This window comes from Coprococcus sp. AF51-11b1, from assembly GCF_027682785.1.
Classification (GTDB): domain Bacteria; phylum Bacillota; class Clostridia; order Lachnospirales; family Lachnospiraceae; genus Allocoprococcus; species Allocoprococcus comes.
Genome location: NZ_JAQCZB010000016.1, coordinates 20,982 through 78,652, shown reverse-complemented (window position 1 = coordinate 78,652; position 57,671 = coordinate 20,982). Strand labels below are relative to the sequence as shown.

General features: G+C 40.6%; 47 protein-coding genes, 1 pseudogene and 1 riboswitch. Of the genes and pseudogenes, 1 reads left to right on the top strand and 47 read right to left on the bottom strand.

The window, feature by feature from the left end; all coding sequences use genetic code 11:
- Nucleotides 1–37: 37 nt before the first annotated feature.
- From recO to PGY05_RS14700, 20 genes are all read right to left on the bottom strand, one after another.
- Complete coding sequence (gene recO, locus PGY05_RS14795; RefSeq protein WP_172676492.1) at nt 38–763, bottom strand: DNA repair protein RecO; 726 nt, start codon at nt 761–763, stop codon at nt 38–40.
- The gene (locus tag PGY05_RS14790; protein WP_022220670.1) at nt 735–905 is read right to left on the bottom strand and encodes a hypothetical protein; all 171 of its coding nucleotides are present in this window, start codon (nt 903–905) and stop codon (nt 735–737) included. Before PGY05_RS14790 ends, recO begins: the two co-directional genes overlap by 29 nt.
- Before the next feature lie 116 nt (nt 906–1,021).
- Complete coding sequence (era, locus tag PGY05_RS14785) at nt 1,022–1,918, bottom strand: GTPase Era (protein ID WP_055157460.1); 897 nt, start codon at nt 1,916–1,918, stop codon at nt 1,022–1,024.
- Between the two features lie 11 nt (nt 1,919–1,929).
- Nucleotides 1,930–4,854 carry an insulinase family protein gene (locus PGY05_RS14780; protein ID WP_270476233.1) on the bottom strand — a complete coding sequence of 975 codons (2,925 nt, stop codon included), beginning with the start codon at nt 4,852–4,854 and terminating at the stop codon, nt 1,930–1,932.
- A gap of 271 nt (nt 4,855–5,125) precedes the next feature.
- Nucleotides 5,126–6,733, bottom strand: a complete 1,608-nt coding sequence (locus PGY05_RS14775; protein ID WP_442872499.1) for a Na+/H+ antiporter NhaC family protein — start codon at nt 6,731–6,733, stop codon at nt 5,126–5,128.
- Nucleotides 6,734–6,839: 106 nt separating this feature from the next.
- Nucleotides 6,840–7,007, bottom strand: a riboswitch (Lysine riboswitch).
- 178 nt (nt 7,008–7,185) lie between these two features.
- Nucleotides 7,186–10,725 carry a pyruvate:ferredoxin (flavodoxin) oxidoreductase gene (gene nifJ / locus PGY05_RS14770; protein ID WP_270476232.1) on the bottom strand — a complete coding sequence of 1,180 codons (3,540 nt, stop codon included), beginning with the start codon at nt 10,723–10,725 and terminating at the stop codon, nt 7,186–7,188.
- 264 nt (nt 10,726–10,989) lie between these two features.
- The gene (ychF, locus tag PGY05_RS14765; protein ID WP_022220674.1) at nt 10,990–12,090 is read right to left on the bottom strand and encodes a redox-regulated ATPase YchF; all 1,101 of its coding nucleotides are present in this window, start codon (nt 12,088–12,090) and stop codon (nt 10,990–10,992) included.
- 131 nt (nt 12,091–12,221) lie between these two features.
- On the bottom strand, nt 12,222–12,557 hold the full coding sequence (locus PGY05_RS14760; protein ID WP_270476231.1) for a hypothetical protein: 336 nt from the start codon (nt 12,555–12,557) through the stop codon (nt 12,222–12,224).
- Nucleotides 12,558–12,722: 165 nt separating this feature from the next.
- Nucleotides 12,723–15,464, bottom strand: coding sequence for an ABC transporter permease (locus tag PGY05_RS14755; protein ID WP_270476230.1), 2,742 nt, complete (start codon nt 15,462–15,464; stop codon nt 12,723–12,725).
- 11 nt (nt 15,465–15,475) lie between these two features.
- Nucleotides 15,476–16,159 (bottom strand): ABC transporter ATP-binding protein, encoded by a 684-nt coding sequence (locus PGY05_RS14750; RefSeq protein ID WP_270476229.1) that lies wholly within the window; start codon nt 16,157–16,159, stop codon nt 15,476–15,478.
- 101 nt (nt 16,160–16,260) lie between these two features.
- A complete protein-coding gene (locus PGY05_RS14745) occupies nt 16,261–17,181 on the bottom strand; it encodes a sensor histidine kinase (RefSeq protein ID WP_243272527.1) in 921 nt (306 codons plus the stop codon).
- Between the two features lies 1 nt (nt 17,182).
- Complete coding sequence (locus tag PGY05_RS14740; RefSeq protein ID WP_195487960.1) at nt 17,183–17,836, bottom strand: response regulator transcription factor; 654 nt, start codon at nt 17,834–17,836, stop codon at nt 17,183–17,185.
- A gap of 193 nt (nt 17,837–18,029) precedes the next feature.
- Nucleotides 18,030–18,299 carry a hypothetical protein gene (locus tag PGY05_RS14735; RefSeq protein ID WP_270476228.1) on the bottom strand — a complete coding sequence of 90 codons (270 nt, stop codon included), beginning with the start codon at nt 18,297–18,299 and terminating at the stop codon, nt 18,030–18,032.
- A 332-nt stretch (nt 18,300–18,631) separates the two neighbouring features.
- Nucleotides 18,632–19,246 (bottom strand): TetR/AcrR family transcriptional regulator, encoded by a 615-nt coding sequence (locus PGY05_RS14730; protein ID WP_270476227.1) that lies wholly within the window; start codon nt 19,244–19,246, stop codon nt 18,632–18,634.
- Nucleotides 19,247–19,255: 9 nt separating this feature from the next.
- Nucleotides 19,256–19,606 (bottom strand): hypothetical protein, encoded by a 351-nt coding sequence (locus PGY05_RS14725; protein WP_270476226.1) that lies wholly within the window; start codon nt 19,604–19,606, stop codon nt 19,256–19,258.
- 55 nt (nt 19,607–19,661) lie between these two features.
- Nucleotides 19,662–20,564 (bottom strand): ABC transporter permease, encoded by a 903-nt coding sequence (locus tag PGY05_RS14720; protein ID WP_270476225.1) that lies wholly within the window; start codon nt 20,562–20,564, stop codon nt 19,662–19,664.
- Complete coding sequence (locus PGY05_RS14715; protein ID WP_270476224.1) at nt 20,564–21,475, bottom strand: ABC transporter ATP-binding protein; 912 nt, start codon at nt 21,473–21,475, stop codon at nt 20,564–20,566. Before PGY05_RS14715 ends, PGY05_RS14720 begins: the two co-directional genes overlap by 1 nt.
- Nucleotides 21,476–22,110: 635 nt before the next feature.
- Complete coding sequence (locus tag PGY05_RS14710; RefSeq protein WP_055157441.1) at nt 22,111–22,911, bottom strand: helix-turn-helix transcriptional regulator; 801 nt, start codon at nt 22,909–22,911, stop codon at nt 22,111–22,113.
- Nucleotides 22,912–23,262: 351 nt separating this feature from the next.
- A complete protein-coding gene (locus tag PGY05_RS14705) occupies nt 23,263–24,660 on the bottom strand; it encodes an MFS transporter (protein ID WP_270476223.1) in 1,398 nt (465 codons plus the stop codon).
- A 169-nt stretch (nt 24,661–24,829) separates the two neighbouring features.
- Nucleotides 24,830–27,868 (bottom strand): glycoside hydrolase family 2 TIM barrel-domain containing protein, encoded by a 3,039-nt coding sequence (locus tag PGY05_RS14700; protein ID WP_270476222.1) that lies wholly within the window; start codon nt 27,866–27,868, stop codon nt 24,830–24,832.
- A 201-nt stretch (nt 27,869–28,069) separates the two neighbouring features.
- On the opposite strand from PGY05_RS14700, the gene PGY05_RS14695 reads away from it, so the two are divergent.
- Nucleotides 28,070–28,933 carry an AraC family transcriptional regulator gene (locus PGY05_RS14695; RefSeq protein WP_055145504.1) on the top strand — a complete coding sequence of 288 codons (864 nt, stop codon included), beginning with the start codon at nt 28,070–28,072 and terminating at the stop codon, nt 28,931–28,933.
- 11 nt (nt 28,934–28,944) lie between these two features.
- On the opposite strand, the pseudogene PGY05_RS16725 reads toward PGY05_RS14695, so the two are convergent.
- The 27 genes and pseudogenes from PGY05_RS16725 to PGY05_RS14560 all read right to left on the bottom strand — a co-directional run.
- Nucleotides 28,945–29,058: pseudogene (locus PGY05_RS16725) on the bottom strand (DUF4186 family protein); the annotation flags it as partial.
- 159 nt (nt 29,059–29,217) lie between these two features.
- On the bottom strand, nt 29,218–29,868 hold the full coding sequence (locus PGY05_RS14685) for a thiamine diphosphokinase (RefSeq protein WP_270476221.1): 651 nt from the start codon (nt 29,866–29,868) through the stop codon (nt 29,218–29,220).
- Nucleotides 29,861–30,523 carry a ribulose-phosphate 3-epimerase gene (rpe, locus tag PGY05_RS14680; protein ID WP_195250072.1) on the bottom strand — a complete coding sequence of 221 codons (663 nt, stop codon included), beginning with the start codon at nt 30,521–30,523 and terminating at the stop codon, nt 29,861–29,863. The genes PGY05_RS14685 and rpe overlap by 8 nt, the downstream gene beginning before the upstream one ends.
- A gap of 6 nt (nt 30,524–30,529) precedes the next feature.
- Nucleotides 30,530–31,417 (bottom strand): ribosome small subunit-dependent GTPase A, encoded by an 888-nt coding sequence (gene rsgA / locus PGY05_RS14675; RefSeq protein WP_008372146.1) that lies wholly within the window; start codon nt 31,415–31,417, stop codon nt 30,530–30,532.
- A gap of 12 nt (nt 31,418–31,429) precedes the next feature.
- The gene (gene pknB, locus PGY05_RS14670; RefSeq protein ID WP_195488512.1) at nt 31,430–33,532 is read right to left on the bottom strand and encodes a Stk1 family PASTA domain-containing Ser/Thr kinase; all 2,103 of its coding nucleotides are present in this window, start codon (nt 33,530–33,532) and stop codon (nt 31,430–31,432) included.
- Entirely contained in the window at nt 33,526–34,269 is a 744-nt protein-coding gene (locus PGY05_RS14665; RefSeq protein ID WP_022220921.1) for a Stp1/IreP family PP2C-type Ser/Thr phosphatase, read from the bottom strand. The genes pknB and PGY05_RS14665 overlap by 7 nt, the downstream gene beginning before the upstream one ends.
- Before the next feature lie 3 nt (nt 34,270–34,272).
- Nucleotides 34,273–35,310: a 23S rRNA (adenine(2503)-C(2))-methyltransferase RlmN gene (rlmN, locus tag PGY05_RS14660; RefSeq protein ID WP_055157425.1), complete on the bottom strand. Its 1,038-nt coding sequence runs from the start codon at nt 35,308–35,310 to the stop codon at nt 34,273–34,275.
- The gene (rsmB, locus tag PGY05_RS14655; protein WP_270476220.1) at nt 35,310–36,614 is read right to left on the bottom strand and encodes a 16S rRNA (cytosine(967)-C(5))-methyltransferase RsmB; all 1,305 of its coding nucleotides are present in this window, start codon (nt 36,612–36,614) and stop codon (nt 35,310–35,312) included. The genes rlmN and rsmB overlap by 1 nt, the downstream gene beginning before the upstream one ends.
- The gene (locus PGY05_RS14650) at nt 36,601–37,311 is read right to left on the bottom strand and encodes a zinc metallopeptidase (protein WP_270476219.1); all 711 of its coding nucleotides are present in this window, start codon (nt 37,309–37,311) and stop codon (nt 36,601–36,603) included. Before PGY05_RS14650 ends, rsmB begins: the two co-directional genes overlap by 14 nt.
- A gap of 301 nt (nt 37,312–37,612) precedes the next feature.
- The gene (fmt, locus tag PGY05_RS14645; protein WP_270476218.1) at nt 37,613–38,551 is read right to left on the bottom strand and encodes a methionyl-tRNA formyltransferase; all 939 of its coding nucleotides are present in this window, start codon (nt 38,549–38,551) and stop codon (nt 37,613–37,615) included.
- A 23-nt stretch (nt 38,552–38,574) separates the two neighbouring features.
- Nucleotides 38,575–39,045, bottom strand: a complete 471-nt coding sequence (gene def, locus PGY05_RS14640; RefSeq protein ID WP_008370813.1) for a peptide deformylase — start codon at nt 39,043–39,045, stop codon at nt 38,575–38,577.
- A 24-nt stretch (nt 39,046–39,069) separates the two neighbouring features.
- Nucleotides 39,070–41,298, bottom strand: a complete 2,229-nt coding sequence (gene priA, locus PGY05_RS14635) for a replication restart helicase PriA (protein ID WP_008370814.1) — start codon at nt 41,296–41,298, stop codon at nt 39,070–39,072.
- On the bottom strand, nt 41,277–42,833 hold the full coding sequence (locus tag PGY05_RS14630; RefSeq protein WP_195412582.1) for a UDP-N-acetylmuramoyl-L-alanyl-D-glutamate--2,6-diaminopimelate ligase: 1,557 nt from the start codon (nt 42,831–42,833) through the stop codon (nt 41,277–41,279). The genes priA and PGY05_RS14630 overlap by 22 nt, the downstream gene beginning before the upstream one ends.
- A 153-nt stretch (nt 42,834–42,986) precedes the next feature.
- Nucleotides 42,987–44,504, bottom strand: coding sequence for a Mur ligase family protein (locus PGY05_RS14625; protein ID WP_008370817.1), 1,518 nt, complete (start codon nt 44,502–44,504; stop codon nt 42,987–42,989).
- Between the two features lie 33 nt (nt 44,505–44,537).
- A complete protein-coding gene (locus PGY05_RS14620; RefSeq protein WP_008370818.1) occupies nt 44,538–45,242 on the bottom strand; it encodes an aspartate/glutamate racemase family protein in 705 nt (234 codons plus the stop codon).
- A gap of 25 nt (nt 45,243–45,267) precedes the next feature.
- Entirely contained in the window at nt 45,268–46,479 is a 1,212-nt protein-coding gene (locus PGY05_RS14615; protein WP_055297612.1) for a carboxylate--amine ligase, read from the bottom strand.
- Between the two features lie 116 nt (nt 46,480–46,595).
- On the bottom strand, nt 46,596–47,849 hold the full coding sequence (locus PGY05_RS14610; RefSeq protein ID WP_270476216.1) for a Y-family DNA polymerase: 1,254 nt from the start codon (nt 47,847–47,849) through the stop codon (nt 46,596–46,598).
- Nucleotides 47,850–48,067: 218 nt separating this feature from the next.
- Nucleotides 48,068–48,268 carry a hypothetical protein gene (locus tag PGY05_RS14605; RefSeq protein WP_270476215.1) on the bottom strand — a complete coding sequence of 67 codons (201 nt, stop codon included), beginning with the start codon at nt 48,266–48,268 and terminating at the stop codon, nt 48,068–48,070.
- 234 nt (nt 48,269–48,502) lie between these two features.
- Nucleotides 48,503–49,342: a tyrosine-type recombinase/integrase gene (locus tag PGY05_RS14600; RefSeq protein WP_117555551.1), complete on the bottom strand. Its 840-nt coding sequence runs from the start codon at nt 49,340–49,342 to the stop codon at nt 48,503–48,505.
- Between the two features lie 135 nt (nt 49,343–49,477).
- Nucleotides 49,478–49,678, bottom strand: a complete 201-nt coding sequence (locus PGY05_RS14595; protein WP_055297614.1) for a hypothetical protein — start codon at nt 49,676–49,678, stop codon at nt 49,478–49,480.
- A 23-nt stretch (nt 49,679–49,701) separates the two neighbouring features.
- Entirely contained in the window at nt 49,702–50,607 is a 906-nt protein-coding gene (locus tag PGY05_RS14590) for a YitT family protein (RefSeq protein WP_270222940.1), read from the bottom strand.
- Nucleotides 50,583–52,616: a beta-galactosidase gene (locus PGY05_RS14585; protein ID WP_055158243.1), complete on the bottom strand. Its 2,034-nt coding sequence runs from the start codon at nt 52,614–52,616 to the stop codon at nt 50,583–50,585. The genes PGY05_RS14590 and PGY05_RS14585 overlap by 25 nt, the downstream gene beginning before the upstream one ends.
- 31 nt (nt 52,617–52,647) lie before the next feature.
- A complete protein-coding gene (locus PGY05_RS14580; RefSeq protein WP_008370839.1) occupies nt 52,648–53,457 on the bottom strand; it encodes a carbohydrate ABC transporter permease in 810 nt (269 codons plus the stop codon).
- Complete coding sequence (locus PGY05_RS14575) at nt 53,450–54,343, bottom strand: carbohydrate ABC transporter permease (RefSeq protein ID WP_270222941.1); 894 nt, start codon at nt 54,341–54,343, stop codon at nt 53,450–53,452. Before PGY05_RS14575 ends, PGY05_RS14580 begins: the two co-directional genes overlap by 8 nt.
- Before the next feature lie 71 nt (nt 54,344–54,414).
- Nucleotides 54,415–55,695, bottom strand: a complete 1,281-nt coding sequence (locus PGY05_RS14570) for an ABC transporter substrate-binding protein (protein ID WP_270222942.1) — start codon at nt 55,693–55,695, stop codon at nt 54,415–54,417.
- A 16-nt stretch (nt 55,696–55,711) separates the two neighbouring features.
- Nucleotides 55,712–56,563 carry a PfkB family carbohydrate kinase gene (locus tag PGY05_RS14565; protein WP_055246327.1) on the bottom strand — a complete coding sequence of 284 codons (852 nt, stop codon included), beginning with the start codon at nt 56,561–56,563 and terminating at the stop codon, nt 55,712–55,714.
- Between the two features lie 9 nt (nt 56,564–56,572).
- The gene (locus PGY05_RS14560; RefSeq protein WP_055158238.1) at nt 56,573–57,568 is read right to left on the bottom strand and encodes an SIS domain-containing protein; all 996 of its coding nucleotides are present in this window, start codon (nt 57,566–57,568) and stop codon (nt 56,573–56,575) included.
- Between the last annotated feature and the right edge of the window lie 103 nt (nt 57,569–57,671).

Genomic DNA, 57,671 nt, shown 5'->3' with positions numbered 1-57,671 from the left:
TTGTCTTTATTTTCTAATCTAATATACAATTTTCCGGTTATTTCAGCCCTGTGAGCTGCTCCAGAATCTCAAGCGACTTGAATCTGTGAGCCACGTATACATCCAGATAACGCCCCATTAGCTTTCCCAGTTCCTTTAAAACTTCATCGCTTAAGGTAAAGGTATAGAGCTTTTCCACCGGTGTCCCGACAATGAACTGCATGGCATAAAGGGTAGACGTATTCAGCCGCATTCCGTCATAGACATTCTGACCGCATTCACTGCAGACCAAACCACCTTCCTTTACACTGAACACACAAGGACGTTCCCTGTTCCCGCATCTGACACACTGAAATACCTGCGGTCCTTCCCCACTGACACTGAGTGCCTTCAGTTCAAATATGTAGCGTACCAGCTCAAATGGAATGATCTTTTTCGTCAGCACGCGCATCGTCTGATAAAGAAGCTTCAGCATTTCCCGCTCGTCATTGGCTTCCCTTGTATAAAAATCTGCAAATTCGAGAAAATAAAATGCATAGTATGCCGCTTCCACATCCGTGCGGAGCTCTGCAAAATAATTTTCGATCTCTGCCGACTGGAGAGTGTTGGAATTTCTTCCTTCATACAGCATGAATTTTCCGAAATTACAAGGTGTACAAGCCCCTGCAAGCGGACTGTTCGGTCGTCTCGCCCCTTTTGCAAACGCTGATATTTTCCCTTTTTCTTTTGTCAGGATCACGACTCTTTTATCATATTCACCAATCGGTGCTACCGACAGAATCATCCCTGTCATTGTTGTTAACTGATTCACTGCATTTGTCCCCGTATTTCTCCGTTTTCGCTTTGCAGACTTCCTTTTCCCGGTAGGAGAGATAATCCTCCACCCGTCCTGTTCTTGCAAACTGATCCCAGTATTCCTGATTCATCCTTCGGTCACCTCATCTTTTTCTTATGCCTTTTAAGATTAGGTTCTCCCATATTTTCAGATGCTATACTGCGTAATATCTGCCAACTGTTTTTCAGAGAAACACCTTGACATTTTTTACTCGTCTTCTCGGTATCCAAAGTTTTTGATCAGGAAATCGCTGTCTCTCCAGTCTTTCTTTACTTTTACCCAAAGCTGGAGATTTACCTTACATTCGAGCATCTGCTCGATCTCATATCGCGCCGTACTGCCGATCTTTTTCAGCATGGATCCCTGCTTTCCAATGATGATTCCTTTATGTGAATCACGTTCACAGATGATCGTTGCCTCAATATCCATCACTTTTTTGCGTGCTTTCATCTTCTCGATTGATACCGCAATTCCATGTGGAATCTCCTCATTCAGGCAGTGCAGTGCTTTCTCACGGATCAGCTCTGCCACGATCTGCCTTTCCGGCTGGTCGGTAATGGTATCTTCATCATAAAACTGCGGTCCATACGGAAGATATTTCATGATGACCTTTAAAAGCTCGTCTGTATTTTCACCGGTTCTCGCAGATACCGGAACGATATCTGCAAACTGGTATACTTCATTGTATTTTGCGATACAAGGAAGAATATCTTCCTTCTTCACGGTATCTGCCTTGTTAATGACCAGCACGACAGGTGTTGTCACCTTCCCAAGCTGCTGCACAATGTGCTGCTCTCCGGCTCCGATAAAGGTACTTGGCTCAACCAGCCACAGCACCACATCCACTTCATTTAAGGTACGCTCTGCCACATTTACCATGTAGGTGCCAAGCTTGTTCTTTGCCTTGTGGATTCCCGGTGTATCGACAAATACGATCTGTCCTTCCTCGGTCGTAAGCACCGTCTGGATCCGGTTTCTTGTGGTCTGTGGTTTATTCGATGTAATAGCGATCTTCTGACCGATCAGATAGTTCATAAGGGTGGATTTTCCCACATTCGGTCTGCCGATCAACGTTACAAATCCTGATTTAAAATCTGCTCTCATGCATTCTCCTTCTAAAATAAATTCTCAACTGTCATAAATAATTCTTTTTCTTCTTCTATCTTTGCTTCATTTCCGATCACACAGATCTGATCATTTGCAAGCACTGCACGTGCCACACCTGCAAGTGCGCGGATATCCTCCTGGTTTGCTGTAAGGATCTGTTCTCTTTCTTTTCTGATCATCTCTGCACTGACATGATTCATATAAAGGTTCATGGAACGGTCTCCCTTGGTTGCCGGAGTCATCGGCTGATCAATGTTGCTGATCGTTCCGATAATATATTTTGTCATATCGCGTTCGCTGACCGAGAAGTTCTCCAGATATTCCGGAACTCCGTCGTAGATTTCCAGGGTTCTTCCAAGATTCGGGTCACGGTAAGATACAAAATATCCCTCACCAATGCGGTTGAAGTTACTCATGCAGCCATACGCACCACCTTTTACGCGGATATTGATCCAGAGGTATTCATAACTCATGATCACTTTCAGGATCTGCAGTGCCCCGTTATATTCCTCCCCTGCGTCGATAAAGTTGCCTGCCTTTGCCGCAAACTGTACTTTAGAAGAAGTTTTAAATCCTTCATTCTTCTTTTCACAGTGCAGGATGCATCGGCTCTCTGGCGTTCTCTCCAGATAAAGAGCTTCTTTTAAGCTTCCGATCTCCTCTTCCAAAACGGCAAGTCCCTCTCTTGAGGCTGTGTAACTGATCATCACATTGCCTTTTCTGAAAAGCAATTCCGACAAAGCCTTCAATCCGCTGATGATTTCTTCTTTTTTCTCATCAAAATGTTCTTCCATCTCACGGATATTCTGGTAATATTCTATTCCATTCGTCGTATCTTTGAATTTTGAAATCGGTGACTTATAAGACATTGCCCGGAGTGCTGCTGCAGAATGTCCTGCAGACAGGAAACGATCCTGTAATCTGGTCTTTGTCATAGAAAGAATCTCTTTCAGACGTTTTTCATCATCCAGTTTCGATGCTGTCAGAATCTCTTTCATCATACGGATGGCAAATGGAATCTGTCCATAAAGTGCTTTCCCTTTGATTTCAAAAGTTGCCTTGAATTCTTTTTCTTTTACTTTCGTCACATCCGGGTAAAGCTCCAGTGAAGTTCCGATTCCTCCGGTGTGTCTGTTGATTTCATTAAAAAGTTCTCCATATTCATAATGCTCAGTGTCAATGATTCCGAGAACTGCCTGCAGAAGCCCCACCATCGGGAGATCCTTTTCCGGCACATCCGAAAGGTCAAACATCAGATCCAGATAACCGATCCCGTTCGTCTCAATCTCATGGAATACCGTCGGGATATCTGCAATCTTCATCTCTTCATTATAAATCGGTGCGATCTCGCGGGAAATATCCGCTCTTGTCAGCATCGGTATCTTCTCCAAATCCTCCTGACTTGACGGTTCTTCCTGATACTCCTGTAAATGCTTTGTATCTGCAACCAGCTTTTCGATTTCTCCCCTGCTAAGGCTTTCTTTATATACCTGCAGTTTTTCTTTTAACTCCGCATCCAGTCTGGCTGTACGTCCCGGTTCCGGCACAATCGTGACCAGTGCTCCATGCTGGTTATCCAAAAGATATGTCTGAATCAGTTTTTCAAAATACCCGGTATTGATCTGTTCTTTTAAGAACGCAAAGGTGTCCAGTGCCTCCACATGGATAAACGGCTTTGTCTCATCATAAAGCCAGCTGTCAAATATCTGCAGACCGTACATCAGTCCCTTTGGATAGCCTCCGAAGTCTGCTTCACGGTAACGGAATTCATGGTAATTGATTCCCGCTTCCAGTGCCTTTTTGTCCATTCCGTTTTCTACGATAGCCTTCAATGTATCTTCGATCACTTTTACAAATTCTGCTTTCTGCTCTTCATTGGCATTCTTTGCCACAATGGAGAAGATCGGCTGATAGGTGCTGCTGTCATACGACCCGCTGATATCTTTTCCGATTCCTGCTTCCAGAAGTGCTTTTGTAATTGGTGCTCCCGGTGCAGAAAGCAGTGCATAATCCAGGATCTGGAATGCCAGATACAGCTTTTCATCCAGAGAAGTCCCAATGACCTTATTGTAGGAAAGATAGGTGTTATCTTCTGTCGATTCATTACTTGCGATCGAATACGGCTTTGTGATATCATGCATTTGCTCAAACGGCTTCTGCAAATGGATCTCAGAATCTACTTCTTTTCTATCGTAAGCAGACAGATATTCCTGATCCAGCCAATTTAATTTCTCTTCCATATCCATATTTCCATAGAGGTAAATATAACTGTTGGACGGATGATAATAGGTTCTGTGGAAATTCAGATATTCTTCATAAGTCAGTTCCGGGATCACATCCGGATCTCCGCCGGACTCATTTGCATAGGTCGTATCCGGGAAAAGAGAATTCAGGATCATACGGTCCAGAACACCATCCGGTGAAGAAAAAGCTCCCTTCATCTCATTATAAACAACTCCGTTATAAGAAAGCTCCCCATCTGCTTCCTCCAGGTGATAATTCCATCCCTCCTGCCGGAAGATCTCTTCGTATTTATAAATATTCGGATGCAGAACTGCGTCCATATACACGTCCATCAGATTCTGAAAATCCTTTTCATTACAGCTTGCAACCGGATATACCGTCTTGTCCGGATAAGTCATCGCATTCAAAAAGGTGTTCAAAGATCCTTTTACCAGTTCCACAAACGGATCCTTGGTCGGAAACTTTTCCGAGCCACACAGAACAGTATGTTCCATGATATGTGGCACTCCGGTACTGTTCGTTGTCGGTGTGCGGAATCCGATATTAAATACTTTATTTTCATCATCATTGGAGATCAGAAGCACCCTCGCACCGCTCTTTTTATGTCTTAAAAGCGCTCCTTCCGATTTCAGATCCGGAAGAGGTCTGTGCTCAATGATCTCATATGCTGTAAGCTTTGTTAAATCCATATATGATTTCCTCCAAGTTCTGTAGTTAGTCTCATAAATAACATTGTACACATTTCTTTGATTTGATACAAGGTCTTGGTGGGAATTGTTTTTCATAATCCGCTATACCTCCCCAGTTCAATATGACTTTTCCGCCAACTACGAGAAACACGCTCCGCGTGTTTCTCAAGTTATCGCGGCAGTCGCCAAGGTCTCGTGCAAGCACGCACTTTGACTCGTTGCTCGCGTAAATAAAATAAGGAACAGCTACGAAAGCCATTCCTCATTTTCTCTATTCTGCTTCTTTCTTCTGTGAAAATTTCATGAATGTCACAAATACAAGCATCATGATGATTCCTGCCGGAAGTGCGATCCATGCACTCTGTACAAATCCGGCAACAATATAAGTGATAAAAGAGATCACTGCGCAGCCTGCCGCATATGGGAGCTGTGTATTGACATGATTAATATGATTGCACTGTGCACCGGCAGATGCCATGATCGTTGTATCCGAAATAGGTGAACAGTGGTCACCACAAACTGCTCCAGCCATACATGCGGAGATGGCAATGATCATCATCGTCTCATTCTTTCCTTCAAATGCATGTACCACGATCGGGATCAGGATTCCGAATGTTCCCCAGCTTGTACCAGTTGCAAATGCAAGGAAGCATCCCACAAGGAAGATGATTGCCGGAAGAAGATTTACCATACCTTCCGCACTTCCGGCTACAATACCTGCTACATATTCCGCCGCCCCAAGACTGTCTGTCATAGATTTCAGTGTCCATGCAAAAACAAGAATCAGGATTGCCGGAACCATCGCCTTAAATCCATCCGGGAGACATGCCATACATTCATCGAATTTCAGCACACGTCTTACCAGATACAGCACGATTGTGATCACAAAAGCAAAGAAACTTCCGTACACCAGTCCCTGGGAAGCATCACTTCCTGAAAATGCTTCTACAAAACCGACTCCGTCAAAGAACCCACCGGTGTAGATCATTCCGATCACACAGCAGATGATCAGTGAAATAATCGGGATCAAAAGATCCATTACTTTTCCTTTACAGTTATCCACTGTCTCTTCCTCCGCATTTGCATACGGTCTGTCCGGTGTGGTGTAAATATCACCTTTTTTCGCATTATCTTCATGAAGCTTCATCGGACCATACTCAACCTTCATCATAACCATTGCAATCATCATCACGATGGTAAGGATTGCATAGAAGTTATATGGAATTGCACGGATAAATATCGAAAATCCATCTTCACCTTCTACAAAACCGGTAACGGCTGCTGCCCAGGATGAAATCGGTGCAATGATACATACCGGAGCTGCTGTCGCATCGATCAGATACGCAAGCTTTGCTCTGGAAACATTCTGCGCATCCGTTACCGGACGCATCACGCTTCCGACTGTCAGACAGTTAAAATAGTCATCGATAAATATCAGCACACCAAGAACGATTGTTGCAAGCTGTGCACCGACACGGCTCTTGATATGGGAACTTGCCCATTCACCGAATGCGGTAGATCCTCCTGCCTTATTCATCAGGCAGACCATGGTTCCTAAGATAACCAGAAAAATCAGGATTCCCACATTATAGCTGTCAGAAAGAACACCTACGATCCCTTCCTGAAAAATATGGGTGATGGTTCCTTCAAAGGAAAATCCGGAATAAAACATTCCACCCACTAAAATCCCTACAAATAACGAGCTGTACACTTCTTTTGTGATCAGTGCCAGTGCGATCGCAACCACCGGTGGAACCAGTGACCAGATGCTGGCGTACATCTTCGGTACATACTCCTCCGCGTCTGCTGCAAAAGCGACAAGGGGACTTGCCATTACGCAGATCATTATAGCTGCGAACAGACTGCTTAACTTTTTCATTTTTTCTCTCAATTAAAAAACCTCCTATTTTAAAACATAAAAATGCCATGAATAACGCTTGCACCGTCAAAACGCATTCATGGCATGTATAGTCTTCCTTAAATGTTCTTCCGATAGCGCTCCACATGTGTGACAGTACGCTGCATCTTCTGCATCGTCCCAGAAACCGGGGTTGGGATTCCGGCTCCTTCGGCGGTATTTCCTTTCTCTTCTGTCGGCTTCCCTGCCGCATCTTTCAGAAGGTACTGATAAATCCCGCGCCTCTATCAAGCTGAATATTCATCATTTTCTTTATCAACCATACTATAAAATTTTCATTTTTGCAAGAGATAATTGCTATTTATACATAAATTTCCAGTCCCTTTCCACCACATACCACTCCCAGACTTTTGAATGTGCAACGACAAAAGGAGCCAGAGACTTTCGTCCCTGACTCCCTATTCAAGTCAATCTTATTCTTCAGAACCGTACAGTGTAACGAGTTTCTGCAGATATGCATATCTAGCTTTTGCTTCTTCTTCGTTCTTAGCAAACAGAACTTTAGCCTTTTCAGGATTGAATCTAGCAAGAGCGTTGTAACGAACTTCTCCGTTAAGGAACTCTTCGTATCCAGCAAGGTCTGGTGCTTTGCTGTCAAGAGTGAACTTAGATCCTTCAGCTGCCGGATTGAAACGGAAGTTGTTCCAGTATCCACATTCAACTGCAAGCTGTTCTTCTGTCTGAGCTTTGCTCATGCCTTTCTTGATACCATGGTTGATACATGGAGCGTAAGCGATGATCAGGGATGGTCCCGGATATGCTTCAGCTTCTGCGATAGCTTTTACAGTCTGGTTGAAGTCAGCACCCATAGCGATCTGTGCAACGTATACGTAACCATAGCTCATTGCGATAGAAGCAAGGTCTTTCTTCTTAGTTTCTTTTCCGCCTGCTGCGAACTGAGCAATAGCACCAGTCTTAGTAGACTTAGAAGACTGTCCACCTGTATTAGAGTAAACTTCTGTATCGAATACCATTACGTTGATGTCTTTTCCACTTGCAAGTACGTGGTCAACACCACCGAATCCGATATCGTAAGCCCATCCGTCACCACCGAAGATCCACTGAGATTTCTTAGCGAGGAAGTCTTTCTTTTCAACGATATCTTTGCATGTCGGGCAGTCGCATCCTTCTAATGCAGCAACAAGTTTGTCTGTAGCTGTTCCGTTAGTAGCTCCACATCCGTATGTTTCAAGCCATTCGTTGCAAGCAGCTTTTGCTTCTTCGCTGGCTTTATCTGATGCAGCAACTTCTTCAACTTTCGCTTTCAGACCTTCTCTGATTGCTTTCTGAGCAAGTAACATACCGTAACCAAACTCAGCAGCATCTTCGAACAGTGAGTTAGACCAAGCCGGTCCCTGTCCCTTAGCGTTTACTGTGTAAGGTGTAGACGGAGATGAGTTACCCCAGATAGATGAACATCCTGTTGCATTAGCGATGTACATTCTGTCACCGAATAACTGTGTGATAAGTTTAGCGTATGGAGTCTCTCCACATCCGGCACAAGCTCCTGAGAACTCAAGCAGTGGCTGTTTGAACTGAGATCCTTTTACTGTATTTTCTTTAAATTTAGCAACAACTTCCGGTTTTACTTCGATTTCTGTACCAAAGTCAAAGTATACCTGTTCTCCAGCGTTCTCTTCCATGTTACCCATAACAAGAGCTTTTTCACCCTTCTTACCTGGGCAGACATTTGCACAAGAGCCACATCCTGTACAGTCATAAGCTGATACAGTCATTGTGAACTTCATTCCCGGCATACCGATCATGTCGATTGCTTTCAGTCCTTCTGGTGCTTTTGCAAGTTCTTCTTCTGTAAGAGCTACCGGACGGATTGCAGCGTGCGGACATACATATGCACAACGGTTACACTGGATACATGTTTCTGACTGCCAGATCGGGATATCTACTGCGATACCACGTTTTTCGTAAGCAGCTGTTCCTGACGGTGTAGATCCATCTACATAATCTTTGAATGCAGATACAGGCAGTGTGTTACCTTCCTGAGCATTAACCTTAGACTGAATGTTCTTAACGAATGCTACTGCATCTTCTCTTCCACCCTTAACTTCTGGTGTGAACAGACCTTCGTCTTCGCAGTTCTTCCAGCTTTCCGGTACTTCGATTGCGTTAACCTGCTTAGCTCCGGCATCGATAGCATCGTAGTTCATCTGTACGATCTTATCACCTTTCTTACCGTATGTAGCCTTTGCAGCTTTCTTCATAAGGTCGATAGCTTCTTCTTCCGGAATGATGTTAGCCAGTTTGAAGAATGCAGACTGAAGAACTGTATTGATACGTCCGCCAAGTCCGATTTCTTTACCGATCTTGATACCATCGATTGTATAGAATTTGATGTCATGGTTGGCGATGAATGCTTTAACCTGTCCTGGAAGATGTTTGTCAAGTTCTTCTGCTGTCCATGGGCAGTTAAGAAGGAATGTACCACCATCTACAAGTTCCTGAACCATGTTGTATTTGTTGATGTATGACGGGTTGTGGCATGCAACAAAGTTTGCTTTATGAATCAGGTAAGTAGATTTGATCGGTTTCTTACCGAAACGGAGGTGAGACATTGTAACACCACCGGATTTCTTTGAATCATAATCAAAGTAAGCCTGTGCATACATATCTGTGTTATCACCGATGATCTTGATAGAGTTCTTGTTAGCTCCGACTGTTCCGTCAGCTCCAAGTCCCCAGAACTTACAGTTGATTGTTCCTTCTGGTGTTGTAACCAGTGGAGCACCAACTTCAAGAGAAAGTCCTGTTACATCATCAACGATACCGATTGTGAATTTAGGTTTTGCTTCGTTCTCGAATACAGCAACAACCTGAGCCGGTGTTGTATCTTTAGAACCAAGTCCGTAACGTCCTGAGTTGATCTTAACAGCGTCGAATTTAGTTCCTTTAAGAGCTGCAACAACATCAAGGTACAGAGGTTCTCCAAGAGATCCTGGTTCTTTTGTTCTGTCAAGAACGTTGATGTACTTAACAGAATCCGGAATTACATCTACAAGTGCCTGTGCGCAGAATGGTCTGTAAAGACGAACTTTAACAACACCAACCTTCTTGCCCTGAGCAAGTAAGTAATCGATTGTTTCATCGATTGTGTCACAAACAGATCCCATAGCGATGATTACGCTTTCAGCGTCTTCTGCACCATGGTAGTTGAACAGTTTGTAGTTTGTTCCGATCTTAGCGTTAACTTTGTCCATGTATTCCTGTACGATTGCCGGCATAGCATCGTAGTATGGGTTACATGCTTCACGAGCCTGGAAGAATGTATCCGGGTTCTGAGCTGATCCTCTTTCACATGGATGGTTCGGGTTCAGTGCATGTGCACGGAATTCCTTGATTGCATCCTTATCTACGAGATCTTCCAGATCTTCGTAATCCCATGTTTCGATCTTCTGGATTTCGTGTGATGTACGGAAACCATCGAAGAAGTTAATGAAAGGAATTTTACCTTTCAGTGCTGCACAATGTGCAACCGGTGTCAGGTCCATAACTTCCTGTACGCTGGATTCACAGAGCATTGCGCATCCAGTCTGACGACAGGCGTAAACATCTGAATGATCACCAAAAATATTAAGAGCGTGTGAAGCTACTGCACGGGCAGATACGTTGAATACACCCGGAAGCTGTTCACCAGCAATTTTATATAAGTTAGGAATCATAAGAAGTAAGCCCTGGGAAGCTGTGTAAGTAGTAGTAAGCGCACCTGCTGACAGTGAGCCGTGTACAGTACCTGCTGCACCTGCTTCAGACTGCATTTCTGTTACCTGAACAGTCTGACCAAAAATATTCTTTCTTCCTTGTGTTGCCCATTCGTCTGTGGCTTCAGCCATTACAGATGAAGGTGTGATCGGGTAAATAGCAGCAACTTCTGTATAAGCATAAGAAGCATGAGCAGCTGCATGGTTACCATCCATGGTCTTCATTGATCTTGCCATTTTCTTTGTTCCTCCTTAGATTGTGTCAAAACTTTTACTTGTGTTAAAATTTTTCTACACTTTCGTTCGATATTATTATAGCTGTTCATATATGAAAAGTCCAGTCATTTTACTGTTCTGATTGTTCCTTTTGACGTACAAACCCTGTATTTCACAGGGTTGTTTTATGCAAACTGCAGTAAGTTTTAACTATCTTATATTATAAAAGAGACGGACATCTGTCCGCCTCTCACCACACATTATCAATTACTTTATTAACGACTATTATACGTTGAATCTGAACAGGATAATATCTCCGTCCTGTACAACATAGTCCTTACCTTCCAGTCTTACCAGACCTTTTTCTTTTGCAGCGTTATAAGTGCCACATGCCATCAAGTCATCATAGGATACGATTTCAGCGCGGATGAATCCTCTTTCAAAATCAGAATGGATCTTTCCTGCTGCCTGTGGTGCTTTCGTTCCTTTTTTGATCGTCCATGCACGGACTTCCGGTTCTCCTGCTGTCAGGTAACTGATCAGTCCGAGAAGGCTGTAGCTTGCCTTGATCAGCTTTTCAAGGCCAGATTCCTTAAGTCCCAGTTCTTCCAGGAACATGCTCTTTTCATCATCATCAAGTTCCGCGATCTCCTGCTCAATTTCCGCACATACAACGAATACTTCGCAGTCCTCTCTTTTTGCATACTCACGGACTGCCTGTACTCCCGCATTACTTGCACCATCATCTGCAAGATCATCTTCTGCCACATTTGCAGCGAAAATGACTGGCTTGTAGGTCAGAAGATTGTAGCTTTCCAGCCACTGCTGTTCATCTTCGTCATTGATATCATCAAAGCTCTTTGCCATCTTTCCATCTTCCAGATGTGCTTTAATTCTTTCCATCAGTGCCAGCTCTTTTGCGATCGTCTTGTCATTTCTTGCTGCTCTGACTGCTTTGGAAATTCTTCTTTCCAGGATCTCAAGGTCTGAAAAGATCAGCTCCAGGTTGATCGTCTCAATGTCACGCAGCGGATCGATACTTCCGTCTACATGGACAATATTGCTGTCCTCGAAACAACGTACTACATGAACAATTGCATCAACCTCACGGATATTTGCAAGAAACTGGTTTCCAAGACCTTCTCCTTTGGATGCACCTTTTACAAGACCTGCGATATCTACAAACTCAATCGCTGCCGGGATGATCTTTTTGGTGTGATACATCTCACCAAGCACATTCAGACGTTCATCCGGTACAGTAACAACGCCCACATTTGGATCAATGGTACAGAATGGGTAGTTGGCTGATTCTGCTCCTGCTTTTGTCAGTGAATTGAATAAAGTACTTTTTCCTACATTCGGTAATCCTACGATTCCTAATTTCATTTTGTATATTTCCTCCTATAAATCCTTTGATTTTCAGTATAATTATCTAAATTCAGTACTCTGTATTATACCATAGCCTTTTCTCTTTGTGAATATTTAAGTTTCTGTTTTCTTTACACTTGTAAGCAACCTTATTTGTAAAACTTAATTTTCTCTAAGAAATTTGTTGCGCCTGCCGCCAATGACAGATCGTTCTTGATGAAAATTTTTTTGGTTATTTGAATACCTGAAAACCCAAAACACTCACCCATTCCGGGTGAATGCCTTATCAAAATTTCCTTATTTTGTTGTCTATGACGCTTATTCAGATATGCCCGCATATCTGCTAAAATGTAATTGCCTGCAATTATATTTTCACGTGGGTATGGAGACGTAATCCCCATCAAGTCTGCTACTCGTAAGTAATACAAAATTGTCAAAATGACAATACTGTAATACACGGGTGGATCTTGCTCTGGTTGTAACATATTAATTCACGCGATAATAGGCCCAAATGGGAACTTTCACCATTCAAGCCTATATATTTATATGTCTTTCAGATAATAGCGTAAAAAACAACTGTAACAGGGTAAAGTTCACAAGAATTTCATTTCAAAGCTTAACATAGATCCTAAATAGTCACCATGTCTCTTCTATCTCTTCTTGCATATAAAATGTGTAACCGCAACATTAATAAGCAATAAAGATAATATTACACCTACAGTAATATGAATTGGCCAATAAAATGTAAAATATGACAATTTATTTTCCATATAAATTTTTACTCCAAACACAACTGCCACTCCTACTGTAAACAACATTCCCACCACACACATAAAATAATAACTACCTTCTCCAAAAAGCATTAATTTCATCTGCTTATCCGTCATTCCGATACTTTTCATAATATCTAATTCTTTTCGCCTGGAGTACATCCCAGTGAATACAACGTTACAATAATTGGTCAATCCCGCAATGAATAATATGATACTTACAGCACCTAAGAGAATTCGATTTCCTCTCATATATGTTTCTTTTTGCTGCATCAGGTCTGATTTACAGACAACAAAAACTCCTGCTTCGCCGGTTCCTTCATCCATTGATACTTCTGTCATTTCGGATCGTTTTTTATTTTCCTCGGAGACCAGCTCGCTGATTTGTGTTTTCACATAAGGTTCTTTTTCCGAGTCGGCAGTTAATTCCATTGTTAATATCTTTTTCTCAGTCGGTATCTTTTGAAAGCCTTGCTCACTGATAAAATAATATAAGCTGCCCTCTCCATGCCAGGATTGATGTATTTCCGGGAAATCATCACTTTGCCTGTCTAAATAACCACATAGAGTAAATGTTTCCGATTCTTTTTGAGGGAATTCGTCTTCCTGTTGTTTCTCTTTATTTTCAGAATTACTTTGTTCTTTTCTACGAATCGCATCTTCCCTTGAAAGCAAAGTTTTAAAGTATACCGGTTCGCCAATTGCTTCATCTGCAAGTTTTTGCTGTTCCGGGGTCAGCATATGATCATGTATGAGCAACACTCCATTTCCTTCTTCCAAAGATTTCAAATCAATATTGAGTTGATTATCCTGAACGTATTTCTCAAGCAACAAGATTTGATTGTCATTTAAAATCTGCACAGTATCCCAACTGAATCCTTCCACCATATTGTCATCTGTAAGATTCGAAAGCCCTTCGTCATAAGGACGGATTCCCTTTCTGGACATAACTGTAGTTACATAAGCTCCTTCGATCAAATTAGATTTTTCCCAATCGATACCATCTATCTTGTGTAATTTTTTCTCCAACTCTTGAGAAATTGGTGAAAATTCATCATAATCGTTATCATACAACAGTTCCACACCATCTCCCTGCGTCAGCAAAGGATCCACATCGATTTCTCTTGTTTTATATTCTTCCCCACACCCCTGGCTTTTCCCAAATTCGCTAAACTCTCCTGCCAGCAAAAAATCAGGACGTTTCTCAAGAAGATGCTTATAATCACATCCATTTGTAAGTACATTCATTAGAATAAAGGATAGGACACCTAAAAATATAGAAAGACTTGTAATGATAAATCGTGCTTTCTGTCGTGTTATATTTCCCCATGCAATATAGAACATTTCTTCTGTTTCAGAACGTCTGTGCACTATTTTCCCAGAGTGTTTTGTTTTTCTGGCAACTGTATTTTCGTTATAAGCAGCACTCTCAATACAAGACAGCTTCGTTATTTTTCTAATAACGCCTTCCGATGCTATCCACAAAATTCCATTTACAAATACAACAGAAAGCAAAAGAATCCACGGTCTGAAAAAGGAAAGTATTGTATTCCCTCCCATTTCCTGATAAAAATGGAAACCTAATAGTTCCGGTATTAATAAGACTAAAATCAGTGCAGAGATCAAACTTCCCAAGACAGAACCTTTTAACATGAGTGACCTCATTTGTTTCCGGTATATTTTTGTAATCTGTCTTTCTGTGGCTCCGATTGTGTGGAGCAGTCCGAGATTTTGAACATCTTCGCTCATGGATATCCAAAGGACATTGCGTACAAGGAAATATATTCCACACAAAATTCCTATTGTTCCCAATATCACCATCTCATATCCACCTGCGAATTTAGAAACAGCAGTATATTGTGCTGTATCAGAAACGTATATCTTCTGATCTGCACTCTTCATCGGCAATGTCTGATATAATTTTTCCTCTGTTTTACTCCTGTTTAAATGATCACTCTGACTGAAAAGTAAAGTATAAGGACCCTTTTCCAGTTTCAACTCTTTAATTTTGTCATGTGAAATATATCCGATTGCTAATTCATTTCCAGAGTCTGTATACCAGCCACACAATTCGAATTTTTCTTTCGAATGTTCGAACACACCTTTGTATACATCTAAGTTTATTTCCATTCCCTGTTCCGGTTCAGAGATACCAAGTTTTTTCAATGCCCGCTCAGATAATAGAATTTCATCCTTTTTCTGTGGGTAGCTTCCAATCACATTGGTATATGCCGGTCTCCAAAAATTGTTCCAGCTTTCTGAGTCAGCCCAGACTATATCACATATCGTTTTTGCATTGTTCTCCGAAACTTCTGTAGCTTCACCTACAAAAATACTTTTTCCAACTTGTTTTATATAATCCAGTTGTTTTAATTTTGCATATTGTTCTTCTGTTCCATCTTCTATTCTCCCCGAAGAAGCAGTTCCATTTTCTCTGATTAATCTTATTTCTTCTGCCTGTATTTTTCCAAAGGAGATTCCGAATACCATGGTAATAGCAACAATGCCGATTACAATCGAGCAAAATAGAATCGTATTTCTCACCTTTTTGGTGCCTGCCAAATTTTTAGCCAGGAATCGGATTATGTCTTTATTGTTATTCGGAATGTTCTTGTGAAGCATAGTAATCCCTCCTAACAATCGTTACAATCTCTTGTATAGATTTTTCCATCAGACATACGTATTACTCTGTCTGCCATCTGTGCGACCTCTTCTTGATGCGTCACGATCAATGTCGTCTGATGAAATCTTGCAGCACAGGATTTTAGTAATCCTACGACTTCCATACTTGTAACAGAATCCAGATTTCCGGTCGGTTCATCCGCCAGGACAATTGCCGGTTTCGTCAACAATGCCCGTGCTATAGAAACTCTCTGTTGCTGTCCACCGGACAGTGTTGATGGAAAACGTTCTAATTTATCTTTTAATCCAAGTATTTCTACAATTTCATTAAAGAAATCTATATCGATTTCCTTACCGTCAAGTCGCATCGGAAGAACTATGTTTTCGCGTATACTAAGCGAAGGAATTAAATTGTATTGTTGGAATACAAATCCGATATTTCTTCTTCTGAATATTGTTCTTTCTTCCTTGTTAAGATCTTTTAAACTTGTATTTCTGATCCAGACACCTCCAAAATCCGGAATGTCAAGACCTCCTAACATGTTCATAAGTGTTGTCTTTCCACATCCGGACGTACCAACAACCACTATAAATTCACCCTCTTCCACCGTTAATGCCACACCATCTAAGGCACGCACTTCATATGTATCGGATGTATAATATTTTTTTAGATTCATGGCTTTGATTATATCCATCTTTTCTGTAAACTCCTTTCGTAAATGCTACCTTTAACTCAGCCATAATCTATTATACATGGTACCTCTTACAAACTTCTTACAAGCTGCATATGAACTGTCTATACCGGAAGATTCACTTCTATAAGCAGCCCTGGCTTCATTTGTTTTGCTTTCATCATCCCTTTTTGTAATAAGACAATCTCTCTGGAAAGGTATAAACCAATTCCGCATCCTTCCTGCCCTCTTGCCTGTTCACCTCGATAAAATCTTTGAAAAATTTTGTTTTCTTCTCCGTCTTTTATCCCGATTCCATAATCTCTTATCTGAATTTTATAAAACATTTCCGTTTGTTTCATTGTGATATCGATCGTACTGTTGCTTTTGCTATATTTGACTGCATTATCAAACACATTATAAAACGCCTCACACATCCAGTTTTTATCATGTTCGCAAATGATTTTCTCCGGCAATTCTACTTGAAAAAAGATACCTTTATCTTCTGCCTTTTTTTGTATTTGCCCTAATGCATTTAGAATTGTTTCGACAAGATTTTCTTTTTGCATGTGAACTTGTATGATTCCTTGCTCTAATCGAGCAGTTTTTATAAAGCTTTCCACTAAAAAACATAATTGTTCTTCACTCGTTCGCAAGTCTTTCATGTATTCTGTATTCAATACTTCTTGCGTTTCATCCAATGACTCTTGCAGCAATTCTGTATAATTTTTTATATTCGCCAGCGGTGTCCTTAGTTGATGCGCAATCTCAGAAATCAATTTTTGTATCTCATATTGACTTTTTTCGGCCTCTTTTCTTCTTCCTTCTAACATTTCCTGTAAACGGATTAACTGATTGGCTGTTTTAGAATAAAGCGTTTCCTTCCCTATATCAGAATCATCTAAGTCATTGCCATTTATTAAAGATTCGGTCAGTTTATATATTTTGTTCATTTCCTTTGTTCTAAAATGATTTTCAACTAAATATACAGTGCTTCCTCCGAGTATGAAACCTACTAAAAATACTGTGAAAATTGCTACAGCCATGCTAATCTCCCATTCTATATCCCATTCCAAATACATTACTGATAACTTTCGATGATTCATTTAATTTCTTTTTCAATCTGCTAATCATAACGCTAATTGTGTTAGGATCAATGAATTCACTATCAATTCCCCATATATTTTCCATTATCATCTCTTTTGTAAGAACCTGATTCTGGTTCATAATAAAATATTCCAAAAGCTGATACTCTTTGAGTGTTAACGATATTTCTGTTTTTCCTACAAAAACCTGTTTTCTATCCGAATACAAGATAACCTGTCCGCACATAAAAACATTTTCATTTGATTTTCTCTTCAAAACAACTTCCATACGTTTTAACAATACCTTTATTGAAAATGGTTTGACCACATAATCATCTGCTCCTATATCAAACGCTTTTAACATATCTTTTTCATCATCTTTTGCGGTTAAAAAAATAGCTGGAATTTTTCCATTTTTTTGAAGCTCTTGATATAGATTTATTCCATCTCCATCCGGTAATCCAATATCTACAATCAACAAATCTACAGATCTATCTATATTTTTAATTGCTTCTTTTCTTGAACCAGCAAGAATCGTTGTATAACCTTTATTTTGCATAGATGTATCCAAAGCTTTTCTCAACAAAGTGTCATCTTCTATAATTCCTATTACCATACACACCTCCTGATTTTTCTAGAATATAATACAAAAAAGCCCATTACAATATACATAACACCTCTGCATATTGTAACGGACTTTTTTCAAACCCAGACTTGGTGCAAGCACCATTTCTGATAAAAACTTCGAAAGTTTTTGTTCTATGTGCATATATTACCCAATTTCATTCACAAAGTCAATATGTTTTCTACTAAATTTTCAAGTACCTTTTATGTTTTGGATTATTATTTTGCTTCTTAATATATTGTATTACTCCACTAATGAATCTATACGCTTCAGCAATAACCTGATTTTTTTCAAAATACTCTTTGTACTTCAAAACTCTTCCACCTTTTTCACAGAAAAAATGGTACAATTCATCCATTGTTTTATCACGCATATTACGGTTAGCAGCCTCCTTTAAAAGGTCATTATAAACAAATAGAAGTGCTACAAAATCATGAAATGCCGGATAAGCCATATATTTACTACGAGCATGTAAACTAATTTCCTTTTGAGCCTGAGATAATGCATTTCCATACTTAAAGGATAAAGATACATTTTTTCAGTCTCTACTCTCATAAAAGCTCCTAAAACATCTGTGTAATTCTTGCGATCTCCATAACTACAATCTTTAGCATCACTCCACCAGACATCACATGAAACCATATCTCACGCATATGCTGTTACTTTGCTATTGGTGCAATAAGTTTCATCCTTTTTTCCTCCTCCATATAAACGACGCAGTGCAAAACTGTAACGCTACAATCCATTCCTGATGCTCTGATTCATCGTTCAAATCATTTCACCCTTTCAACTTATCTGCATTTCCTGTAAGAAATGATCCATATGCTCTTCCAGTAACTTTATCACTTGACTTTTGTCTTCTGCTCCATCATATATACTATAAAGCAAAAAAATAGGTCCATAAAAATCAAGTGCTGTCTGTCTGGCTTTTCCTTCATCGCCCAGCATTCCTGAAAACAAAGCTTCCATATAAGTTAATGGTCCGCTTGCAAGATAATTCTGATATAGCTGTTCCATCTGTGGCTCCCTGTACTGTTCCAATGTCAACATCTTACGAAAACAGCTTGAAAATTCTTCCTCCGTCCAATGAAGAAACTGCACCTTTGTAAACTGCTTAATCTTATCAAATGCCGTTTCTTTATACTCGGCTGTAACCTTTTTCAGATCACCCTCCGGCATTTCATACTGCTTTACTCTCTCAATATCCAATTCATTCATTTTTTCAATAATACTGTCCAATATCTCCTGCTTGCTTTTATAATGCTTATACAATGCAGCCTTGGTTACTCCAAGTTTTGAAGCAATATCATTCATGGATGTTCCCATATATCCACTCTGTGCAAATAACTTCAAAGCTTCTTCCAATATTTTTTCCTTTGTGTTCTTTTCTTTGCTTTCCATGTCTATCTCCTAATTTAAATCTGTTATTAAGTTACCTTTTGGTAACTTGTCAAGTAAATTATAAATTAGTGTTTTCTTTCTCCCTGCATCTTGAAAAAATAACATACCGTTTTGCATTATTGTTAGTTCTGCATCGACATCATTGGCAAACTTATGGATAGTCTCCTGTGATGTCAGATTATCTTTATCTCCATATAATATACAAGTCGGAACCGACCAATTGACCGGATGATTACGCACATAACACAAATATTCCCAAGACAATGTTTCTCCAAATCCTGTAATTATCAACTGTTTTTCACGTAACTTTTCTTCCGTTATATCCGCCCATCTCATCATGTCAAGAATCACCTTTTCCATATCAACGATTGGTGAAATGAAAAAGGCTTTGTTTACCCGCCGAAAATAATATTTTCTATCGTCTGCCTTCCCCCTCTGGCAGCAATGTAACAAAATAATAAATAATTCCGAATACAGCTATACTTCCCAGCATAATACCGATCATCTGATTTACACCTACTACATTTCCATGAAATACCGGATTGCAATCAAGAGTGGCTCTTATCGCTTCAACCATCTCATCCGGATAATGTTTTCTCTCCATCTCCATGAATACTCCGTGAAGCATATGATTCTTAATCAATGAAGTGGCATATGTACTCGGAAGATAAGACAGTGCCTTCTGAAGACCTGATCCAAAATTTGAAATCGGCATATAAGCACCACATATAAAACCATATCCTGCGCTGACAATTGTACCTACAGCCGAAAGCTGTCCCTGTGTTGTCAACGGAAAGCTAATGATACTTGAAAGCGTACTTCCAAACAGGACGAGCAATATCATATCAAATAAAACCCATAATACATCTACTGCATTCAGATACCATCCCATTTTAAGCAGATATCCCAGACATAATACAAACGCAAGTCCATTGACCATCAATGAATTAGCTACTGTTGACAGAAAATATCCCAAATATATTTTTCCCTTGCTGACAGGCGAAACATTAAAATCCTTCCATGTTCCATTTGCCTTGTCCTGCACCATAGTCAGATTCACACAAAATGTTACAGTGATACAGCTCACTGCCATAAGTGATGCTGTCAGTTGTGCTGCCACAGTTCCATTAATGAGCTTATCCGAAATCGTGATCATATCCGGAATCGCTGCTGTAAAAGAATCTCTGAAAACTTTTGCAAGAAACGTAGCATACAGAACAATCAGAATGACAGGGGTGATCATTGATGTAAACAACATCCCTTTATCTTTAAAAAACAGTTTCCTGTTCCTGTTCATTAATGCCAATACTGTTCTCATCAGCGTTCACCTCCAAGCTTTTTTCCTGTGACTGCAAGAAATACATCATCCATTCCGCCTTTTACTACTTCATAATCCCTGAATAGGTCCTGATGTTCTACAATAAGCTCCGTAGCTTCCTTCGTATTTCTTACTTTTATCTGATATCCGTCACGTATTTTTTTATATTCTCTGTTCAATGACTTTATTTCATCTTCGGAAACACCATAAACAGATACTATATCCTGTACATAATCATTTTTAAGTTCAAACGGTGTACCTTCCGCTGCGATACTTCCTTTGTCGAGAATCACAACATACCCGGCATTAGCAGCCTCTTCCATATAATGGGTGGTTAGAAATACTGTCATATTTTCATTTTTCTGTAGCTTCTCGATAACATTCCAGATTAATTGCCTTGTCTGTGGATCAAGCCCTGTTGTAGGCTCGTCAAGAATCAAAATTTCCGGTCTATGCAATAATGCACGGGCAATATCAATCCTCCTTCTCTGACCTCCCGACAGCTTACCTACAGGTCTGTTTAAAAACTCGTCAAAATCCAAAATCTCGACCAGCTCCTGTAATCTCTTATCAAAGGCATTTCCTGTAATGCCGTACAAAGCAGCTCTGCTCATTAGATTCTCTTTCACCGTAAGTGGTTTATCAAGTACGCTATCCTGAAATACAACACCAAGCATCCTTTTTGTCTGTGCGCCGGCTTTGTCAGTTTCTATTCCGTTTACCTGAACCGTTCCACTGTCTTTTTTCAGCAGTCCACAAAGAATAGAAATGGTTGTACTTTTCCCTGCACCGTTTACTCCTAGAAATGCAAACAATTCTCCTTTTTTCACACGAAAGCTCAAATCATTGACCGCTTTTACTTCGCCAAAGCTTTTATTCAAGTGGCTGATTTTAATGATATCTGATTCCATATCTTCTCCTTATATTTTCATTTTTCCTTAAATGCTGCAGCATATGTTGGATTTATCTTTTAAAATAAAATCCATATATTAAAAAGTAATATAAATGCAAAAATTGTCCATGCCCATTAGCAGTTACCAATCGGTTACTTATATTCTAGTAATCAATTGGTAACTTGTCAATCTTTTTCTAATCTTCTATCACTTCTATCGGATGAGCATCCGAAACATAAATCATCGGATCATATGAATAAAAAATATAATTTTTTCGCTTGCCGTTTTCGTTCTTCACTTGTTTTGTTATAAGCCATTATCTTTCTTCCGATCTGATTTTTGGTATAGAAATCAAATCGGAGCATGGCGGTGACCGGATATGTGGTATCCCACAATTCTCAAAAAATGTCGAAAAAAAGTGTTGCAACCAGTATGATGATTACAACACTTTGTTCATTCTTATTGTTTAATTCTTTTTGTTGGACCCATTGATGCAAATACCACTTCTCCTATTGCTCATGTCTCCCCTCAAAACATTACATTTAGAAGCATATGACATAATAATTAACCACTACCCCATATTATAAATAACACCCAGAGATACTTATTTCAGACTGATAATCAGATTTTTATTGAATTTATTAATCTATATGTTATGACAACATATCTTTCAGACATGTACTCCGGTAGTCACTCGGTGATATTTTATATCTTTCTTTAAATACTCGGTTAAATGTTCTCTGACTTTCAAATCCACTATCCAGACAAATGTTTGTAATAGAATCACTCGTATTTTCCAAACGCTGGCATGCATAGTTCAACCTTACATCGTTAAGATATTGATTAAAGTTTCTATGGAATGTTTTGGAAAAGAGTCTGGATAAAACATATTTGCTCACCCCCAGATCTTTTGCCATCTCTTCCAGCGAAAATTTCTTCTTAAAATTTGCTGATATATAGGAAACTGTCTGGTAAATAAGATCGTTGCTCCCCACATTACTCTTTTCTACCAAATTTAATTTTCCTATGCAGCGTGCCAACACAATTTGAAGATATGCCTGTGCAACAGTAATATCCGACTGTTCTGTCTCTAAAATTGCATTTATAACCCTATATACCTCCGGTTCAACCTTTTCCGCTTTGATGATTGGGTATTCAGGGGCCATGGATTGCATGATATCTGCAAATTTGGCTATTGTAAATGGCGATGCAATCAGATAAGTCGCTTTATTTACACCGGGTGTCAGTACCTGATAGTGATGAATAACATCTGGAAATACAAAGCCTATATCTCCTTTTTCCATATGGTATAGTTCCTGTCCGACACCAAGTTCTAATGATCCACTTGTTACACAAACGATCTCCAGTGCATTATGAAGATGTGGTTCAATATGTTTTGACTTCCTATTTATTGCTATGATCTCCTCTTTTGTGTCAACATATTTTAACTGCATGAAATACTCCCCTTTGCAACATTTGTCTATATCTTCTTTCGATTTGGCAAGCAATCCTTTTACACCTATCTTATAATCAACTTGTAAATAAGGAAAGGAGGAATTGCAAATGAGCAACCTAAAAAAATATCTGAATGACCTTTTAGTATTCTACACTGAATATTTTGAGCATCCTTACCATGCATAAATACTAAAAGGACTATTTTGTGAAAACTGAATATTTTCTTAAGGCCATTTCACAAAAATGAAGTGGTCCTTTTTTATTTTTAAAATACAGTTCTATCACTTTATATATAGAAAAAAGCACTGTCTCATCGAGCAATGACCAGACAACGCTTTCTCCTGTCAATTCTAATTTATGTCTGATGCATCTGTTACTTTATCTGTAGCAATTCCTTTTTCTGCTTTCAGTTTTTTATTTGCATCTTCTACATTCATTCTTGAAAGTACAAACATAATCAATACATCAAAGATTAACGGAAGCCAAAGATACATAAACTGCATCATATCAAGTGCAGACTGCGGCTGAGTTGCATTTGTTCCGATATATCCACTGAACTCAAGCAGCCATCCAACAACAGCGGTTCCAATACCTCCACCGATTTTTACGCCAAGAGAAGTACAAGAGTACATCGTTCCGTCAATTCTCTTTCCCTGTGTAAGGTAAGTGTACTCAGAGCAGGATGCGATAACTGCATTCATATCTCCCTGCCATGGTCCCTGACCTAAGGCTGCAAGAGCTGTAAATGCCATCATCAGCGGAACACTGCCCATATATCCGGCAACAACAACAAGTGCTCTACCGATGACTGCTAAGACGTAACCTCTTAAGTTCAGTTTATACATACCTTTCCACTTACCAACTAATGTCGGTGTGAAAATCAGGGCAATGATCAGTGGAATATTTACTGCCCATGCAAATTTTCCAAACAAATTCTTATTTTTCAGTACCCATGTCATGTAATAAATGCCAGCTCCAATCATGGCACCATATAACTGCTGTAAAATATATGTTCCACAAATCATCATGTAATATTTGTTTTTAACAAGAAGCTTGAATGCCTGTACCATTCCGTACTTTTCATTATCATCCTTTACTTCTCCTTCGTTAAGTTCTTCCTCAGGAAGTTCCTTAACAGAAAGTGCTGAAATCGTATTTACGACAAGACCAATGATTGCATAGATAATAGCAACCGTTCTCCATGCTGCAGCATCTCCACCACATTTATCTACAAATCCAACTGTAATTGCCTGAATCAGAAGACTTGTTGAAAACGCAAAAATAAAACGGTAAGATCCCATCTGCACACGCTCTTTGCTGTTCTTTGTAATCAGTGACGTAAGTGCTGAATAAGCAATATTGTTTGCTGTATAAAACACACCATTTAACAGTGTGTAAGAGATAAAGAACCATGCATATTTAGCCGTTGTTCCCAAGCTGACTGGTACTGCAAAACAGCAGACCAGCGTAATGGCACAACCAATATATCCATATAGCATCCAGGGTTTCGCTTTTCCCATTTTACTGTGTGTTTTGTCAATCATTGATCCAAAAAATATATCCGTAAAACCATCAAATAGTTTTGATACGGCAATCAGGGTACCTACGACACCTGCAGCAAGTCCTACTGAGTCCGTCAAATAGACCATCATAAAAGATGTCAGGAACGCATAGACTACATTACCTGCAATATCGCCTGATCCATATCCAATTTTGTTATACCATTTCAAATACTTTTTTTCTTCCATCGAATTTCTTTGCTCCTCATCTTCATCGCACTTAGAATTTCAAGATGTCTAACAGAGTATGATGTCTAATTCTAGTTTTTTCTCTGTTTTTGTCTGATTGCTCTGTATATCCGGACTTTACATAACAATCAGACTCTCTTTCCTTGTTTACAGGTTACATGAAACTTTATTATCCTTTTATATACGGTATCAGTGTAAACTGGAACCGGAATAATACATCATCAAATCGGTACTGCTCCAATACAACTGGACCACAACTGTTAGAACCAATGCCATTTAGTGCATAGTCAACACAAAATACTACACTATCTGATTCTGTCAGTTCATAATTATGCGTTTTCTCCTCAAGTTCTTCCTGCGTATAATAAGAAGCATTGAATGAGAAGGCATTTTCCGCAGAAACCACAATTCCATATCGGCTGTTGTTAAGCTCTACATATTCACAATCATAATGGCTTCCATTTTCCTGTGGGCGAATATAATCCTCATGCAAATCATCTACATTTGCCTGATACAAACCGTGGCTCGCAGCCTGATGTTTGTCACAATAGCTTTCCTGTGGTCCCATTCCAAAGTATCGTGCAGCTGAAAGTTTTTTATCCAGGAACATCCTCACACCAAATCTTGGCAGGTCCGGAAATTCATCATCTTTTGTTACTGCAATATCTGCATCAATCTTTCCAGCAGCTTCTATTTTCCATGTGATCGTCACATCAAGAATCTTCTGTACTGTCTCTGCCACAACGGATGCATGGCTTGTAATTTTCACACCATGCTTTCCTTGCACGACCTCTGTCGTGTAAGCTCTTGTATAAGCTTTATCATAATGGGCTTTCTTCCATTCAGACTTGATGTACATATCATTATCTGTTGGTGCCCTCCAGATATTTAATTCCATCGGGTGGTTCAGATATTCCCGACCTGCAAATTTCATCTCTGTAAAAAGTGCAGTCCGTCGGTCGATTGTATATGCGAATTCACGGCCTTTGATATGAATCTGGGTATCATCTTCACTCACCTGCAATTCAGAATCCGTCACTGTTTTTTCAACCCATTTTTCTGCTAACTGGCATTTGGCATCCTTCTGGCTTACTTCGATCTCATCAAATCCAAGGATATAATCCTCTTCCAGCAGAGGCATTTCTTTTTTCAGGTGGTAAGTGAGTTTTAAATAACATTTCCCATTTTCCGGAACGTTGACCTGCAGGTTTGTTTTTCCTTCACTATGTGGTACCACAGATACTTCAGCAAGTTTTCCTTTCCCAATCAAAAGTCCATCCTGTGTCAATTCATAGCTGATTTTCACATAATCTTTCAGATTATCAAAATCCATGTAATTATGAAGCACCAGTTCTCCGCTTTCTTTGTCATAGGAAATAACCCTTGCCGGGCGATAAACATTCTTGTATTCCAAAAGTCCTGTATGTACCGTTCTGTCCGGATATACTAATCCATCCATACAGAAGTTGCCATCATGAATTTCTTCGCCATGGTCGCCCCCATAAGCATATATAGTCTTTCCATTCTCAGCAGTTCCATGAGCAATCGCATGGTCACACCATTCCCAGACAAAACCGCCACACATTTTATCATTATCCTGAATCATCTGGAAGTAATCTTCAAAATCTCCAGGTCCGTTTCCCATACTGTGACAGTACTCTACCAAAAGAAAGGGTTTGCTTCCATCTTTATCCAGATATTCCTGAATTTCGGAAAGCGCCGGGTACATCCGGCTGTACACATCCAGATTGCTGTATTCATATGTTTCATCATAATTACGATATCTTGCACTCTCATATTGTGTGATACGGTCTGGATCAAAATTCTTTGTCCATTCCAGTGCTTTTTCAAAGTTGCAGCCATAAGCACTCTCATTTCCCATTGACCACATAACAATACAGAAACGGTTTTTGTCACGTTCCACCATGAGTTTTACTCGATCAACGATTGCCTCTTCCCATACCGGATCATCTGCAATCTTCTCATTCCATCGTTTGAACCGATTGTAATCGGTGTCTTCTTTTCTGTAGATCATAAATGGACCATGAGCTTCAATATCTGCTTCATCTATTACCATGAATCCATACTTGTCACACATTTCATAGAAAAATGGTGCGTTCGGATAGTGGCTGGAACGGATCGCATTAAAATTATGCTGCTTCATTAACGTAAGATCGGTTGTAATCTGTTCCGGATTGATTGTAAATCCAGTAACCGGATCAGAATCATGTCGATTGACACCACGGAATTTAATCTTCTGTCCATTTAAATAAATAACCTGGTCTTTAATCTCTATCTTTCTTAATGCAATGTGATCTACAATTACTTCATTCTCTGTTTCAAGAATCAGTTTATATAGATATGGATTTTCTGTATTCCAAAGTTCCGGACTTGCGATTTCTAATACAGCTGTTCCTTCTTCAGCAATACTTCCTAGTGCTACAACTGCTCCGTTTCTATCTTCAATCGAAATTTTTACATTTAACGGAGAGTAGAATTTCATTTCAATTTCTACTTTCGCAAGCATATCCTCAATTCTTGTTTTAATATGATAATCACTGATTGCCTGTTTTGGGCGTTTCAAAATGTACACATCCCGGAAAATACCACTCATACGGAATTTGTCCTGATCTTCCAAATAGGAACCATCACACCACTTCATGACCAGAACCGCTATGCTGTTCTCTCCGTCCCGAAGGAGGTCGGTGATATCAAACTCACTGGTCATATGAGAAACCTGGCTATACCCTACATAAGAGCCATTGATCCATACATAAAAGCAACTGTCTACTCCTTCAAAATTCAAGAAAGCTTTTGGTGCATTTTCATCTTTGTGATAAACAAAGGTATGTGCATATGTTCCACATGGAATATCCTGTGGTACATACGGTGGATCAAATGGGAACGGATACCTGATGTTTGTATACTGATGTGTGTCATATCCTGCCATCTGCCATACACTCGGAACCTGAATCTCATCAAAATTTTCTGTATCATAATCTTTCTCAAAGAAGGGTTCCTGAACATCATAGATACTGTTAAAATACTGGAACTTCCAAGTTCCGTTCAATAACTGCATTCGATCTGACTCTTCCCTGTGCTCCACCAGGTTATCCATTCTTTTGGATGCCGGAATAAAATAGGCTCTGGCTGGCATTGTATTTTCATGCAGTACGCTTAAATCCTCATAATAACGTGGTACAATCATAAATAACTCTCCTTTAATACATATACATTTTTTTGCACTTTGTTTTTCCACAGCAAACCTTGTCTTTTACTTTTATGTTTACTCTTCTCTGTTTTGCTATATATATCTTATCCGAATCCACAAAACATGTCTATGAATTGGATTAGACAAAATATGCACTAAATGATACAATAACAAAAAAAGGAAAAGAGGTGCTACCATATGTATATGAATACCGGTTATTTAAACCACTCCCATATGGATTTCAAAGACAAAAGTCGCCCACTGGTTGTAGGAAGTTGCGGTACTTACCGCCTTTCCAGCCATCCAAAGTTACCAACCTACCGTCCAAGGGGACGCCTGGATTATCAGATTATCTATATCACTGCTGGTTGTGGGCATTTTCATTTTGACAATATGGATAACGAAACGATTGTCCCCGCCGGTAATATTGTACTGTACAGACCGAAGGAACTTCAGAAATATGAATATTATGGAAAAGATAAGACAGAAGTATACTGGATTCATTTTACAGGCAACAATGTAAAAAATATCCTACGGCAATATGGATTCCCGGATAAAGAGCGTGTATTTCAGGTCGGAACCTCTATGGAATACGAACAGATTTTCAAGCGTATTATCATCGAGCTTCAGCGTTGCCAAGATAATTATGAGGAAATGCTTGTCCTTCTGCTCCGTCATCTTCTTATCATCTTTCATCGGGAACTGACCAGGGAACATATCTCGAAAAATGAATACCTGGATCACGAGATGGATAACGCAGTTACCTTTTTCAGTGAAAATTATAACCAGAATATTAGCATAGATGATTATGCTGCCTCACGTGGAATGAGTGTCAGCTGGTTTATCCGAAACTTCAAAAAATACACAGGTTCTACACCAATGCAGTTTATTGTGGGAATCCGAATTAACAATGCCCAGATGTTACTTGAAACAACAACCTATTCCATCAATGAAATTTCTAAAATCGTCGGGTATGATAATCAGCTTTATTTCAGCCGGCTTTTCCACAAGCTGAAAGGATATTCCCCAAGAGAGTACCGAAAGATAAGAAACAAGTTCTAAAATCCACAATATCATAAATCCAGTTTTCCCTCCAAAAGAAGATGACGCTCCATAAGCACCTGACTTAGTTCCTTGCCCGACTGCATTTTAGGCCACTTTCGGATGCACTCCCTACAGCATGTTGCCAGATTGTATCCAACCCTTTTTCAGATTCGTGATTTTTTTCAAAATCCGGCTTTATACTCAAAAAAGTACTCATTTCAGACACCTAGTACCTTTTACGCAAAAAAACCAGATACCATTTTCGAATGATATCTGGCTTTTCTCTTCTTATACATCTCTTATCAGTCTTTCGTTTCCATAATAACAATCCGACCATTTACAAAACTGATCTTCACTTCATCATCCACAAACTGGTTGCTCACCGTCAGACTGTCGCACGGCATCAGATCATGATGATTGAGCGGCCATTTCGTACCCTCCAAACTGAAATCATAAATCTCGCCTTCCAAAGAAAATACAGAAAGATATGGTCCGTATGCTTCTGACTTTTTCAGCACACAGGATTTATTCGTTACCCAGATTTTATTTTTCTCATCCAGAATGCAGGCATTTACTCCGGCATCACATGCCACACTAAGTGTCTGGACATTCGCCCACAAATGATCGATTCTTCCACCGGTTGCCCCAAGAAGGATCATCTCTTTGCTTCCCAGTGTAATTCCCAGCCGAAGAGCAATCTCTGTATCCGTCGCATCCTTAACCGGATTATATTCCCGGATCGGAATATTCGTCTCCTTGCGATAGTAATCAATCACCTTTGGATCAATACTGTCAAAATCCCCAACAATATACTGAGGCTCAATCTTATGGTTATACAGATACTCAAGCCCCTTATCTACTGCGATAATATAAGCCTCCGGATTTGCTTCAAGAACCTTCTCTGCAAATCCCTCGTCAAGCAATCCCCCACTGATAATGACTGTCTTACTCATAATTCTTTAAAATCTCCATCAATTCTCTTGTGTTTTCTCCTGCATTCCCTTTGAATACAGCTGATCCCGCAACAATCACATTTGCTCCCGCATCCAGTGCTTCTTTCACATTGAATGCATAAATTCCTCCGTCAACCTGAATATCAGTCTCAAGTCCACGTTCATTCAGCATTGCCCTAAGTGTTCTGACCTTATCCAGCATCTCAAAAATCAGCTTTTGTCCGCCAAATCCCGGATGGACTGTCATCACAAGGAACATATCCACTTCACCAAGAAATTCCTTCAGGACCTCCACCGGTGTATCCGGTGAAATTGCCAGTCCTGTCTTCATGCCACACGCTTTGATCTTGTCCAGAGTCGCACGTATATCCTTGCATGCTTCATAATGTACAGTAAGAATATCCGCTCCTGCCTCTGCAAATGCTTCCACATAACGGATTGGTTCCGTAATCATCAGATGCGTATCTATCACCTGCTTTACCGCCGGTTTGATTGATGCAAGCACAGGCATTCCAAAAGAAATACTCGGTACAAACACGCCATCCATCACATCAAAATGTAAATATACCGCTCCATTTTCCTCTGTCTGGCGGATACCTTCTTCCAGATTACAAAAATCTGCCGATAAAATAGATGGTGATAATTTATATTCCATTTTAGTTTAGTACCTCCTTTTTTCCTTCTGTTCCAGTTCCCGATACATCTCACAATAATCTTCATACCGCACCGGATGCACTTTTCCCTCTTCCAGAGCCTCTTTTACCAGACACCCCGGTTCACTGATGTGATTACACCCCTGAAACCTGCAGCCTCCCTGATACTGATCAAACTCCGGAAAATAATATTTCAATTCTTCCTTGCCAAAATCATTGGTATACAGTGACGAAAATCCCGGTGTATCCATGATATAGGAATCCTCGTCGATCGGGATCAGTTCTGAATGGCGGGTAGTATGTTTTCCCCGCTCGATCTTTCTGCTGATACTTCCGGTCTCCATATTGACATTTTCCTGAAGACAGTTGATCAGAGAGGATTTTCCAACTCCTGAAGGTCCGGCAACAGTTGTTGTCTTTCCTTTTAGTGCCTCTTTAATCTCCAGAATATTTTCTCCTTCTCTGGCACTTGCAAAGATCACACGGTACCCACAAGCCTCATAAGTCTTCTCCAGAGACTCGATTTCCGGCTCATCTGCAATATCCTTCTTGTTGAAACAGATAATAACCGGAATCTCCTGCCGCTCCATCATAACCAGAAACCTGTCCAGCAGATTAAAATGCGGATCCGGCTTCTTCACTGCAAATACAACCAGTGCCTGATCAATATTTGCCACTGCCGGTCTGATCAGTTCATTCTTCCTTGGAAGGATCCGGATGATATTACCGGTCTTCTCTTCTGCATCTAAGATCTCATATTCTACCAGATCTCCGACCAGTGGTTTAATCTTCTCCTTACGGAAAATTCCTTTTGCTTTACATTCATAAATGACAGATTCTACTACGTCATAAACGTAGTAGAATCCTGCAATCCCTTTTATAATTCTTCCCTGCATAAAACAGTCCTTTTAATTTCCTGTATTGTTGCCGTTATTTGAGTTGTTACCGGAATTATTGCTACCCGAATTGTTACTGTCGGATCCACTGCTTGCCTGTGAGCCATTGCTTACATACAGTGTGATCGCAGTTCCTACATCTACCGATGTACCTTCTCCCGGATCAACTTTTACAACTTTTCCAGATGGTTCTGCACTGTCAATATCAACTTCTGTATAAGTCAGATTTCTGGCATTCAGTGCTGAAATCGCATCTCCAAGTGTCTTTCCTGTCAGAGTTGGTACCTTCACCTGATCTGCAGGCTTTGGTCCTTTGCTGACAACATAACTCACACTTGTTCCTTCAGCCACCTTCGTTCCGGCATCTGTGCTCTGACGGATAATCATACCTTCTGCATAATCATCTGAATATTCTTCACTGCTCGTTCCGCCATCGGACAGTCTGCTTGCACTCAGTGTAGATACCGCATCATTTACATACATTCCCACAATTGGCGGAACTGACACCTTATCCGGCTGTTTTTCACCTTTACTGATATACAGTGTGATTTTAGAGTCAGCAGATACCTCTGTTCCCTCTGCCGGATCAGTCCTTGTTGCTTTTCCACTTTCAACATCACTGCTGTATTCACTGGTAACAGTAATGTTCTTGCTCGTAAAGCCCTGTTTGATCAGTGCTTTCTTGGCTGCATCTTCATTCATTCCCTCTACACTCTGGATCATGATCTTTTCCGGTCCTGAACTTATTACAACCTTGATCACCGTATTTTTCTTGACTTTCTTTCCTGCTTTTGTCTTCTGCTCAATAATCGTACCTGCTGCCTTATCTGATGCTTTCTCGGATTCTACTTCCAGCTTCAGCTGCTTCTTTTCGCACATCGTCTCTGCAACATTCTGCGGCTGTCCAACCAGATTTGGCACTTCAATCTCATTGGAAACTGAAATCTGACTGTCTGAACGCTTACCGAACACACCTGCTGCTTTGCCAATCAGGAAAATCAGCGCAAATGCAACGATCACTGCAACTGCAACCATGAGGATCTTCATCATCTTGTTCATCTTCGGATCTACGCCATTTTTACTGTTACCGCGTCTGCCCCCGTTATAATTATCCTCTTCGTCATCCTCATCATAGTCATCATTTTCGTCATATTCTTCATCGTCATAGCCATCATCATACTCTTCGTCATCATAACCATCGCCCTGACGCTTTTTCATACGTGCCATCCGCTCCGGCGAGATCATCACCGTATCTCCCATACTCCGGATCGGAACCATATCTACAAATTCGCCACTCGGATCGACCAACGCCCTCTTCAGATCCTGGATCAGTTCTCCGGCACTCTGGTAACGTCTTTCCGCGCTCTTCTGTGTACACTTGAGAATAATCTTCTCCAGCGCCGGATATAAATCCGGTGCATACTCAGAAGGCGGGGTAATATTCTCCTGTAAATGCTTCATTGCAACCGAAACAGTAGAATCGCCATCGAAAGGAACCCTTCCGGTCACCATCTCATACATGGTGATACCTGCAGAATAGATATCACTCTTCTCATCACAATAGCCGCCCCGTGCCTGCTCCGGAGATACATAGTGTACCGATCCCATTGCACTGGTGCTGACTGTCTGCGATGTTGTCGCCTTTGCAATACCAAAATCCGTAACCTTTACCTTTCCTTCTTTGGAAATGATAATATTCTGCGGTTTGATATCTCTGTGTATGATGTGATGATTGTGAGCTGCCTCAATACCGGTACACATCTGAATTGCAATACTGATCGCTTCCTTGGAAGAAAGCTTTCCTTTTTTATGCACATATTCTTTCAGAGTGATTCCTTCTACCAGCTCCATGACCATATAATAGAGTCCTCGATCCTCCCCTACATCATATACATTGACAATATTCGGGTTCAGAAGCCCTGCTGCTGCCTGTGCTTCTGACCGGAATTTCTTTACAAAGTTTTCATCTTCCCTGTATTCTTTTTTCAGGACTTTCACTGCGACATATCTGTTCAGCATACAGTCCTTCGCCTTATATACATCCGCCATTCCACCGGCTCCGATCTTGCTCAGAACCTGATAACGGCCACTTAAATAAATCCCGTCTTTTACCATATACTCACCTCATCAGAAAACGGTTCTGCAAGAACAACACTGATATTGTCATTGCCCCCGTTCTCATTCGCCCGGTCAATCAGATTCTGACCGGCTTCTACGATATCTCTTGCCCCTTTAACTATCGCAAAAATTTCTTCATCCTCTATCATATTACTGAGTCCATCGGAACACATCAGGATGATATCTCCCTTTTTGAGGCTGAATTCATAAAAATCCACCTCTACATCCTCTTTTACTCCAATTGCTCTGGTAATGATATTCTTATCCGGATGATGTCTTGCCTCTTCCTCATTGATTCCTCCCAGACGAACCATCTCTTCTACCAGGGAATGGTCTCTGGAAAGCTGCCTGATATCCTTATTCAGAAGATACAGACGGCTGTCACCTACATTTATAAAATAAAGTGTATGATCGATCACAGTTGCCGCAACCAGAGTGGTTCCCATCCCCTCCAGATTAATGTCTTCATCTGCTTTCTCGATCAGCTTGTGGTTCGCTGTCTGAGCCGCATCTTTTAAAATCTCTTCCGGCCCATCCTTTAATGTATGCTTCAGTTCTTCTTTCAGAACTTCCACCGTATATTTTGACGCAAAATCGCCTGCCTTGTGTCCACCCATTCCATCGGCTACTACCAGAAGATTCGGCAGCGTACCTAATGACTCATCTGTGGCAAACACGTAATCCTGGTTCATTTCACGTTTTCTTCCAACATCTGTCATAGAAAATATTTTCATATTTTATACTCCTTGCATCGTCTTGCGCCGTAACTGTCCACAGGCTCCGTCTATATCTGAGCCCATTTCTCTTCTTATAGTAACATTTATCCCGTTTTTTTCAAGTTTATTTTTGAAATTCTCGGCACTTTTTTTGTCCGGTTTTTCGTAGTTTCTCTCCTTGATCGGGTTCACCGGAATCAGGTTTAAATGGCAGTTTCTGTCTTTTAAGATTCCCATCAGCTCTTTTGCATCCTCCGGTGTATCGTTTACGCCGTGAACCAGGCTGTACTCAAAAGTGATCCTCCGTCCGGTTTTTTCAAAGTAATAATCACACGCTTCCAGAACCTCATGAAGCTCGTATTTATTTGCCACCGGCATCAGCGATCTTCTCTTTTCCTGGTTGGAACCGTGCAGGGAAAGTGCCAGCGTGATCTGCAGCTTTTCTTCTGCAAGTCTCCGGATGTTCGGTACAATTCCACAGGTAGACGCCGTGATATTTCTCTGGCTGATATTGAGCCCGTGCTCATCACTGACCATGTGAATGAATTTCAGAAAATTGTCATAATTATCCAGCGGTTCTCCGGTTCCCATGATCACAATATTAGAAACTCTCTCGCCAGTGATCTTCTGGATCTGGTAAACCTGTCTTAACATCTCTGACGGTGTCAGGTTTCGTTCCAGCCCGTCCAGTGTTGATGCACAGAAACGGCATCCCATCCGGCAGCCAACCTGCGAGGATATGCATACCGAATTGCCATGTTTATATTTCATCAGAACACTTTCTACCATATTCCCGTCTTTCAGGCAAAACAGGAATTTATTGGTCCCGTCAATCTTTGAAATCTGTCTTTTTTCCATTTCGACTCTTCGTATTTCGTATGCTGCTTCCAGTTTCTGGCGTAAAGTTTTTGGAAGATTGGTCATTTCTTCAAAATCATCCACCAGCTTTTCATGGATCCAGGAATAAATCTGTCGACTGCGGAATCCTTTTTCTCCAATCGCCAGCATTTCTTCCTGTAACTCTTCAAATGAATACGAAGCGATATCTTTTTTTTCCATTATCTGCCCCTCCGGATAAATTTAGCAATATAGAAACCATCGGTTATATCAGACGGGAAAATCTGTTTCTCCCATTCCAGGTCAAATTCCGGATGTTTTTCAGCAAACCATCCGGCGTTTTCCTCATTCTCTGTCCTGCTGATCGTACAGGTGCTGTACATTAGTGTTCCCTCCGGCTTCACATATCGGCAGACCGTATCCAGGATCTCTCTCTGAAGTACTGCAACTTCAGTCTCCGTCTCCGGGTTCATCTTATACTTCAGATCGGTCTTCTTCGCAAGAACACCAAGGCCGGAACACGGAAGATCCGCGATCAGAACATCTGCTTTTTCCTCAGAGTCCGCATCGAAGCAGGTTGCATCCTGCTGCACTGCACGGATATTTTCAAATCCCATCCGTGAAATATTTTCCCGAATCAGCTCTACCTTCATCTCTGTCAGATCCCTTGCCTCTACCATACCTGTCCCATTCAGGATCTGTGCCGCATGGAGCGCTTTTCCTCCCGGTGCCGCGCACACATCCAGTATGTAATCTCCTTCTTTGATTCCTGCCTGCTCCGCTACCATGATCGAAGCTGCATCCTGTACCTGGAATTTTCCTTCCCGGAACGCCGGGATTGCTGCCAGATAATCATAGCCTGAGATCAGAAGCGCAGACGCAAGAAGCGGATGTTCTTTTACCTGAATGCCTTCTCCTGTCAGCTCTCTGATCAGCTCTTCTTTGGTGGTTGCATTTCCATTAATCCGGATTGTTGTTGCACGTTCTTTATAAAAACCTTCCAGGATGTATTTCGTCTTCTCTTCTCCATAATCTCTCACCCACATACGGATGATCCATTGTGGCATGGAATACTTTATTGAGAGAAATTCTTCTGTATTCTCCGGATACGCAATCTTATCAATGTTTCGCGCGATATTTCTAAGTACCCCATTTACAAATCCCCGCAGGTTCTTAAAGCCTTTCCGGATAGCAAGGTTGACTGCTTCATTGCATGCTGCCGAATCCGGAACCTGATCCATGTATTTGATCTGATAGACCGCACAGCGCAGGATATTGCGGATCACCGGTTTCATTTTTTCTGTCTTTACTTTTGAAAACTGGTTGATAATATAGTCCAGTTCTATCCTCCGCTCTGTTGTCCCTTCTGCAAGCCTGGTCAGAAATGCACGGTCCTGCTTGGACAGATACTGATATTTTTCCAGCACCTGTCTGAGCACGATATGACTTTTCTCTCCACGCTCGATTTCCAGCAGGATCATCAGTGCAAGTTCTCTTGTACCTACTCCCTGGTTATTCGTCGTCATTTCTTCTTCCTCCTGTCAGGATCAGTATTCTTAAAAGCTGCAGAAGTGCAGATGCTGCACTCGCCACATAGGTAAGCGCTGCCGCTGTAAGAACACTTCTTGCCTCACGTACTTCTGATTCATATAGCATGCCTGAATTTTTCAGGATTTTAAGTGCTCTTCCCGATGCATTAAACTCTACCGGAAGCGTGATGATCTGGAACAGCACTGCCAATGAAAACATCAGGATCCCAAGATTGATAAACAATGTAGACATTTCTCCTCTGATAAATAATCCCATTATGATCAGCGGCCATGAAATCCCGGATCCAAAATTCGCCACCGGAACAAGTGCTCCGCGTATTGTCAGCGGTACATAATGCCTTGCATGCTGGATCGCGTGTCCACATTCATGTGCTGCAACTCCAAGTGCCGCAACCGATGTCGAACCGTAGGTGGAATCTGAAAGCCGCAGTACATGGTTCGCCGGATCGTAATGATCGGTCAGTTTTCCACTTACTCTCATCACCTGTACATCATAAATCCCTTCCATCCTGAGGATCTGCTCCGCAGCCATCGCACCGGTGATTCCGGCGTGGTTGCGGACCTGATCGTACCTGGCGTAGGTGGAATTCACTTTGGCGGATGCAAAGGCGCAGATGATGACGCCGATGATGACAAGGAAATAAGTTGGATCAAAATAATATGGGTAGTACATGTTTGCCTCCTTGTTGAATAAGGGTCCGCCCGGAAGCGAAAGATATTCGCACGCAGGCCCGCTCGCGCTTAGTCCGGAAACGTAGCGGTACTAAATTCGGCTTTCGCTAACGCTCAGCCTTATTAAGTGCCGACGTTTTCGATGACCTGCTTAGCGAATATCTTTCGCTTCCGGGCTACATTTTTCAATGGGTGTCGGCTGTTTGTCCTATCGTGCGGTGCACGATGGGACAAATGCGCCAAATATGTTAGGTCGAAAAATATTTGTTAAATTTGCAAAGCTCAAATTCTAAAAGTAAACTCTAGCCTAATCTTGTTCCTGTTTCTATGTGGTATCCGCGTAGGAAGGCATCGGCTTCCATGCGTTTTTTGCCTGGGATCTGGAGGGACTTGATGGCTAGTCTGCCTTCACCGGTCTGGACTTTGAAGCCGTGTTTTGTGACTTCTGTGATCGTTCCGGGCTCATGAGTATCGATGGTTTCTACAACATCCTCTACTTCTGCTTCCCAGATTTTCATCGTTTTGCCTTCCCACTGGGTGTAGGCACTTGGCCATGGATTTAAGCCGCGGATTAGGCGTTCGATTTCTACTGCTGTTTTCGTCCAGTCGATCTCACCGGATTTTTTGTTGAGCATTTTTGCGTATTCGGTGGTGCTTTCGCCCTGTTTTTGTGGAGTAATGGTTCCTTTTTCCAATTCTGCAAGGGTATGGACGCAGAGTGCGGCTCCTTTTGCGGAAAGTTTATCGAAAAGGCTTCCTCCTGTTTCTTTTTTATCTAATGTGATTTCTACTTTCTCCAGCATATCACCCGTGTCAAGGCCTTCATCCATCTGCATCGTTGTGACACCGGATACTTTTTCTCCATTGATGACCGCCCATTGGATCGGTGCAGCACCGCGGTATTTCGGCAGAAGGGATGCATGGACATTGATACATCCGTACGGTGTCATTTCCAGAATCTCTTTTGGAAGGATCTGTCCAAATGCCACGACTACGCAGACATCTGCCTGATATTTTTTCAATTCTTCGATACATTCAGGTTCCCGGATCTTCTTTGGCTGATAGACCGGGATATTATGTGCAAGTGCACATTCTTTTACCGGAGTGAACTGCATTTCTTTGCCTCTGCCCTTTGGCTTGTCCGGCTGTGTGACAGCAAGCACTACTTCATGTCCTGCTTCTACCAGTGCTTCCAGTGTTCCGACTGAGAAATCAGGAGTTCCCATAAATATTATCTTCATCTTATCTTCCTCCCGCTTCCAGCCTAGGCTTCTTCGTATTCTGTGCTGTGAAGTTCGCCTTCTACTTTTTCTACATAAAGATGACCGTCCAGATGCTCCAGTTCGTGACAGATTGCTCTTGCCATCAGTCCTTCGCCTTCGATCTCGTATTCTTTCATATCTTCATCAAGTGCTACTGCTTTTACATAATTCGGACGGGTAACAATACCGGATTTACCTGGTACACTAAGACATCCTTCTTCCCCGGTCTGTTCTCCGCTGCTCTCTACGATGCGTGGGTTGATCATGACAACCGGACCTTCTCCGATATCGATGACAACGATTCTTTTGAGAATTCCAACCTGTGGTGCAGCAAGACCTACCCCCATTGCCTCGTACATGGTCTCTAACATATCATCGATCAGTTCTGTTGTTCTTGGTGTCATCTTTGTTACTTCCTTACACACCTTTGTCAGTACTTCATCGCCTATTTCTCTGATTTTTCTAATTGCCATTTGTTCTTCCTCCTGCCTTTTCTTTTAAAATCCACTCATCGGATCAAAATCAAACTGAATCCGCATCTTTGCAAATCCCCGGTTCAATTCAATATATTGTTCCATTTTATCTTTCATTTCAATCAGGATCTCATAGGATTCCTGCTTCAGATACAAAACTTTCCGGTACACATCCTTGACCTTTCCGACTGCCGGAGCTGCCGGACCAATCACCTGCACCTTGCGGTTCTTCGTGATCCGCATTGCATATAATTTGAGATAGTGCATTCCTTTTTCCAGAAGTGCTTCATCCTCACAGGCTACCAGTACCGCCATCAGATGCTCTGCCGGCGGATACCCCATCAGTTCCCTGTAATTCATCTCTTCTGTATAAAATGCCTGATAATCCTGACGTGCTGCCGTCTGGATACTATAATGCTCCGGGCTGTAGGTCTGAATCACGACCTCTCCTTTTTTTGCCCCTCTTCCGGCCCTTCCCGCAGCCTGCGTCAGAAGCTCGAATGTCCTCTCTGCTGACCGGAAATCATCCGAGTATAAGGACATATCCGCAGCAAGCACGCCAACCAGGGTCACATTTGGAAAATCATGTCCTTTTACGATCATCTGCGTTCCGACAAGAATATCTGCCTCTTCATTTGCAAATGCAGATAGAATCTTTTCATGTCCTTCTTTGGATCTTGTAGTATCCAGATCCATCCGAAGTACCCTTGCCTGCGGAAATTCCTTTTTTACCAGTTCTTCAATCTGCTGTGTTCCTGCGCGGAAACCTCCGATATGAGGGGAGCCGCAGGACGGGCATTTTTTTGCAACCGTTTCTTCGTAGCCACAGTAGTGGCACACCATTTTCCCATTATTGTGCGCTGCCAGTGAAACATCACAATGAGGACATTTTACTACATATCCGCAGGACCTGCAAGAAAGGAATCCGGCATACCCTCTTCGATTCAGAAACAAAATGATCTGTTCTTTCTTTTTCAGACGGTCTTCCATCAGCTCATGGAGCCTGTCACTTAAAATAGAACGGTTCCCTTTTTGCAGTTCTTCACGCATATCCACCGTGTAGACCTCCGGGAGCTCTGCTTTTGCAGTCCGCCTCTTTAATTCCAGCAACGTATACTCTCCCAGCTCGCACCGGTAAAATGCTTCCATGGAAGGGGTTGCCGATCCCAGTACCACACTTGCCCCTTCCAGGCTTGCGCGTTCGATTGCCGTCTCCCGCGCATGATACCGGGGAACCTGTTCACTTTTATAAGCTGCCTCATGTTCCTCATCGATCACGATCAGCCCAAGACTCGGAAACGGGGTAAAAAGCGCAGATCTTGGACCGATCATCACATCAATCTCTCCTTTTTTCGCCCGCATCATCTGGTCATACCGCTCTCCCGCTGAAAGTCTGGAATTCATGATGGAAACGCGTTCCCCAAATGTCCTGTAAAAGCGCATCACCGTCTGGTAAGTCAATGCGATCTCCGGGATCAGCACGATTGCCTGCCGCTTTTCCTTTACCACCTGCCGGATCATTTCCATATAGACCTCTGTCTTGCCGCTTCCGGTCACACCGTATAAAAGATAGGTCTTTCGGATCCCTTTTTTATAATCGTTTTCAAACGTCCGGATTGCTCTTTCCTGCTCCTCCGTGTAGGTAATAAAATGCCGCTGTTGCTCTTTTTCTTTCACAGGATTACGGTAAATTTTATGATTTTTGATTTCCAGAACCCCCTGCTCTTCAAGAGCTCTCACCACCGTCAGCGTGATATTCAGCTTCTGGCTGATCAGAGAATATTCTACCTCTTCATCATCCAAAAGTGCTGCCATCAGTCTTGCCCGCGCTTTCTGGTTCTTGTGAAGATATTCTTCCAGCTTCTTTTCGCCTGCTTCTCTGGAAATACATCTTTTTAAAATCCGCTGTTCCTTCTGCTGCTCGGTACGCTTGATCGGAAGCACCGTTTTCAATGCCTGGATCATCGTACCTCCATAATATTCTTTCATCCACGCAGCAAGTGCAACCAGCCTTGCCTCAATCGCTACACTTGATGTATCTGTGCGCAGAATATCCTTTATTTTTTCCGCATCATAATCACATGTTTCCGAAAAACCGACAATATACCCCTTCGTTTCCCGGTTCCCCCGTCCAAACGGCACAATGACGCCTGCACCGGTTCGTAAATCTCCTTCCAGTTCTTCCGGTACACGGTACTGAAATACTTTATCCAGTTTTTCATGTGTAATATCTATAATAATGTCTGCGTACATTCTGTCTGTTCCTTTTTCTGTCTCTTTTGTGCAGCAAGCCTGACGGCTTTTCGCACCAGTTCCCGGTCATCCATCGGATACCTGACTCCCTGGATCTCCTGGTAATTTTCATGTCCCTTTCCCGCAATCAGAAGGATATCCCCTTGTCTTGCCATTTCCACCGCAAAGAGTACTGCCTCTTCCCGATCCTGGATCATCCGATAGGCTCCGGAAGTTTCTTTGATGCCTTCTTCAACGTCTGCCATAATCTTCGCCGGCTCTTCCCATCTCGGATTATCTGAAGTGATAATCGTCAGATTCGCAAGCTCTCCTGCCACTCTTCCCATCCCGCTTCTTCTGCTTCCGGCACGGTTGCCTCCACATCCAAACACCAGTAAAATACGTTCTGGTTCGTAAATTCTCAGCATTTTAAGCACTTTTGCAAGACTCATGGCATTATGCGCGTAATCAATGTAACACAGGATATGTTCTCCTGCATCTACCCGTTCCATCCTGCCTCTTACCACCAGATGCTTTAACACATCTCCTGCTTCTTCTCTTTCAAATCCAAGACAGCTCACCGTCTGTAAAGCAGCCAGTGCATTGTACACATTAAATTTTCCAGGAAGGGCAAGCTCATATTTTCTATCATCTGCATAAAATACCGTTTTAAGTTCTCCACCTTCCATCAGAAAACTGATTTTTTCTGCCGTCAGTACATGACTGTTTCTAAATCCTCTTTCCTGCCCTTCTTCTTCCCGACAGGTAAATCCGTATTTCGTGCAACATTTTCTCTGGAACATATAGCTGCACTGTGCATCATCCAGATTCCCTATTCCAATCCTGCACTGTTCAAAAAGACATGATTTGTAATATCGGTATTCCCCAAGACTTGCATGCTCGCCTGGTCCGATGTGATCCTCCCCGAAATTAGTGAATACCGCAATTTCAAACCAGATTCCATCGATCCGATGCTGCTTTATTCCCTGTGAAGATACCTCCATCACCGCATAGTGGCAACCTGCTTCTACCATTTTAGCAAAATACGACTGAATGGTAAAGGCATCCGGGGTCGTATTTTGCGAAGTTACCACTTCATTTCCAAGATGGTGGCCGATCGTACCGATCAGTCCGCATTTTTGGCCAAGGCTTTCCAGCATCTCCCGGATCATCACTGCCACCGTACTTTTCCCCTTTGTGCCGGTCACGCCAATCACTTTCAACTTATCAGCAGGACTTCCAAACCAGATCCTGCTGATCCCGGCAAGAGCTTCCCGTGTATCTTTTACCAGAACGACGGCAACATTTTCCGGAAACTTCAGCATCCTTCCCCCAGATACCAGTTTTTCTATCAGAATGCAGGATGCCCCAAGGTTGCAGGCTTCTTCTATATAATCATGTCCATCTGCCCGGCTTCCCTGAATGCAGACAAACAGACTGTCTTCTTCTGCCTTTTGGGAATTACAGGTAATCCCCCGGATTTCCATCTCTTCTTCTAATTCTGGCATTTGGATCACCGCATGCTGAATCCTTTTAAACAGAACCGAAAGCTTCATAAGGCTCCTCTTTTTGGACTCTTTGCTTTCAGAATATGCTGTTTCCCCTCAAACGTCACACCGGATATGAAAATATATAAAATGGGTGGATTTCCTGCTTTCGTTTTCACGCATCCTGTGCGTTTGCAGGAACACCCACCCATCTCTCAGTCTCTATTGATGCTTTTTATCATACTCGGCAAGATATTCTTTAACATACTGTGTATCTGATTTGCAGTCCAGATACTCACAGCCATATTTCTGTCTTGTCTCATTTCCTTTTCCGGTAATCAAGAAAATAGTCTTTCCCTCTGCTTCATCCATCGCTGCTTTGATTGCCTCTCCCCGATCCTCGATCATGGCATACGGACAGTTCTGTGCTTCCACATACTGTGCGATTTCTTTGGAAATCTGCTCTACCGGCTCATATCCCGGATCTTCCGCTGTCAGATAAACCTTTTTCGCATACTGACCAGCTACCGTTCCAAGGTCTCTTCTCCGGATAAATGCTTTCTTTCCTGGGCATCCGAAGATCGATACGATATTATAATCCGGATATTCATCTTTAATTGAAGAGAACAGCTTTTCAAAACTAAGCTTGTTGTGTGCATAATCCACAACAGCGATCAGATTCTTATCTGCACTTCCATAAAGCTCCATACGTCCACTGGATCTTGCCCTCAAAAGACCGCTGTGCATATACTCCTTCGGGATTTCAAGAAGAATGGATGCCGCAATGACAGCCAGTGCATTTTCCACATTGAAAAGTCCCGGCATCGTCAGACGGAATTCTTCATCAAACAGCTCTGTCTTTACCATAAATACCGTTTCATGTCCGTCTTTCTGGATCTCATAACCATAAACATCCGCTTCCGGATTCTTTGTACTGAACGTCAGCACCTTCTCACAGACCTTTGACTCTTTCAGAATACGGTCTGCAAAATCTGCATCCATGTTCACAACTCCGTAACGTGATTTTCCGAAAATTTTCAGTTTAGACGAAAAATAGTCTTCAAAATCCGGATGCTCGATCGGACTGATATGGTCCTCTGAAATATTCAGAAAAATTCCCACATCAAACTGCATGTTATCGACACGATTGTATTTTAACGCCTGTGAAGATACTTCCATCTCGGCAAATGTAATACCACTTTCTACGGCATGGCGCAGATGCTCCTGCAATTCTACCGACTCCGGCGTAGTAATATGGGATTCTTTCTTGATCACTCCGTCATAAATATCGATTGAAGAAAGGACTGCACTTTCCTTTCCACCGGTTGCTTCCATATAATCATCCACGATTGCTTTCATATAGTAAGCGGAAGTGGATTTTCCTTTTGTTCCGCCGATTCCGGTGATCGTCAGTTTCTTCCACGGTGCATTATTGAACTTCTCTGCAAGTGGAGGCATCGCCTTACGGATATCGTCTACCAGAAAATATGGAACATCTTCTTTCGTTTCATATTTTACTTCGCTGACATAAGCAATCGCACCTTTTTCGATCGCTGCATCCAGATACTCAGCCTTAAATGCCGCACCTTTGCAAATAAACAATGTCCCTTCCGTCACCTCTCTGGAATCATAGGTCAGATATCCTACGTTTTTTTCTTCTTCCCCATTTGAATAAAATTCTTTCATCATACGCAGGTTCTGTAACAGATTTGCGTACTCCTGTAATGTGTATTTTTCCATCTGGTATTTTTCTCCCTTATATTCTTTCCGGTATTATTCCCGGTACTCTGCGCCGGATCTGATGATGGATTCTCTTACCAGAACATCCATTGCATCCATGCAGTCTGCCGGTACCTGATAATATTCTTTGAATACCGAAATCTCTGTGCATGCAAGAATTACTGCATCACAACCTTTTGCCTTCAGATCATTATAAGCACGGTCAAATTTGTTCTTGTCTCCCGGCTTTCCTTTTTTGATATCATCATAGATCAGCGACATCACATCTTTCTGGCAGGCTTCTCCCGGAACTACCGGTGTGATTCCAAATTTTTCGCAGGCTCGGTGGTAAGTCTTTGCCTGCATCGTTCCATCTGTTCCCATGATCCCGATCTTCTTCACTTTTGGATGAGCCTCTACTACATATCTGACACTCTCCTCTACCATATTGATGATCGGAACACTTGTAGATTTCTGGATATCTTCCAGGAAATAGTGTGAGGTATTGCACGGAATCGCAATATTTTCCACTCCCAGCATCTCCAGATCTCTTGCGTCCTGTGTGATCGCTTTCAGAAACGGAAGCTTATTTCCTGTAAGGATTGCCTGTGTCCTGTCCGGCATTGTCGCATGACTTAAAATGATCATGTTGATATGCTCCTGATCACTCTCCGCCTTTGTCCTCGCGATCACTCTTGCATAATAAAAACTTGTCGCCTCCGGTCCCATTCCGCCGATAACACCTAATTTTTTCAGCATATCATTCTCCCTGTTTCAGCTTCTCTTAGCTGTAATATTTCTTAAAGTTACCAAACTGTCTGAGATGATTCTTCACCATAGCAAGATAACGTCTTGGTTTAAAATCACCTCTCTTAAATACCGGATTGACCATCTTCTTTTCCTTAAGAAGGCGTCTCATCTTCTCACGGTTTGCTTCTTCTTTGATATATTTGAAAGCAACTGCCTTCGGTACTGTCATCCAGAGATGTTCTTCTTTTGCAAATTCAAGCGGCAGTTCTTTTCCGTAAACATATTCTTCTACTACATATTTTGCAACATTGAATCCAGATCCTGTCACATAATAATTACTTCGTCCCTGGCGGGTGTTGATCTCGAAGAAACGGTATTTGCCATCACGCCTGTCATACTTGATATCAAAGTTGGAGAATCCTACATAGTGCAAATCTTCCAGCAGATTCTTCACCTTCATCATCAGCTCTTCGTTTGGCTCTGTGATGATAACTGCATGATTTCCAAGTCCGTGTGGTGTGTGTTCTTCCAGGAGTACATGTCCCAGACACATCATTTTAACTTTTCCATTCCGGTCAGAATAAGAAGTCAGAACACGCATATATTCATCATTTCCCGGAATCATATCCTGGATAATCAGTTTATCTGTATAACCTGCCCCATAGATATCCCGAATTACTTTTTCCAGTTCTTTTCTGTCCTTGATCGTGTAGATCTTATTCTGGGTTGCAAACGGATGCTCCCAGTAAGAAATACTGTCAGACGGCTTTAAAATTACCGGGTACGGGAAATTCATCTCAAAATCCAGTCCCATGGACTGATCGTAAATAATCGTTCCCGGATAATCTACCCCATGCTTTTCGCACAACTTGTAGAAAGTCTCTTTCTGCTGCAGACTGTTCATCAGATCAAAATCGATATATGGTGCGATAATATTTTTCTCAAGCTCTGCCTTATGCTTACTGATCAGCGCCACATAACTGTCACCACATCCGATGAGCATAATCTTTTTGTCTTTATGCTTTTTTGCAAATCCATTGACTGTCTGAAGAAAATAATCGTCCGTATCAATCTTCGGATTCGGATGATATTCGATGATCTTACTTCCGTAACTCGGTCCTGTTGCAAACTTTCCAAATATATATGTCTTCACCTGATACTGCTCATAAAATGCGCGGGCAACACTGTAAGTATTGATATCTCCACCAAGCAGTACCGGAATAAATTCTCTGTCTTTAAATTCCATTGTTTAAAGAAGCTCCTTTCTATCCCCTTATATTTCTACATATCATCTCATTATACTCCAGGGATTCTTTAGGTGTCAAGGCATGGAAACAGCTCTGAAAGTTTCCCGGGAAATTTTCAGAACTGTTTCTTTTCATATTTCTTCTCTTTTTCTCTCTGCTCCAGAACACTGCCCCGTATCACCGCATCCGCCCCATACTTTCCGCGGATCTCTCCCATTGCCGCACTGAGCTTTTTCAGCTTTTCCATGCTCTTCTTCGGCTTCTCAGACTTCACCTCGAATTGCAGGTCAAACAGGCTTAACTGCTCCGGTTCATCTTCATCCACAAGCTTCGCTGTGCGAACACCAAGCAATCTGATCGGCTTACCGTTCCACAGCTCATCGAACAGACTGCAGGCCGCCTCGTAGATCACCTGATCTGCACCGGATGCTCTGCCAAGCTGCTTCTGGTGAGATACATTCTGAAAATCACTGTAGCGGATTTCCACACTAACCATATTGGCTTTCTGCCCTGCTTTCCTTAGTCTCTTTCCCACACTTTCTGCCAGAGAAAATAGAACCTTTTTTGCATCCTCTGCCTTTTCCACATCTTTTGGAAGTGTGGTGGAATTACCGACACCCTTTGCTGCGGTCTCCTCGGATTGCACCTTTGCATCACCGATTCCATTCGCAAATTCCCACAGCGTTCTCCCATGACTTTTCAAATGGAATTCCAGAAGCTTCGGATCTGTCTTCGCAAGCTCACCAATTGTCCGGATTTCCAGCTTTTCCAGAATCGCCACACTGGACTTCCCTGCCATAAAAAGCTCACTCACCGGGAGCGGCCACATTTTTTCCTTGACCTCTTCAGGGAAAAGAGTGTGGACACGGTTTGGCTTTTCAAAGTCTGATGCCATTTTTGCCAGAAGCTTGTTTGTCGAAATTCCCACATTCACGGTAAACCCAAACTTTTCATAAACCCGGGCTTTGATTTCATACGCAGCCTCCACCGGCGAAGAAAAGCGCTGTGCGATTCCGGTAAAATCCATATAGCACTCGTCCACACTGACCTGCTCGATTTCCGATGTATAGGTTTTCAGGAAATCCATCAGTCTCCGGCTATACTCCCTGTACATCCTGTGATTTGGCGGATCCATGTGAAGATTCGGACACTTGCGGAACGCATTTACCACCGGCTCTCCCGTCCGGATGCCGAATTTCTTTGCCGAAGGAGATTTCGCCAATACGATCCCATGGCGTGATTCTTTGTCACCGCCGATGATCGCGGGGATTGTGCGGATGTCCACATCGGCACCATTTTTCAGTTGTTCTACTGCCGTCCAACTAAGGTAGGCTGAATTGACATCTATATGGAAAATGATGTGTGACATTCCTGCTGTCTCCTCTCTCTAAATAATCGAGCAGGCTGACTCCTGCTCGATTTGTATACTTTGTACACCATCTCGCTTAACAGCCAGGTGATGTACATTCGACAAATGCAGATCCTTGTGCAAGCACAAATCTGCACTTGGCTCATCGTATACACAAAAAATACGGAATATGATATTCATTTTATCATATCCCGCATCCATTTTCATTATTTTATCTTTTATTTATCAAGCTTACTGCCGATTTCACTCCATCCACAGTTAAATACATATTGTGCAAATTCTTCCAGCTGCTTCTCATCATATAAACTTAAATCCATCGTTTTCAGCTTGGATTCTACTATTTTTTTGTTGTATCTCAGATCGGATACATATGAACAGTCTACTCTCTTTATCATGTCATCAAATATATCTCTTTCCATATGCTCCCTCTTTTCTACATAATGTTAATTATGTTGTAGTTTTCGATATAGGTATTTTGACTCGAAAATATGAAAATAAAAAGGAAAAAATAAATGTTTTACATAATTAAAGTGAAAGGACTGTTTTGCATTTTTGTAACGATTTTTAATGTTGACAGTCTTTGTAATACAGACTAGAATATAATTGGACTGAGTTTGGACGATTTATATTACAACATAATTAACATTATGTCGTCATTCTACAAGCATCTCTAACATTTCCATGCTCTTTTTCCATTCCATAATTCCATCCGAAGCATAAATCCTTGTCACCTCGATACTGCTGTGTCCCAGAATATCCGCAAGCTGCAACAGATTCCCAGTAACCCTGTAAAAAATTCTTGCAAACATATGTCTGAAATTATGCGGAAATACTTTTTCAGTTTCCACCCCCGCACTTACTGCAAGCTGTTTTAATTCTCTCCATATATTCGACCGGTCTTTTTCATGACCCGATCTCGTTATAAACACATTTCCCTTTTGAATTCTGTTTTTTCTTATATAATACAACAGTCTTTTTCTCAACTGATCCGTTAAAATAACCGGTCTGTATTTTCCTTTATTCCACACCTTCACGATCCCTCTTTGAACACTATCAACTGAAAAATATCTTAGCTCACTGATCCGGATTCCTGTCCCCGCAAGCGTCTCCATAATCATTACAAGCTGTTCCTTTCCCTGCTCTTTTGCTTTCCGCACCAGTTTGATATAATCGGATTTCTGCAGTTCTCTTTCCATCATCTTTGAATTACAGCCCTGTACACGGACTCTGCGGAGCTTCCATTTTCCAAGCCCAACGGCAAGTAAATACTGATTCAGTGCCACAAGCATCGAATTTACACTGCTTACTGCATAATGCTGCATCAGCCACTCCCGGTAAGCAAGCAGAAGTTCCTTATCTATTTCTTCCGCTTCTGCTGCATAAGAATAAAAAGTCGTTACATCTGTCATATATTTCTTCTTTGTTGCCTCCGATGCTTCCCGCTCGATCAAATACTTCATAAAGATTTCTTTTTCAAATTTCATTCCGCTCATAATGTGTCCTCCTAGTTTTCTCTTTTTACTCACATTATTTCACAGATCTGAAATTTTATTAACCGAAAAAGCAGTAGGACAAAAACTTTTTTCATTGTCCTGCTGCTCATATCCGCCTATTTTTCTTAATTGATTTTAATTTGCATGAATCCTATCATAGTAGTACTGGAAATCTGGAAGTGGAATATCCTTCTTTTTAATATTTTTCTGAGGATAAAAAAGTAATTCCACCTCTTTTGGTGGCATCATCTGGAGTTCTTCAATCGGAATTCCTCCCGCGTGATAACGTTCCATAATTAAAGATAATGTTCCGGATCCAATCTTATACCGATCCATGCTAGAACTTCTTAATTTTTATATTATATTGGCTTGAATCCTTTTCCACGCACTTCATTCGATTCCATTGTAACAAGAAACGCTGATGAATCTACTTTCTTTACAGCTTCTTGAATCGTATGCATTTCTTTATTGTTACATGCACACATTAATACTTCTTTTTCACGTCCTGTATAACTTCCTTCTGCCTTAATCAAAGTTGCCCCTCGTTGTGATAGCTCATCAATTTTTGCCGCAATTTGTGGTCCCTTTTCTGTTACAATCAAAGCAAGTTTTCCAGCATCAACGCCATACATTAGCTTATCTACGACAAATGATAGAATATACGTTCCAATTAATCCATAAATAATCTTATCAATGTTTCCATGCATCAGAATTCCACCAATAATTACAATAATAAAATCCATAACAATGATAATTTTTCCTACAGAAATATGTGGCTTTGCCTTGTGTATTGCCATCAAAACAAAATCTGCTCCACCTGTAGAGGTATCTCTCATGTAAATTAATGCATATCCGATTCCTGAGAATACACTCATACAAATACAAGATAACATCATATCACCTTGGTAAATTGGAAACAATGGAACAACCCAGTCCATCAGTATATTAGAAATTAACATTGTCTTTATTGATCTTAAAAAAAATTGTTTTCCCAACAACTTGTAACAAATTAAAATAATTGGAATATTCAAAATTGTCGTCATTGTACCAATTGGAATTTTCCAAAAATAATAAAACACGATTGCAATACCTGATATACCTGCTACCGGAAATCCAGATGCCACTGCAAAATTATAGACTCCAATCGCAATGAAACAACCACCTACAATATCAAGTAAAATATCAATTAAAAATGTCTTTGCCTTTGATTTCAATGTGAATTCCTCCCTATTACGGAATCTTATTTCTTTTGCATCACAATACATTGATATGTTTGCAGTTTTATTGAACCTGTAAGGATTTCATCAGTAATCAAATTTGTATAACATTCATTCAATACCATCTTCACAGGATGTCTGTTAAAATTCTGAAGAAAATATACATCATCTTTCTGTTCTTTTCCACTTCTTTTTGAAACAGTAACTCCATAAGGTAATGTTTCCGTCAAATTTGCTTCCACATTTGCTTCCTCAATTACATCGCCCAAAAATTCTTTCAAAAATTCCAGATCTGGTTGAACAGCAACATAGTAAGCTTTTCCTTTGCCATACGCATTTTCTGTAATTGCTGGAGTATTTACATTGTAATCTTGCAAGTATGTTCCCAACGGCTTTGCAGTTTGAAGTGTCACAACTTCTCTTAACACACCGGCTTTATATACACCGTCTTTATAGGAGAAAGTATTTGGAAAATATTCATTCCCCACATCAATCTCATCAACTGATAATCCTAGCAATCTCTCATGTGGTCTCTCTCCAATAAAACATAAATCTGTTTCATTTACTACTCCACTCCAATAAGTTGTTACATATATTCCACCTGCTTCCACGTATGCTTCTACTTTATGAATATACTCTTTTTTATGCAAGTACAAGGTCGGAGCAACCACAAGCTGATAATCTAACAACTCTCGATCCATGGAAATTATATCAACTTCAATTCCTTTTTCCCAAAAAACCCGATAATATTTTAAAAGTTCTTCCGTATAATCAAATTTTCTCGATATTGCTTGTGCGTCAGAAAGAGCCCACCAATTTTCCCAATCCATAATAATAGCTACCTTCGCCCTATTACATGTACTTAGTATTTGACTGCTTAGCTTTTCTAGATCTTTGCCAATCCAAGCAACTTCTTGAAAAACTCTATTCTTTTCTGACGCATCATGACCAACAACCGCTCCATGAAACTTTTCACTCGATCCTCTGCTTTTTCTCCATTGAAAATAAAGAACACTATTCGAACCTAACGCAATTGCCTGCATTGAAGATAAGTAATTCATCCCCGGTCTTTTTACATTATTTTCCTCATCCCAATTCACAAGTGATGGTGTTGATTCCATCATCAAAAATGGCTTCTTCTGAAATCCTCTCATCTGGTTATGCATAAAGGCTGCCCACACAGCAATCGGTACTTCATCTTCTTTTGTATGCCAACTCGGATAAGAGTCCCAAGAAATCACATCCAACTCCTTTGCCCATTTATCATAATCCAATGGTGAAAAATACATCATCATGTTTGTTGTAACTGGAAGATCCGAATATGTTTTAACAGCTCGAATCTCTTCTCTACAAAAGTCCTGTAACTGTTCGCTCACAAATCTTTTCCAGTCCAATTTCAAACCGTGTAATTCATCCTCTCCCCTCGGAGAAGGTGAATGAATCTGTTCCCAATCGGTATAAGTATGACTCCAAAACGCACTCCACCATGCATGATTCAATGCATCCAATGTTTTGTATTTTTTTTTCAACCATTTCCGAAATGCTTTTTGACATTCTTCGCAATGACAAGAAGCATCCCTAAAATTTCCTCCGTATTCATTTGATATATGCCAAAGAATTACTCCTGGATGTTTTCCAAAGCGTTCTGATAATTTCAAATCCAACTTTCTAGTTTTTTCTCTCATAACAGCAGACGTGTAACAAAAATTATGCCTTTTTCCTGGTAAATTCTGTATCCCGTTTTCATCTGTCTGCATTACTTCAGGATATTTTTGAGTCATCCAATTTGGCATTGCACCTGTTGGTGTAGCTAGATTTGTATAGATGCCATTGTCATATAAACGGTTAATAATTTCTTCTAAATAGTCAAACTGATATTTTCCTTCTTCTGGCTCTAAAAATGCCCACGAAAATATTCCTAGTGAAACATTATTTACATGCGCTAATTTCATTAACCGGATATCCTCTTCAAGAATATCCGGTCTATCTAACCATTGTTCAGGATTATAATCTCCACCATGCAGAAGACCTGGCATATTTATTTTTTTATATTCCATTTCTAATCCCTTTCTTTATAGATATCATTTATTATTTTACAGCTCCAGTAATACCTTCTGCAAAACTCTTCTGTAAAATAAAGAATACTAAGGCGGTAGGCAATGTACATATTAAGACTGCCAACATAAGCATTCCATAGTCTGTTACATATCCCTCTGTCAGATTTGCTACAACCATTGGCATTGTCATGCTCTCGGATTGTGTCATGATTACTTTCGGCCACATATAACTATTCCAAGCATTCATAAATGTAATAGTCATAGCCGCTGCATATGTTGATTTCATTGTAGGAATAAACATCTGAAAGAAGATTCTAATTTCCGAAAGTCCATCTAATCTGGCAGCTTCAATAATATCACGAGGAAATGATCTTGCACTCTGCCGAAACATCATGATTAAAAATGGGGTTGATATCGTTGGTAAAATGAATCCCAACGTACTATTTAACATTTTCATTTTTGCAACCATCTGAAACAATGGGACCAATATCGTAATAAATGGAACCATCATCGCAAGAAGAATCACACCCATCACGGCATCTTTTGCTTTATCATGATAAATTTCAAATCCATATCCTGCCAAGGAACATATCACCATCGAAACTATTGTAAGTAATATTGCATATTTAAATGAATTGACCAATGCAGCCCATACATCTTGATTTGCCAGCAGATTTTTCAAGTTTTCTCCCAAATGAGAGCCAAACGATAATACACCTTTTGATACATCCACACTTTTGTTTGTGGATGCACTTACCATCCAGTACAAAGGAAATACTGAAATAAAAGTAACCAAAATCAAGAATGCATACATTCCTATATTTTTCATTTTTTTAATCACGTTTATCACCCACCCTCATTTGTATAAGTGCTAATACTGCAACCAACAGTAATATAAAGAAGGACATCGCTGCTGCATATCCAAAATTCGGCACATACTTAAAACATAAATTATATATGTAATGTGACATAGAGATCGAAGCATTCGCAGGACCTCCATCGGTCAAGTTAATTGATTCATCAAATAACTGTAATGTTCCATTTGTTGACATTATTGCTGTCAACAAGATAGTTGGTTTTAATAATGGAACAGTAATCTTAAAAAATGTCTGTATTGCTGATGCTCCATCAATTTTCGCAGCTTCGTATACTGAATATTCAATGTTTTGCAATCCAGAAAGGAAAAATACCATATTATATCCTGTCCATCTCCACAAAAGAGCCAATATGATAACTATTTTTGCCGCAAATGGTTGTGTCAAAAAATTATATGGTTTATCCAAAATTCCCAAATTCACTAGAACATAATTTACTAATCCATCATTTGCAAACAAAGACCGAAAAATAATTGAGTACGCAACCAATGAAGTTGTACACGGCAAAAAAATCATTGTTCGGAAAAATCCTTTAAACCGTAAGTCTTTTTTATTTAGAATACAAGCTAACACCATCGCTACTACAAGCATAATGGGCACTTGAAGAATGAAATAAAAAAATGTGTTTTTTATTGACTGAATAAATACATCATCTTGAAACATTCTGATGTAATTTGTAAATCCAGCCATCTGCATATTTCTACCTTTCCCCGTCTGAAAAGATAAAACTAATGCTTTGATCATTGGCCAAAAACTAAACACCGCAATCAAAAATGTTGCTGGTGTCAAAAAAGCCCATCCTGTTAAATTATGCTTTTTTTCCAACGTCATTTTTCTTGGTTTGTTAGACACAAAAACTCCTCCTCTCTATCCATAAGGGGGATGGTTCTACATTCCATCCCCTTGTATGATAGGAACCTTTCTTACTGTCCCATATTAAAATTAACAGTATCGTCCGCTTTTTTAAGCTCTTTCTCTAAATCTGCACCATTTGTAATATTTGTTGTCGCAACAGAGATTGCGTCTCTTGCTTCATGGAAATATGGTCCCGTAATAATAGAAGGAACTTTTGTTGAATAGTCAACTATTTTTTCAAACACTGCATCACCAGAGAAAAATTCATTCGGTACTGCATATGCATCAGAATCTCCTGCTGGTGTCCATGTAGCAATTGCTCCACAAGAGAGAATATTATTATATAACTCTGTACTTCCAGCAAATGTAGATGCAAGAAAATCTTCTGCTAACTCTACGTTTCCACAATTCCCTGAGATTGCCCAGGAAGAACCTCCAATATTTGAATAGTTTGTGGCACCCTTTACATTTGTAAGTTTTGGAATATTTGTAATAGCCCATTTTCCTGACTGATCCTCAGCTGTCTGAATTGTTCCCATAATCCAACACCCATTAATCACACCTGCAACTTCACTGTTCAACATTGAGCCAGTGTATTCATCCCAGTTATTTACTTCCTGTAACACACCTGAATCTTTCATTTTACAATATGTATCAATTACCTTCTTCAAAGTGTCATTTTTTGCAATATTCGTTGTTCCATCTTCATTAAACAAAGATGCTCCTGCAGACTGCAACATCATCGTAAGCAAATCACATTCGCCTGCTGTCGTTGTCAATAATGGTTTTCCTGTTTTTTCCAGTACTACTTTGCCTTTTTCAACCCACTCATCCCAGGTAATATCTGTAAAATCTTCTAAAGTCATTCCAGCTTCTTGCAAAATATCTGTACGATAACAAGCAATTGCTGCTCCGTTGTCAAAAGGCACTCCATAGTGTTTTCCATCTACAACAGAAAAATCTGTTTTACCAGGAGCAAATTCTGAAAAATCAATTTTCTTTTCAGAAATTTCTGTAAATACATCTGGATAAGATAATACATTTTTTTGGAATGCCTGGTCTTGCATCAAAAAAATATCTGGCAATGTGCTTAGATCTCCTGATATACCAGCCGTAGTAAGTCTAGACTGTACATCTACATCTCCAACTTCGACAATATCAATTTTCACATCTTGATGATCTTCTTGATAAATTTTTGCAGCTTCTTCCATTGCAAAAATATTAAATGTTTTGTCCCAACACCATACTGTAATTGTATTATCGTCTTTTTTGTCCCCTGAACCTCCGCATGCTGCAATCCCCATTGCCATCGTAGCTATCAATAAAATTGCCACTATTTTTTTTCTCATTCGTTATATTCTCCTTCTACCATGCCCCTTGATACCCTATTGTTACCGCACTATTCCGAGCTCCTGCTTCCATCGAATCTTGAACATTCAATCCATTCAAAATCCCATATAAAAATCCGGCAATAAAACTGTCGCCTGCACCCATTGTATCAACAACTTTACACTCTATGATTCCAAATCGATACCAAGAATTTCCATCATACCCAATGCTTCCATTTTTCCCCAATGTTGCAATAATGACTTTAGGTCCTTTTTGTTGCATTGCTTTCATGAATTCCTTTAATTGTTCCGTACAATTTTCTTTTTCTTTTAAGCCCATGCTATGATATTTCTGTCTAAACTCATTGCGTGATTCCTCGTCAAAAGAGAAGAATGCATATGTCACATATGGAATCGCTTTCTCAACAATTGGATTTGCAAATTTATTGGCAAAATCAAATGCAACTGGAATTTCTTTCGAAATAAGTGGAAGCTCATCTTCAATCATTCCCCAAATTCCTGTAACCGCTAAATCATGTTTCTTTATAAAGGAAATGTCTTGTTCTCTTAGCTTAAAGTCTGCCAAAACACCTTCTTCATATTTTCCAAACACTCTATCTCCATCTACAATGTCAACATGTGTAACTGCGGTTTTTCCATCCAGCACTTGAATATGAGAAGTATCGACTCCTTTATTTTGAATTGCACTTATCATGATTTTTCCGAATGAATCAGTTCCAACAGCACCTGTATAAGAACTTTCTCCACCTAATCGTTTTATGTATACAGCAACATTCACTGGGTTTCCCCCTGGATAAGATTCATTCAATGAATCATAATAATCAATACAATTATCTCCTATTGCTGCTACTCTTATCTTTCTGTCCATTTTGCCACCTTAATAGTCCAGACATCTGTAATATCTTCTGATTTCCATAGGATGACAATTGACTTTTTCCATATGTGCATCAATTCTCTGTGTTACCGCATGCATCACTAAATGTGATATATATCCTCTGTACTCTGGACTAATTCCTTTTAATTCAAATTTCTTGGTATCAATAATATTGTATTTTCCACAAATGCGTGGCAAGAAGTTTGCAACGCGCTCGCTCAATGATCTCTGAGAATCTTCCCCAATAAATACTGTAACTGGTGTATCTTTGTCAATTATTTCTAACATTCCATGGAAAAATTCTGCACTGTGGATAGATTTTGTACGAATCCAATGCTGTTCTTCCCAATAACACATTGCATAAGAATATGTGGCACCATACTGGTTCCCAGCCCCAACAAAATAATGAATTTTGTCATCCTTATGACGATTTGCAAATTCTTCTCCGAAAGCATCTGCTTCCTTTTCAACTTCCACAAGTGCAGTTGCCAAATACTGATCCAACTCCTTGTATAAATCCTCATATTCTGGAAATTCTCCTGCATTATACATAAATCTATCTGCTACCATATAAAATTTCAATTGTTCATTGGCAGGATATGTAATCACATAGTCTACAAGTTTTGCAAGTTCTGCAGTAGCAACATCAATAAAACCAATCACCCTTGCTCCACTCTTCTGTGCTTTTTTTACTCCATCTACGATTTCAGAAGTTGTTCCTGTAACAGACGAAATAATTACAATAGTTCCTTCTCCAACTTTTTTATTTCCAGTTGTCAAATACTCTGCTGCGTTTTCAACAAAAAATGAAAGTTTTGATTTTTCTTTCATATGAACCTCTGCCTGGAGGCAAGATGCATATGTTCCACCGATACCGAGCCAACAAATATTCTTGTATCCTTCTTTACAAATTCCATCAATCAATTCATTAATTTGATTTCTCAGAGCAAGCGCTCCATTCACACTTTCAATCTGTTTCTGTTCATTAAATTTCAACATAGTGTTTTCCCTTTCCCTTCTTTTGTATTGGTGACTATTTTTAAATTTAATATACCACTTTTTTCATTTTTTTCAATATTTCACGCAAAAAATATTGAATATT

Coding starts and splice junctions, on each gene's coding strand:
- PGY05_RS14775 (WP_442872499.1), bottom strand. CDS start 6,733: ATGAAAAAGTTAAGCAGTCTGTTCGCAGCTATAATGATCTGCGTAATG.
- PGY05_RS14705 (WP_270476223.1), bottom strand. CDS start 24,660: ATGGAAGAAAAAAAGTATTTGAAATGGTATAACAAAATTGGATATGGA.
- PGY05_RS14650 (WP_270476219.1), bottom strand. CDS start 37,311: ATGTACTACCCATATTATTTTGATCCAACTTATTTCCTTGTCATCATC.
- PGY05_RS14625 (WP_008370817.1), bottom strand. CDS start 44,504: ATGGAAAAATACACATTACAGGAGTACGCAAATCTGTTACAGAACCTG.
- PGY05_RS14605 (WP_270476215.1), bottom strand. CDS start 48,268: ATGGAAAGAGATATATTTGATGACATGATAAAGAGAGTAGACTGTTCA.
- ychF (WP_022220674.1), bottom strand. CDS start 12,090: ATGAAATTAGGAATCGTAGGATTACCGAATGTAGGAAAAAGTACTTTA.
- PGY05_RS14780 (WP_270476233.1), bottom strand. CDS start 4,854: ATGGATTTAACAAAGCTTACAGCATATGAGATCATTGAGCACAGACCT.
- PGY05_RS14595 (WP_055297614.1), bottom strand. CDS start 49,678: ATGGATCGGTATAAGATTGGATCCGGAACATTATCTTTAATTATGGAA.
- PGY05_RS14585 (WP_055158243.1), bottom strand. CDS start 52,616: ATGGAATATAAAAAAATAAATATGCCAGGTCTTCTGCATGGTGGAGAT.
- PGY05_RS14745 (WP_243272527.1), bottom strand. CDS start 17,181: ATGGCTGTAGCAATTTTCACAGTATTTTTAGTAGGTTTCATACTCGGA.
- PGY05_RS14700 (WP_270476222.1), bottom strand. CDS start 27,868: ATGATTGTACCACGTTATTATGAGGATTTAAGCGTACTGCATGAAAAT.
- PGY05_RS14665 (WP_022220921.1), bottom strand. CDS start 34,269: ATGAAAATATTTTCTATGACAGATGTTGGAAGAAAACGTGAAATGAAC.
- PGY05_RS14730 (WP_270476227.1), bottom strand. CDS start 19,246: ATGGAAAGCAAAGAAAAGAACACAAAGGAAAAAATATTGGAAGAAGCT.
- PGY05_RS14720 (WP_270476225.1), bottom strand. CDS start 20,564: ATGAGAACAGTATTGGCATTAATGAACAGGAACAGGAAACTGTTTTTT.
- rsmB (WP_270476220.1), bottom strand. CDS start 36,614: ATGACGACGAATAACCAGGGAGTAGGTACAAGAGAACTTGCACTGATG.
- PGY05_RS14760 (WP_270476231.1), bottom strand. CDS start 12,557: ATGTTACAACCAGAGCAAGATCCACCCGTGTATTACAGTATTGTCATT.
- PGY05_RS14755 (WP_270476230.1), bottom strand. CDS start 15,464: ATGCTTCACAAGAACATTCCGAATAACAATAAAGACATAATCCGATTC.
- era (WP_055157460.1), bottom strand. CDS start 1,918: ATGAGAGCAGATTTTAAATCAGGATTTGTAACGTTGATCGGCAGACCG.
- fmt (WP_270476218.1), bottom strand. CDS start 38,551: ATGAAGATAATATTTATGGGAACTCCTGATTTCTCAGTCGGAACACTG.
- PGY05_RS14600 (WP_117555551.1), bottom strand. CDS start 49,342: ATGAGCGGAATGAAATTTGAAAAAGAAATCTTTATGAAGTATTTGATC.
- PGY05_RS14685 (WP_270476221.1), bottom strand. CDS start 29,868: ATGAGTAAGACAGTCATTATCAGTGGGGGATTGCTTGACGAGGGATTT.
- PGY05_RS14620 (WP_008370818.1), bottom strand. CDS start 45,242: ATGCTGAAAAAATTAGGTGTTATCGGCGGAATGGGACCGGAGGCGACA.
- PGY05_RS14790 (WP_022220670.1), bottom strand. CDS start 905: ATGAATCAGGAATACTGGGATCAGTTTGCAAGAACAGGACGGGTGGAG.
- PGY05_RS14615 (WP_055297612.1), bottom strand. CDS start 46,479: ATGGAATTTAAAGACAGAGAATTTATTCCGGTACTGCTTGGTGGAGAT.
- PGY05_RS14570 (WP_270222942.1), bottom strand. CDS start 55,695: ATGAGAAAAAAAATAGTGGCAATTTTATTGATAGCTACGATGGCAATG.
- rlmN (WP_055157425.1), bottom strand. CDS start 35,310: ATGGAAAAAAAAGATATCGCTTCGTATTCATTTGAAGAGTTACAGGAA.
- PGY05_RS14735 (WP_270476228.1), bottom strand. CDS start 18,299: ATGGCTTATCCGGCATTTCATGATTTTGTAGCACTTCTATTTGTTTAT.
- PGY05_RS14740 (WP_195487960.1), bottom strand. CDS start 17,836: ATGGTAATAGGAATTATAGAAGATGACACTTTGTTGAGAAAAGCTTTG.
- def (WP_008370813.1), bottom strand. CDS start 39,045: ATGGCAATTAGAAAAATCAGAGAAATAGGCGATGAAGTACTGACAAAG.
- rsgA (WP_008372146.1), bottom strand. CDS start 31,417: ATGCAGGGAAGAATTATAAAAGGGATTGCAGGATTCTACTACGTTTAT.
- priA (WP_008370814.1), bottom strand. CDS start 41,298: ATGTACGCAGACATTATTATAGATATTACACATGAAAAACTGGATAAA.
- PGY05_RS14725 (WP_270476226.1), bottom strand. CDS start 19,606: ATGGAAAAGGTGATTCTTGACATGATGAGATGGGCGGATATAACGGAA.
- PGY05_RS14565 (WP_055246327.1), bottom strand. CDS start 56,563: ATGGACAGAAAGATAAGAGTAGCAGCAATAGGAGATAATTGTATTGAT.
- PGY05_RS14560 (WP_055158238.1), bottom strand. CDS start 57,568: ATGTTGAAATTTAATGAACAGAAACAGATTGAAAGTGTGAATGGAGCG.
- recO (WP_172676492.1), bottom strand. CDS start 763: ATGATTCTGTCGGTAGCACCGATTGGTGAATATGATAAAAGAGTCGTG.
- PGY05_RS14715 (WP_270476224.1), bottom strand. CDS start 21,475: ATGGAATCAGATATCATTAAAATCAGCCACTTGAATAAAAGCTTTGGC.
- PGY05_RS14590 (WP_270222940.1), bottom strand. CDS start 50,607: ATGTATTGTGATGCAAAAGAAATAAGATTCCGTAATAGGGAGGAATTC.
- PGY05_RS14610 (WP_270476216.1), bottom strand. CDS start 47,849: ATGTCACACATCATTTTCCATATAGATGTCAATTCAGCCTACCTTAGT.
- PGY05_RS14710 (WP_055157441.1), bottom strand. CDS start 22,911: ATGCAGTTAAAATATGTTGACACAAAAGAGGAGATCATAGCAATAAAT.
- rpe (WP_195250072.1), bottom strand. CDS start 30,523: ATGGAATATAAATTATCACCATCTATTTTATCGGCAGATTTTTGTAAT.
- PGY05_RS14630 (WP_195412582.1), bottom strand. CDS start 42,833: ATGAAGCTTTCGGTTCTGTTTAAAAGGATTCAGCATGCGGTGATCCAA.
- PGY05_RS14750 (WP_270476229.1), bottom strand. CDS start 16,159: ATGGATATAATCAAAGCCATGAATCTAAAAAAATATTATACATCCGAT.
- PGY05_RS14695 (WP_055145504.1), top strand. CDS start 28,070: ATGTATATGAATACCGGTTATTTAAACCACTCCCATATGGATTTCAAA.
- nifJ (WP_270476232.1), bottom strand. CDS start 10,725: ATGGCAAGATCAATGAAGACCATGGATGGTAACCATGCAGCTGCTCAT.
- pknB (WP_195488512.1), bottom strand. CDS start 33,532: ATGGTAAAAGACGGGATTTATTTAAGTGGCCGTTATCAGGTTCTGAGC.